General features: G+C 64.8%; 56 protein-coding genes and 1 riboswitch (1 of these 57 cut by a window edge). Of the genes, 34 read left to right on the top strand and 22 right to left on the bottom strand.

Translation table 11 applies throughout. The features are described from left to right. Window positions 1-136, bottom strand: partial view of a heavy metal response regulator transcription factor gene (locus DPV74_RS00280; protein ID WP_027789830.1) — the 5' portion only. 536 nt of this gene lie to the left of the window's left edge; only the first 136 of its 672 coding nucleotides appear in the window; it begins with the start codon at window positions 134-136; its stop codon lies beyond the left edge, outside the window. Between the two features lie 266 nt (window positions 137-402). Between DPV74_RS00280 and DPV74_RS00275 the strand changes: the two genes are divergently transcribed. The 8 genes from DPV74_RS00275 (at window position 403) to DPV74_RS00240 (ending at window position 7,696) form a co-directional block, all read left to right on the top strand. Beyond that, window positions 403-759 carry a hypothetical protein gene (locus DPV74_RS00275; protein WP_119336282.1) on the top strand — a complete coding sequence of 119 codons (357 nt, stop codon included), beginning with the start codon at window positions 403-405 and terminating at the stop codon, window positions 757-759. 90 nt (window positions 760-849) lie between these two features. Beyond that, window positions 850-1,128 carry a hypothetical protein gene (locus tag DPV74_RS00270; protein ID WP_059688620.1) on the top strand — a complete coding sequence of 93 codons (279 nt, stop codon included), beginning with the start codon at window positions 850-852 and terminating at the stop codon, window positions 1,126-1,128. After that, on the top strand, window positions 1,125-2,621 hold the full coding sequence (locus tag DPV74_RS00265; RefSeq protein WP_119336281.1) for a TolC family protein: 1,497 nt from the start codon (window positions 1,125-1,127) through the stop codon (window positions 2,619-2,621). Before DPV74_RS00270 ends, DPV74_RS00265 begins: the two co-directional genes overlap by 4 nt. A gap of 1 nt (window position 2,622) precedes the next feature. Next, window positions 2,623-3,918, top strand: coding sequence for a multicopper oxidase family protein (locus DPV74_RS00260; protein ID WP_027789826.1), 1,296 nt, complete (start codon window positions 2,623-2,625; stop codon window positions 3,916-3,918). 68 nt (window positions 3,919-3,986) lie between these two features. Further along, the gene (locus tag DPV74_RS00255; RefSeq protein WP_119336280.1) at window positions 3,987-4,334 is read left to right on the top strand and encodes a copper-binding protein; all 348 of its coding nucleotides are present in this window, start codon (window positions 3,987-3,989) and stop codon (window positions 4,332-4,334) included. 14 nt (window positions 4,335-4,348) lie between these two features. Then, on the top strand, window positions 4,349-4,729 hold the full coding sequence (gene copC / locus DPV74_RS00250) for a copper homeostasis periplasmic binding protein CopC (protein WP_119336313.1): 381 nt from the start codon (window positions 4,349-4,351) through the stop codon (window positions 4,727-4,729). After that, entirely contained in the window at window positions 4,726-5,667 is a 942-nt protein-coding gene (locus DPV74_RS00245) for a CopD family protein (RefSeq protein WP_119336279.1), read from the top strand. The genes copC and DPV74_RS00245 overlap by 4 nt, the downstream gene beginning before the upstream one ends. A gap of 214 nt (window positions 5,668-5,881) precedes the next feature. After that, window positions 5,882-7,696, top strand: a complete 1,815-nt coding sequence (locus DPV74_RS00240; RefSeq protein ID WP_119336278.1) for an ExeM/NucH family extracellular endonuclease — start codon at window positions 5,882-5,884, stop codon at window positions 7,694-7,696. Between the two features lie 255 nt (window positions 7,697-7,951). Here DPV74_RS00240 and DPV74_RS00235 read toward each other — a convergent pair whose 3' ends face one another. Beyond that, window positions 7,952-8,200, bottom strand: a complete 249-nt coding sequence (locus tag DPV74_RS00235) for a hypothetical protein (RefSeq protein ID WP_226182283.1) — start codon at window positions 8,198-8,200, stop codon at window positions 7,952-7,954. A gap of 229 nt (window positions 8,201-8,429) precedes the next feature. On the opposite strand from DPV74_RS00235, the gene DPV74_RS00230 reads away from it, so the two are divergent. Continuing rightward, window positions 8,430-10,277, top strand: coding sequence for a peptidase S10 (locus DPV74_RS00230; protein WP_119336277.1), 1,848 nt, complete (start codon window positions 8,430-8,432; stop codon window positions 10,275-10,277). Between the two features lie 43 nt (window positions 10,278-10,320). Then, window positions 10,321-10,752, top strand: a complete 432-nt coding sequence (locus DPV74_RS00225; protein ID WP_119336276.1) for a 2-oxoglutarate dehydrogenase — start codon at window positions 10,321-10,323, stop codon at window positions 10,750-10,752. 65 nt (window positions 10,753-10,817) lie between these two features. On the opposite strand, the gene DPV74_RS00220 is transcribed toward DPV74_RS00225, so the two are convergent. Together DPV74_RS00220 and DPV74_RS00215 are read right to left on the bottom strand one after the other, a co-directional pair. Further along, the gene (locus DPV74_RS00220) at window positions 10,818-11,021 is read right to left on the bottom strand and encodes a helix-turn-helix domain-containing protein (RefSeq protein ID WP_240439892.1); all 204 of its coding nucleotides are present in this window, start codon (window positions 11,019-11,021) and stop codon (window positions 10,818-10,820) included. A 35-nt stretch (window positions 11,022-11,056) separates the two neighbouring features. Further along, window positions 11,057-12,067: a GlxA family transcriptional regulator gene (locus DPV74_RS00215; protein WP_060171602.1), complete on the bottom strand. Its 1,011-nt coding sequence runs from the start codon at window positions 12,065-12,067 to the stop codon at window positions 11,057-11,059. An 88-nt stretch (window positions 12,068-12,155) separates the two neighbouring features. Between DPV74_RS00215 and DPV74_RS00210 the strand changes: the two genes are divergently transcribed. Continuing rightward, the gene (locus tag DPV74_RS00210) at window positions 12,156-13,256 is read left to right on the top strand and encodes a DJ-1/PfpI family protein (protein WP_119336275.1); all 1,101 of its coding nucleotides are present in this window, start codon (window positions 12,156-12,158) and stop codon (window positions 13,254-13,256) included. A 17-nt stretch (window positions 13,257-13,273) separates the two neighbouring features. Here the strand turns inward: DPV74_RS00210 and DPV74_RS00205 are convergent, their stop codons facing one another. The 7 genes from DPV74_RS00205 to DPV74_RS00175 all read right to left on the bottom strand — a co-directional run bounded on the left by DPV74_RS00205 (window position 13,274) and on the right by DPV74_RS00175 (window position 22,781). Further along, window positions 13,274-13,693: a hypothetical protein gene (locus DPV74_RS00205; RefSeq protein ID WP_119336274.1), complete on the bottom strand. Its 420-nt coding sequence runs from the start codon at window positions 13,691-13,693 to the stop codon at window positions 13,274-13,276. A 113-nt stretch (window positions 13,694-13,806) separates the two neighbouring features. Beyond that, a complete protein-coding gene (locus DPV74_RS00200) occupies window positions 13,807-15,297 on the bottom strand; it encodes an aminotransferase class V-fold PLP-dependent enzyme (RefSeq protein ID WP_119336273.1) in 1,491 nt (496 codons plus the stop codon). Between the two features lie 256 nt (window positions 15,298-15,553). After that, window positions 15,554-15,859: a TrfB-related DNA-binding protein gene (locus tag DPV74_RS00195; protein WP_119336312.1), complete on the bottom strand. Its 306-nt coding sequence runs from the start codon at window positions 15,857-15,859 to the stop codon at window positions 15,554-15,556. Between the two features lie 18 nt (window positions 15,860-15,877). Beyond that, a complete protein-coding gene (locus DPV74_RS00190; protein ID WP_081072723.1) occupies window positions 15,878-16,135 on the bottom strand; it encodes a PAAR domain-containing protein in 258 nt (85 codons plus the stop codon). 70 nt (window positions 16,136-16,205) lie between these two features. Next, a complete protein-coding gene (locus DPV74_RS00185; RefSeq protein ID WP_205571872.1) occupies window positions 16,206-17,687 on the bottom strand; it encodes a virulence factor in 1,482 nt (493 codons plus the stop codon). Continuing rightward, window positions 17,684-19,996 carry a hypothetical protein gene (locus DPV74_RS00180; RefSeq protein WP_374708946.1) on the bottom strand — a complete coding sequence of 771 codons (2,313 nt, stop codon included), beginning with the start codon at window positions 19,994-19,996 and terminating at the stop codon, window positions 17,684-17,686. Before DPV74_RS00180 ends, DPV74_RS00185 begins: the two co-directional genes overlap by 4 nt. Before the next feature lie 4 nt (window positions 19,997-20,000). Next, on the bottom strand, window positions 20,001-22,781 hold the full coding sequence (locus DPV74_RS00175; RefSeq protein ID WP_119336271.1) for a type VI secretion system Vgr family protein: 2,781 nt from the start codon (window positions 22,779-22,781) through the stop codon (window positions 20,001-20,003). Between the two features lie 978 nt (window positions 22,782-23,759). Between DPV74_RS00175 and DPV74_RS00170 the strand changes: the two genes are divergently transcribed. The 10 genes from DPV74_RS00170 (at window position 23,760) to DPV74_RS00125 (ending at window position 32,459) form a co-directional block, all read left to right on the top strand. After that, on the top strand, window positions 23,760-25,013 hold the full coding sequence (locus tag DPV74_RS00170; RefSeq protein WP_059692762.1) for an MFS transporter: 1,254 nt from the start codon (window positions 23,760-23,762) through the stop codon (window positions 25,011-25,013). 156 nt (window positions 25,014-25,169) lie between these two features. Continuing rightward, complete coding sequence (locus DPV74_RS00165; RefSeq protein WP_027789807.1) at window positions 25,170-26,099, top strand: LysR family transcriptional regulator; 930 nt, start codon at window positions 25,170-25,172, stop codon at window positions 26,097-26,099. 115 nt (window positions 26,100-26,214) lie between these two features. Then, window positions 26,215-26,709, top strand: coding sequence for a hypothetical protein (locus DPV74_RS00160; RefSeq protein ID WP_060358743.1), 495 nt, complete (start codon window positions 26,215-26,217; stop codon window positions 26,707-26,709). Window positions 26,710-26,747: 38 nt separating this feature from the next. Beyond that, complete coding sequence (locus DPV74_RS00155; protein ID WP_059692765.1) at window positions 26,748-27,767, top strand: hypothetical protein; 1,020 nt, start codon at window positions 26,748-26,750, stop codon at window positions 27,765-27,767. Window positions 27,768-27,811: 44 nt separating this feature from the next. Further along, window positions 27,812-29,278: an aldehyde dehydrogenase family protein gene (locus tag DPV74_RS00150; RefSeq protein WP_119336270.1), complete on the top strand. Its 1,467-nt coding sequence runs from the start codon at window positions 27,812-27,814 to the stop codon at window positions 29,276-29,278. An 8-nt stretch (window positions 29,279-29,286) separates the two neighbouring features. Next, window positions 29,287-30,354 (top strand): maleylacetate reductase, encoded by a 1,068-nt coding sequence (locus DPV74_RS00145; RefSeq protein WP_119336269.1) that lies wholly within the window; start codon window positions 29,287-29,289, stop codon window positions 30,352-30,354. 27 nt (window positions 30,355-30,381) lie between these two features. Then, window positions 30,382-30,519, top strand: a complete 138-nt coding sequence (locus DPV74_RS00140; RefSeq protein WP_162922905.1) for a hypothetical protein — start codon at window positions 30,382-30,384, stop codon at window positions 30,517-30,519. Window positions 30,520-30,524: 5 nt separating this feature from the next. Further along, window positions 30,525-30,836 (top strand): YciI family protein, encoded by a 312-nt coding sequence (locus DPV74_RS00135; RefSeq protein ID WP_021160030.1) that lies wholly within the window; start codon window positions 30,525-30,527, stop codon window positions 30,834-30,836. A gap of 3 nt (window positions 30,837-30,839) precedes the next feature. Next, window positions 30,840-31,175, top strand: a complete 336-nt coding sequence (locus DPV74_RS00130; protein WP_059692768.1) for a Rieske 2Fe-2S domain-containing protein — start codon at window positions 30,840-30,842, stop codon at window positions 31,173-31,175. Window positions 31,176-31,370: 195 nt separating this feature from the next. Beyond that, on the top strand, window positions 31,371-32,459 hold the full coding sequence (locus DPV74_RS00125) for a porin (protein ID WP_091920413.1): 1,089 nt from the start codon (window positions 31,371-31,373) through the stop codon (window positions 32,457-32,459). A 45-nt stretch (window positions 32,460-32,504) separates the two neighbouring features. Here the strand turns inward: DPV74_RS00125 and DPV74_RS00120 are convergent, their stop codons facing one another. Then, window positions 32,505-33,164 (bottom strand): glutathione S-transferase family protein, encoded by a 660-nt coding sequence (locus tag DPV74_RS00120; protein WP_027789800.1) that lies wholly within the window; start codon window positions 33,162-33,164, stop codon window positions 32,505-32,507. A gap of 123 nt (window positions 33,165-33,287) precedes the next feature. On the opposite strand from DPV74_RS00120, the gene DPV74_RS00115 reads away from it, so the two are divergent. From DPV74_RS00115 to DPV74_RS00090, 6 genes are all read left to right on the top strand, one after another. Further along, window positions 33,288-34,103 carry a helix-turn-helix domain-containing protein gene (locus tag DPV74_RS00115; protein ID WP_119336268.1) on the top strand — a complete coding sequence of 272 codons (816 nt, stop codon included), beginning with the start codon at window positions 33,288-33,290 and terminating at the stop codon, window positions 34,101-34,103. Between the two features lie 205 nt (window positions 34,104-34,308). Continuing rightward, window positions 34,309-35,121, top strand: coding sequence for a hypothetical protein (locus tag DPV74_RS00110; RefSeq protein WP_060171730.1), 813 nt, complete (start codon window positions 34,309-34,311; stop codon window positions 35,119-35,121). A 274-nt stretch (window positions 35,122-35,395) separates the two neighbouring features. Further along, window positions 35,396-36,418 carry a hypothetical protein gene (locus DPV74_RS00105; protein WP_162922904.1) on the top strand — a complete coding sequence of 341 codons (1,023 nt, stop codon included), beginning with the start codon at window positions 35,396-35,398 and terminating at the stop codon, window positions 36,416-36,418. Beyond that, entirely contained in the window at window positions 36,415-37,905 is a 1,491-nt protein-coding gene (locus DPV74_RS00100; protein ID WP_060085700.1) for a phenylacetate--CoA ligase family protein, read from the top strand. Before DPV74_RS00105 ends, DPV74_RS00100 begins: the two co-directional genes overlap by 4 nt. 183 nt (window positions 37,906-38,088) lie before the next feature. Continuing rightward, window positions 38,089-38,192: riboswitch (SAM-I-IV-variant riboswitch) on the top strand. Between the two features lie 42 nt (window positions 38,193-38,234). After that, window positions 38,235-38,573, top strand: a complete 339-nt coding sequence (locus DPV74_RS00095; RefSeq protein ID WP_162922903.1) for a hypothetical protein — start codon at window positions 38,235-38,237, stop codon at window positions 38,571-38,573. Window positions 38,574-38,645: 72 nt separating this feature from the next. Beyond that, on the top strand, window positions 38,646-39,170 hold the full coding sequence (locus tag DPV74_RS00090) for an SMI1/KNR4 family protein (RefSeq protein WP_162922902.1): 525 nt from the start codon (window positions 38,646-38,648) through the stop codon (window positions 39,168-39,170). Window positions 39,171-39,525: 355 nt separating this feature from the next. Here DPV74_RS00090 and DPV74_RS00085 read toward each other — a convergent pair whose 3' ends face one another. The 5 genes from DPV74_RS00085 to DPV74_RS00065 form a co-directional block, all read right to left on the bottom strand. Beyond that, a complete protein-coding gene (locus DPV74_RS00085; RefSeq protein WP_257942883.1) occupies window positions 39,526-41,973 on the bottom strand; it encodes a heavy metal translocating P-type ATPase in 2,448 nt (815 codons plus the stop codon). Between the two features lie 214 nt (window positions 41,974-42,187). Beyond that, a complete protein-coding gene (locus tag DPV74_RS00080) occupies window positions 42,188-42,454 on the bottom strand; it encodes a DUF5676 family membrane protein (RefSeq protein WP_060171563.1) in 267 nt (88 codons plus the stop codon). A 71-nt stretch (window positions 42,455-42,525) separates the two neighbouring features. Then, the gene (locus DPV74_RS00075; RefSeq protein WP_059692958.1) at window positions 42,526-43,182 is read right to left on the bottom strand and encodes an isoprenylcysteine carboxylmethyltransferase family protein; all 657 of its coding nucleotides are present in this window, start codon (window positions 43,180-43,182) and stop codon (window positions 42,526-42,528) included. Further along, complete coding sequence (locus DPV74_RS00070; RefSeq protein ID WP_119336263.1) at window positions 43,166-43,420, bottom strand: DUF2933 domain-containing protein; 255 nt, start codon at window positions 43,418-43,420, stop codon at window positions 43,166-43,168. Before DPV74_RS00070 ends, DPV74_RS00075 begins: the two co-directional genes overlap by 17 nt. Window positions 43,421-43,442: 22 nt before the next feature. Next, window positions 43,443-43,880 (bottom strand): hypothetical protein, encoded by a 438-nt coding sequence (locus DPV74_RS00065; RefSeq protein ID WP_240439891.1) that lies wholly within the window; start codon window positions 43,878-43,880, stop codon window positions 43,443-43,445. 271 nt (window positions 43,881-44,151) lie between these two features. Between DPV74_RS00065 and DPV74_RS00060 the strand changes: the two genes are divergently transcribed. Genes DPV74_RS00060 through DPV74_RS00050 form a run of 3 tightly spaced genes read left to right on the top strand, consistent with a single transcriptional unit; the run spans window position 44,152 to window position 46,165 of the window. Further along, complete coding sequence (locus DPV74_RS00060) at window positions 44,152-44,814, top strand: LemA family protein (RefSeq protein WP_226113416.1); 663 nt, start codon at window positions 44,152-44,154, stop codon at window positions 44,812-44,814. 2 nt (window positions 44,815-44,816) lie between these two features. Beyond that, window positions 44,817-45,665 (top strand): YgcG family protein, encoded by an 849-nt coding sequence (locus DPV74_RS00055; RefSeq protein WP_119336262.1) that lies wholly within the window; start codon window positions 44,817-44,819, stop codon window positions 45,663-45,665. Window positions 45,666-45,667: 2 nt separating this feature from the next. Further along, entirely contained in the window at window positions 45,668-46,165 is a 498-nt protein-coding gene (locus DPV74_RS00050; RefSeq protein ID WP_119336261.1) for a TPM domain-containing protein, read from the top strand. A gap of 219 nt (window positions 46,166-46,384) precedes the next feature. Here DPV74_RS00050 and glmS read toward each other — a convergent pair whose 3' ends face one another. Then, the gene (gene glmS, locus DPV74_RS00045) at window positions 46,385-48,214 is read right to left on the bottom strand and encodes a glutamine--fructose-6-phosphate transaminase (isomerizing) (RefSeq protein ID WP_059692786.1); all 1,830 of its coding nucleotides are present in this window, start codon (window positions 48,212-48,214) and stop codon (window positions 46,385-46,387) included. 156 nt (window positions 48,215-48,370) lie between these two features. Here glmS and DPV74_RS00040 point away from each other — a divergent pair, with 156 nt between their 5' ends. Then, on the top strand, window positions 48,371-48,862 hold the full coding sequence (locus DPV74_RS00040) for an Lrp/AsnC family transcriptional regulator (RefSeq protein ID WP_021160045.1): 492 nt from the start codon (window positions 48,371-48,373) through the stop codon (window positions 48,860-48,862). A gap of 36 nt (window positions 48,863-48,898) precedes the next feature. On the opposite strand, the gene panB is transcribed toward DPV74_RS00040, so the two are convergent. Next, entirely contained in the window at window positions 48,899-49,756 is an 858-nt protein-coding gene (gene panB, locus DPV74_RS00035) for a 3-methyl-2-oxobutanoate hydroxymethyltransferase (protein WP_060085687.1), read from the bottom strand. Window positions 49,757-49,833: 77 nt separating this feature from the next. Here panB and DPV74_RS00030 point away from each other — a divergent pair, with 77 nt between their 5' ends. Then, window positions 49,834-50,652 carry a helix-turn-helix domain-containing protein gene (locus DPV74_RS00030; RefSeq protein ID WP_119336260.1) on the top strand — a complete coding sequence of 273 codons (819 nt, stop codon included), beginning with the start codon at window positions 49,834-49,836 and terminating at the stop codon, window positions 50,650-50,652. A 19-nt stretch (window positions 50,653-50,671) separates the two neighbouring features. Here DPV74_RS00030 and DPV74_RS00025 read toward each other — a convergent pair whose 3' ends face one another. Further along, a complete protein-coding gene (locus tag DPV74_RS00025) occupies window positions 50,672-51,205 on the bottom strand; it encodes a methylated-DNA--[protein]-cysteine S-methyltransferase (protein WP_119336259.1) in 534 nt (177 codons plus the stop codon). Between the two features lie 578 nt (window positions 51,206-51,783). Between DPV74_RS00025 and DPV74_RS00020 the strand changes: the two genes are divergently transcribed. After that, entirely contained in the window at window positions 51,784-53,076 is a 1,293-nt protein-coding gene (locus tag DPV74_RS00020; protein ID WP_059589565.1) for an MFS transporter, read from the top strand. A gap of 94 nt (window positions 53,077-53,170) precedes the next feature. Here the strand turns inward: DPV74_RS00020 and DPV74_RS00015 are convergent, their stop codons facing one another. Next, entirely contained in the window at window positions 53,171-54,274 is a 1,104-nt protein-coding gene (locus DPV74_RS00015; protein WP_027789782.1) for a LacI family DNA-binding transcriptional regulator, read from the bottom strand. Window positions 54,275-54,356: 82 nt separating this feature from the next. Between DPV74_RS00015 and DPV74_RS00010 the strand changes: the two genes are divergently transcribed. Further along, window positions 54,357-55,193: an NAD(P)-dependent oxidoreductase gene (locus DPV74_RS00010; protein ID WP_119336258.1), complete on the top strand. Its 837-nt coding sequence runs from the start codon at window positions 54,357-54,359 to the stop codon at window positions 55,191-55,193. 28 nt (window positions 55,194-55,221) lie between these two features. Here the strand turns inward: DPV74_RS00010 and DPV74_RS00005 are convergent, their stop codons facing one another. Continuing rightward, a complete protein-coding gene (locus tag DPV74_RS00005; protein WP_060286015.1) occupies window positions 55,222-55,542 on the bottom strand; it encodes a DUF1330 domain-containing protein in 321 nt (106 codons plus the stop codon). Window positions 55,543-55,654: the final 112 nt, after the last annotated feature.

The following is a 55,654-nucleotide window of genomic DNA, read 5'->3' as shown; positions in this document are numbered from 1 at the left end:
CGAAATCCTCGTGCAGCGCAAGGAACAGCCCGTCCTTGCCGGTTTCCGCGATGTCGACCGTGTAACTCGCCTCCATCAGCCCTTTCCGGAGGTACGACGCCATCTTGGGTTCGTCTTCGACTATCAGTATCCGCATGGTGAGGCAGGCTGTCCGTGATTCCAGCCGGTCAGTGTAACGCGTGAGCATAGGGCGCCGAGCGTGCGCGGAGAATGACCGCCGGATGACGGAATTGTCATGAAGCGCTTGCGGCGCGTCGCCCGCGTTTCATGAAAATCCGGTCATGTTTCGGCCATGTCGTCGTCACCGCGACGGCGATAAGCTGCGGCCGTCTTGTCCCCCGGCACGCGCTGTCACGGCGCCGCGCCGGCCCAACCGGTCGTTGCCTGCCTGATTCCGCATCCATGTCGTACTGGCGCAAATTCCTCCTCGTCGTGCTGCTGGCGCTGAGCCTGCCGATCCAGTCGTTCGCGACTGTTTCGATGCAGTGCGAACGCGTTGCCGTCGCGCCGATGGAAGCGGCGTCGCACACGATGCCGGCCGCGCAGGACGGCCATCACGACGCCGACAGCCACGCCCGGCATGCGCCGGCGTGTTCCGCGTGCGTGTCCTGCTGCGTCGGCGTCGGCATGTCGGGCGCGCCCGCCGTCCCCGCCGCGGCCGGCGTTCGCGCGGCGATCGTCTCGCCACCGCCCGCGGCCGGGGTCGTGTCGTTCCTGACCGGCGGCATCGACAGGCCGCCGCGCCGGCTTCTCGTCTAGACCCCGCCCGCGGCCCAGACCGGCCGTGCTCCGCAATCCGCTCCGGCGGCGGCATCCCGTCCGCCGGACGACTCACGACGAGACCCATTCATGCGATTGATTACTGCGGCGCTGCTTGGCGCGGCGGCCATCGTGCCGTCGCTCGCGCCTGCGCAAACCCCGCTGCCCGATCCGGCGGACGCCGCCGCGGCGGTGCCGGACGTCACCGTGACGTCCGCATTCGACGGCTACCGGCCGTATCGGGACGACGAAGGCCCGGGCTGGAAACAGCTGAACCGCGACGTGACGGAACGGCCCGCGAAGGGGCGCACGACCGGTCGTGCGGCTGGCGGCGCTACCCGTTCGATGCACGAGGAGGCCGCGCGATGACGATGCTGTCGATCTCGCCGAGGATCGGCGCGGCCGCGGCCGTGCTGGCCTTCCTCGCCGGCTGCACGACGTTTTCGAAGGACGGCGGTTTCGATGCGGTGTCGTCCGTCGCGTCGGAGCGCATCGGCAAGGACGCGGTCGTGGTCAGGACCGACGCCGACCGTGAAGCCGTCGACACGCGCACGAAGGAACTGCTCGCCAAGCCGCTGTCGATCGACGATGCGGTGCAGGTCGCGCTGCTGAACAACCGCGGCCTGCAGGCGTCGTACGCGGAACTGGGGCTGTCGGAGGCCGATCTCGTCCAGGCCGGCCGGCTGCCGAACCCGCGTTTCGCGTTCAGCCGCACGCGCGCGGGCGACGGCGAGCTGACCCTCGGCCGCACGTTCTCGGCGAACGTGTTCGCGCTGCTGACCCTGCCGCTCGCGACGAACATCGAACGCCGCCGCTTCGAGCAGACCAAGCTCGAAACCGCCGACGCGATGCTGAAGGTGGCCGCCGACGCGCGCCGCGCGTATGTCGAGGCCGTCGCGGCCGAACAGGCCGCGAACTATGCAGGGCAGGTGCGCGATGCCGCGAGTGCGGCCGCCGAACTGGCGCAGCGCATGCGGCAGGCCGGCAACTTCAGCCGGCTCGATTACGCGCGGGAGCAGGCGTTCCACGCCGATGCGGTCGCGCAGCACGCGAAGGCGCGCCAGCAGGCCGTGGCCGCACGCGAGAAGCTCACGCGCGCGATGGGGCTGTGGGGCGAACGCACGCAATACGCGCTGCCCGAGCGCTTGCCCGACCTGCCGAAAGCGCGGCCGAACCTGCCCGATCTCGAACGCTTCGCGATGCGCAACCGCCTCGACATCCAGGCCGCGAAGCTGCAGACGCAGGGTGTCGCGTCGTCGCTCGGACTGAGCAAGGCCACGCGCTTCGTCAATGCGGTGGATCTCGGCTACGTGAACGACTACGAGACCGGCAAGGGGCACGAGCACGGCTTCGAGATCAGCGTCGAGATTCCGCTGTTCGACTGGGGCGGCGCGAAGGTCGCGCGGGCGGAGGCCGTCTACATGCAGTCGGCGAACCGGCTCGCGAAAACGGCCATCGACGCGCGTTCCGAAGTGCGCGAGTCGTATGCGGCCTACATGACGAGCTACGACGTCGCCACCCACTATCGCGACGAAGTCGTGCCGCTGCGCAAGACGATCTCGGACGAGCTGCTGCTGCGCTACAACGGGATGCTCGCGAGCGTGTTCGAGTTGCTGGCCGATGCACGCGAACAGGTCGGCGCGGTGAACGGCTACATCGATGCGCTGAAGGACTACTGGCTCGCCGAAACCGATCTGCAGATGGCCGTCGGGGGGCGGCTGCCGACGCCGGGCGACGTGCCGCATGCAACGCCATCTGCCCGGCCGGAATCCGCTTCCAACGCCGACGCTGCGCCGCAGCCGGCTTCCACCTCCGCGGCGCCACCGGCGCCCGCGACGCAAACGCATCCGGAAGGTCATTGACATGGTGTCCCGTCGACAATTTCTCAGCCACTCGGGCGCCGCGCTGCTCGGTTCGGCGATGGTCAGCAAGGCCGGCGCCGCGTCGTTGCCGGAAGCGCCCACGATGGCGAAAACCGGCACGCAGCCGCCGCTCGTGCCGCCGAACGGCCGGCCGTACACGCCCGTCGCGACGCTGAACGGCTGGACGCTGCCGTGGCGGATGAAGAACGGCTGGAAGGAGTTCCACCTGACGGCCGAGCCCGTCGTGCGCGAGATGGCGCCCGGCATGAACGCGAACCTGTGGGGCTACAACGGCCAGTCGCCCGGGCCGACGATCGAGGCCGTCGAAGGCGACAAGGTGCGTATCTTCGTGACCAACCGGCTGCCCGAGCACACGACGATTCACTGGCACGGGCTGCGGCTGCCGAACGGGATGGACGGCGTCGGCGGCCTCACGCAGCCGCATATCCCGCCCGGCAAGACCTTCGTCTACGAGTTCCAGCTCGAGGCGCACGGTACGTTCATGTATCACCCGCACGCCGACGAGATGGTGCAGATGGCGATGGGGATGATGGGCATGTTCATCGTGCACCCGAAGGATCGCGGCACGATGCCGGTCGATCGCGACTTCGTGTTCCTGCTCGCCGCGTACGACATCGACCCGGGCAGCTACACGCCGCGCGTGAACGAGATGACGGACTTCAACATGTGGACGTTCAATTCGCGCGTGTTCCCGGGCATCGATCCGCTGCCGGTGCGCGCGGGCGACCGCGTGCGGATTCGTTTCGGCAACCTGACGATGACGAACCATCCGATCCACCTGCACGGCTACAGCTTCGAAGTCGCGGGCACCGACGGCGGCTGGATTCCGCCGGCGGCGCGCTGGCCGGAAGTGACGGCCGATGTCGCGGTGGGCCAGATGCGCGCGATCGAGTTCACCGCCGATCGCCCGGGCGACTGGGCGTTCCACTGCCACAAGTCGCATCACACGATGAATGCGATGGGCCACCAGGTGCCGAATTTGATCGGCGTGCCGCAGAAGGATCTCGCGCAGCGCATCGGCAAGCTCGTGCCCGACTACATGGCGATGGGCAGCACGGGCGGCGCGATGGGCGGCATGGAGATGCCGCTGCCCGACAACACGCTGCCGATGATGACGGGCACGGGCCCGTTCGGGCCGCTGGAGATGGGCGGCATGTTCACGGTCTGCAAGGTGCGGCAGGGCCTCGGCCGCAACGACTATCGCGATCCGGGCTGGTTCAGGCATCCGAAGGGCACCGTCGCGTACGAGTACACCGGCGAACTGCCGGACGGTTGAGCAGCAGCATGCGGCGGCCGTACCGATGCGGCCGCCGGTTTCCATTCACTCACACGGGAGTCGACACGATGAAGCAGGGACTGGTTTTGATGGCAACGGGTTGGGCGCTGGCGTTTTCCGCCGCGTCGTACGCGGCCGGCGACATGGCCGGCATGGACGTGAGCGGTGGCGCGAAGCAGGAAGCCGCGGCAAAGCGGAGCATGTCGCACGGCGAAATCCGCAAGGTCGACACGGCTGCGGGCAAGCTGACGATCAAGCACGGCCCGCTCGAGAACCTCGGGATGGACGCGATGACGATGGTGTTCAAGGTGAAGGATCCGGCGATGCTGTCGCAGGTGAAGGTGGGCGACAAGATCGATTTCGTCGCCGAGGACGTGGGCGGCGCGCTGACCGTCGTCGAGCTGAAGAAGCCGTGACGCGAGGCATGAACATGAAGATCACGACTCTCAGGCGGCTGGCAGCCTTCGCCGTGGCCGGCACGATCGTCGCGGCCGCGCCGGTCGCCGCATCGGCGCACGGCAAGCTGGAAAGCGCCGCACCGGCGGCGGGCAGCACGGTCGACACGGCGCCCGACACGTTGCGGCTTGCATTCAACGAAGACCTCGAACCGACGTTCAGTTCGGTGAAGGTGTCGGACGCGAACGGCAACGCCGTCACGCAGGAAAAGACGAAGGTCGATGCGTCGAACCCGCGCGTGATGACCGTTGTGATGTCGAAGCTCGCGCCGGGCGCGTACACGGTGCAGTGGGTCGCGATGACGGCCGATGCGCATCGCACCAAGGGCGCCTATACGTTCAAGGTGAAAGGGTGAACGACGGCTTCGTCGGTCTCCTGCGGCTCGTGTCGGTGGCGATCCAGAATGCCGGGTTCGCCGTCGTCGTCGGCGCGCTGCTCGGCAGCCACTGGCTCGCGCGCGGCGCGTCGGCGTGGCAGCACGGCATCGGGCGGCGGCTCGTCGCGACGCTGCGCATCGCGTCCGTCGTGTCGCTGCTTGCCAGCCTCACCGCGTTCTGGGCGCACTGCGCGCTGATGAGCGACGTGTCGATGCTCGACGCCGGGCCGGCCGTCCGCGCGATGCTCGCGGGCACGGGTTTCGGCCACGCGTGGCTGGCCGGCGCCGTATTCATGCTCGTCGTCGTGCTGCTGTCGTTCGTCAGGCGAGCGCACGATTCGCGCTTTCCGTTCGCGATCTGGGCCGCGCTCGCCTGCGTCGCGCTCGCACGCAGCAACGGCGGGCATCCGGTGGACGCAGGGCTGTTCAGCGTGCCGGTGTGGATCGACTGGCTGCATCTGCTGGCGATCAGCGCATGGGTCGGGCTCGTGCTCGTGACGGCGTTCGGCGTGATGCCGCGGCTCATCGGCCTGCCCGCGAGCGAACGCACGACGGGCGCATCGTTCGTGCAGTCGCTGTCCGATGCATCGACATGTGCGCTGATCGTGCTGTTCGCAACCGGCGCGTACAACGGCTGGCGCGGCGTCGACACGCCCGCCAACCTGCTCGAGTCGACGTACGGGCAGATCCTGCTGCTGAAGCTCGCGCTGGTGCTGATCGCCGCAGCGCTCGGCGGGCACAACCGCTTCTTCGGGATGCCGAAGCTGTTGGCCGCGCTGAAGGATCCGGCCGCCGCGATGCCGGCCGGCCCGCTGCGGCAATTCGGTGCGGTGCTGCGGATCGAGGCGGTCGTGCTCGGCGGCGTGCTGATGGTGGCGGCCGTGCTCGTGTCGAGCGCGTTGCCGGGGACGGTATAGCGCGGCGGACCATGCGCGAAGGCACGCGGGGGAATCGTCGCGAGCACGACGAATTTACTGTCGGACGATTTCCCCGCATTTTCAGGCCCGAAGGTGCGAACGGTGGCGATCGCAGCGTGATGACGACAATTACATCGGCCTGTCTTTCTATTACCAAAAACTGTCATTGAGCGCCGCTAAGCTTTCGCCACCCTCACAACCGGGATTCCCCGTCATGCGCTCGACAATCCGCCTCTTCACCCCGCTATTGCTGCTCCCGACGCTCGCTGCCCCGGTTTTCGCCGCCACCGCCGCGCCCGTCAGCCCGAACTGCGGCGGCAGCACGACGCCGATCGCCGATATCCAGGGGCCGGGCGCGCCGTCGCCGCTCGCCGGCCAGAACGTGTCGATCGAAGCCGTCGTCACCGCCGATTTCGGCGGCACGGACGGCTTCGGCGGCTTCTTCGTCCAGCAGGCCGACGCGCAGCGCCGCAACCAGCCGGGCGTGTCCGAGGGCCTGTTCGTCTATGCGCCGAAAGTGCGCGCGAAGGCCGGCGACCTCGTGCACGTGACGGGCAAGGTCGAGGAGAAGTACGGGCAGACGCAGCTCACGCAGTCGGGCGCGATCGCGGTGTGCGCGAACGGCCAGGCCGTCACGCCCGCGACGCTCACGCTGCCGGTCGACAGCCCGAACGCGTTCGCCGCGTATGAAGGGATGCTGGTGCGCCTGCCGCAGACGCTGAACGTCACCGACAACTACGAACTCGGCCGTTACGGCAGCGTGATGCTCAGCAACGGTCGCCTGCGCACGCCGACGAGTGTCGTGCCGCCCGCGCAGGCACAGACGCAGATCGATGCGAACGCACGCAACCGTCTCGTCCTCGACGACGGCTCGAACAAGCAGAACCCCGCGACCGTGCCGTATCCGGCGCCGGGCCTGTCGGCCGCGAACACGCTGCGTGCGGGCTACACGGTGCGCGATGTCGAAGGCGTGCTCGAAGTGCGTTACGGCGCATGGCGCGTGCAGCCGCTGCCCGGCGCGGCCGTGCCGGCATTCGACGCGCGCACGAACCCGCGCACCAATGCACCCGCGCGCGATCCGAAATCGAACCTGCGCGTCGCTTCGTTCAACGTCCTCAACTACTTCAACGGCAACGGTCTCGGCGGCGGCTTCGACGATCCGAACAACCGCGGCGCGAAGAACTTCCAGGAATTCCAGCGCCAGGAAGCGAAGATCGTCAGCGCGCTGAAGGCGATCGACGCCGACGTGATCGGCCTGATGGAAATCCAGAACAACGGCTATGGCGAACTGAGCGCGGTACGCCAGCTCGCGGCGAAGCTCGGCAACCACTGGCGTGTGGTCGATCCGGGCGTGTCGCGCCTCGGCGGCGATGCGATCGCGGTCGCGCTGATCTACGACAGCCGCAAGGTCGCGCCGGTCGGCCGCGCAGCCACGCTCGCGATCGACGACAAGAACCGCCAGCCGCTCGCGCAGTCGTTCCGGCTGGTCGGCGGCAACAAGCAGTCGCTGACGGTCGCGGTCAACCACCTGAAGTCGAAGAACTGCCCGGACGCCACGAACGACGATCTCGACCAGGGTGACGGCCAGGGTTGCTGGAACCCGACGCGCACGCGCGCGGCGGCGAAGGTGGCCGACTGGCTCGCCGGCAACCCGACGGGCGTCGCGGGCCAGGGCGTGCTGCTGATCGGCGATTTCAACAGCTACACGTACGAAGACCCGATCCGCACGCTCGAATCGCGCGGCTACCGCAATCTCGTCGCACGCTGGATCGGCGCGAATGCGTACAGCTACGTGTACAACGGCGAGGCCGGTTATCTCGATCACGCGCTCGCGACACTGCCGCTCGCGCCGCACGTGAAGGCCGTGCACGAATGGCACATCAACGCGGACGAGCCGCTCGCGCTGCAGTACACGCTCGCCTACAAATCGGCGGAGCAGCAGAAGACGTTCTACGCGCCGGATGCGTATCGTTCGTCGGATCACGACCCGGTGCTGATCGATATCGCGCTGCCGGGCGGCAGGCATTGAGCGCGGGTTGAACCGGCTTCGCGATGGACGACGTGCGGCACGTGCGCACGTCGTCGCGCGGGCGGCGGCGGATGAATCGCACGCTGGTCGCGCATCGACAAACCCGGCCGGATATCGGGTAAATAATTCCACTGGAACCGATGCAATTCCGCGAAATCGGTATTTTATGGATGACGGGGATGCATAAGCCCCGGATTGAAGAATGATTGAAGTGAATCGAATCTTCGAATCAAGCCTGCATTTCGCCGCAATGCATTAATCGATTGGCAATAATAAAAATGAAAGAAAAATCCTGTCGATCTGAAGGTATTGATCGTGCTGCATCAATGCAGTAAAGGCTTCGTTGTTGTGCGCCAAAAAGTAAAATATTCGGCGCGGCATTGCCGACAAGACGCACCTTGCACGAATAATCCCGTTTTCTTTCAAATGCCAGACACTGGCGGCCCTTCGCATCATTGCGGGATTTTTAATATCGGAATGATCTTTGACAACGCGGCGCAGCACCGCCTATTTTGTCGATGTCGTAAATTTCGGTAATCAGAAAAGAAGTCCAAACTGCAGGGGGCGGTTCAAGCACGATTCTCGCCAGCAGTTTGCTGTGTCTGTATCACGTTCAGTCTCTTGAAGCAGTCCGATCCCAACCGCCTTTGCGCGAGTGGCGGGTGTTGCTGCGCGTCTCGCCAGTGAGGGCGGCCTTTGTGAAGCGGTATCCGAACCAGCCACAAGGAACGAGATGAAACCAGACAGGAGCAGTACCGGCAGCCGCCGTGCCCGTCGCGGCCGGATGGCCGGGCTAGGCGCATTGACCGCGATGACACTCGCGCTCTCGGCGTGCGGCGGCGACGATTCGTCGTCCGTCGGCGCATCGAGTCTCGCGCAGACAACGGCCAGTCAGCAGGCCAGCGCGCAAGCGGCCGGCAGTCAGACACCGGCGGCCAACCAGCCTTACGTCGACCAGGTCGCCTATTCGTTGAACGCGGGCGACGGTCTCGCGCCCGCCCAGGTGTCCGAGAAAGCGGCCGTCATGCATTACCAGTGGAAAAACGGCGGCACGACCGTCAACTACACGACGACCACCGGCCACCTGACCGCGCAGGACGCGAACGGCAATGCGGAAGCGTCGATGTCGTATGTCGCGTACACCGCGCCGAGCACGAACGGCAAGCCGCGCCCCGTCACGTTCGTCTATAACGGCGGCCCCGGCTCGTCGTCGATCTGGCTGCGTCTCGGCTCGTTCGCGCCGACCCGCGTGGCCACGCCCGATCCGGGGTTCGGCAGCAACTGGCCGAACTATCCGCTCGTCGACAACGCCGACAGCCTGATCGACACCACCGACCTCGTGTTCATCGACCCGCCCGGCACCGGGCTGTCGGAAGCCGTGTTGCCGAACACCAACCAGAAGTACTGGAGTTCCGACGCGGACGTGAACATCATGCGCGACTTCATCCAGCGCTACCTGAACGTCAACAGCCGCAGCACGTCGCCGATCTACCTGTACGGCGAATCGTACGGCACGCCGCGTACCGACATGCTCGCGCTGGCGCTCGAATCGGCCGGCGTGCACCTGACGGGCATCGTGCTGCAGTCGGCGATCCTGAACTACTTCGCGGATGCGGTGGAAGCCGTGGCGATCACGCAGTCGACGGAGGGGCTGCTGCTCGAAACCGATACCGTGGCCGGTTACCTGCCCGGTTATGCGGCGGTCGCGGCGTACTTCAACCAGGTTTCGCCGGCACCGGTGAACCAGGATCTGTACGCACTGCAGACGGAACTGTTCACGACGCTGATCTACAACCAGCTGCAGAAGTATTCGCAGTCGTGGGTGTTGAGCCAGCTCGGCATTCCGGATGCGCTCGGCACGCCCGTGTTCCCGAGCGACGCGACGCTCAAGCTGTGGTCGATCCCGTCGAGCCTCACGCAACAGGCGCTGCGCGGCTACTTCAACGCGAATCCGTTCGGCACGAGCCTGCTGCCCGGGACGACGATCGGCCGGTATGACGGACGCGTGTCATTGCCGAACTCCGATCCGCGGCTGCAGAACGACGGCGACCCGTCCGACATCCTGATTTCGCAGCCGTTTACGAACGCGCTTGCGACGCAGATGCCGGATTACCTCGGCTATACCGCCCCGAACGCGACGTACCTGCCGCTGAACGACAACATCATCGGCGTCTGGGACTTCTCGCACGACGGCCAGCCGATGCCCGACACGATCCCCGATCTGCTCGGTGCGCTGCAGCTCAACCCGAAGCTTCGCGTGCTCGCGGAGAACGGTTTCCACGATCTCGCGACACCGTTCTTCAACACCGAGAAGCAGCTCGCGCGGCTGCAGACGGTGAAGGGCCTGAATCCGAAGCTGCAGGTGAACTTCTTCCAGGGCGGCCACATGATCTACCTGGACGACGTCGCCCGTCCGCAGATGAAGCGGGACCTGAAGACGTTCTACAAGGGCGCGCGGATTCCGACGGCACTGACGCTGCACACGCTGCCGCCGCCGTGGCCGGATGAAAACCCGCCGAGCGTGCCGACCGGCAGCGTCCCGGGCGCGGCGGCCGCGACGACGCTGGCGGCGGCCCCTTGAGCGACGGACTCCTTGTCAAAGGAACCCTCTATTCATCCATTGAATGCGAGTGATCATGTCCCTAATCAATTTGATGCGGCGTATGTCCCCGTTGATCGTCCTCGGTGCCGTGATGAGCAGTGCCCACGCGTTGCCGCCGCAGTCGGTGGCGCCGGTGAAGCTGCCGCACGGCGGGCACGGTGTCGACGGTCCGTTCTTTCCTGCCACGCGGGCGGCGCCGGTGCTGCCGTCGACCGGCGCGACGTTGCAGCAGCAGGCGCAGCAGCGTGTCGATGCGCGGCTCGGCGCCAATACGTTGCTGAGCAACGGCGCGGCCGTGACGAAGGCGCAGGCGCAGAGCAGCGGCCTGGGCTTCGTGTCGAAGCACTTCGACGAGATCGATGCGAAGCACACCGGCCGCGTGACGATGAGCGATGTGCGGCAGTTCATCCGGCAGCGGCAGGTGCAGGCACAGCAGGATCAGCAGGACGAGTGACGTAGCGGGCAGGGCGGCGGCCGGTGCGGAATCGTTCGCACCGGCCGCCGGAAGGTGACAAACGTTCAGGTTGCGTGGCGCGCGTAGCGCTTCGCGATGGCCGACGGTAACTCGCCGGACATCGCACGATAGTCCCGCGCGAAACTGCTCAGGTGCCGGCCACCCCATTTGGTGGCCGCGGCAGACGACACGGAATCGCCGAGCCGAAGCTCGCGGCGTGCGTGATTCAGGCGCACGGCCCGCAGGTACGCGACGGGGTTCAGGTTCAACGTACGCTGGAACGCGTATTGCGCGGTGCGCCGGCCTACGCGATCCGCTGCCGGTCGCGCCTCACGCCGAAGCGTGCGCGATAGTCGCGCGGCGAGACGCCGACCTGCTTCGCGAATGCGCGCTGCAACGCGTCGACGCTGCCGAATCCCGACCGCTCGGCGATCCGCTCGAGCGGCCAGTCGGCCCGCTCCAGCAGCGCCTTCGCACGCTCGACGCGTGCCGCAAGGACGAACTGCGCGGGCGATCGTCCGGTTTCCTTGAGGAAGTTGCGCGCAAACGAGCGTTCGCTCATGTGCATCCGTGCGGCCAGCGCGGCGACGCCGAGATCGCCGGTCGGATCGTCGGCGATCCCGGTGAGCAGCGTCCGCATGCGCGGCGTCGCGTTGGCCTGGATATCGAGCCCGACGCTGAACTGCGCCTGCCCGCCGGGACGGTGCACGAACAGCACGAGTTCGCGCGCGACCGCGAGCGCGGTCGGCGCGCCGCAGTCCGCCTCGACGAGTGCAAGACACAGATCGATGCCGGCCGTCACGCCGGCCGACGTATGAAACGGCGGATCGCTCACGTAGATCGCGTCCGGTTCGATTCGCGCGTCGGGGCACAGCGCCTGCAGCGTCGCACACTGGTTCCAGTGCGTGGTCGCGCGCTTGCCGTCCAGCCATCCGCCCGCGGCGAGCACGAACGCACCCGTGCAGATGCTCGCGATTCGCCGCGTGTCCGCGATTCGCGTGCGCAGCCACGGCAGCACGCCGGCTTCCGACGCCGCGTGTCGCAGTGCCGCTTCATTGCCGCCGGCGACGACGATCGTGTCGATCTGCCCCGGCAGTGCCGCCAGCGGGGCCGTACCGGCGAGGCGCAGGCCCGCGTGCGTGACGATGTCGTCGCCGTGTTGCGACGCGAGCGTGAGCCGGTACGGCAGCGCATGGTCGGGAAGATGACGGTTCGCGACCGCGAACACTTCCATCGGGCCCGTGATGTCGAGCGACTGGACGCCTTCGAAGCCGACGACAACGATGTCGCGTGCCGAACAGGTTGACTGGGACATGGCGGAAAGTGCGGTGGAGTTGTCCTTGTGACCGCGAGCATGATCCTTGTAATTTTCCGGACGTGCAATCGACGGATACGGGTGGACGATGCGGTCAGGGAAGACAGGCGGGGCAGTGCTGCTCGTGTGCGCGGTGCTGGGCGCGTGTGCGGCGGGGTGGCCGGCACCGGTGTGGGCGGAGGACGCACCGCCGGTTGCGCGAGCGCTCACGGTCGGCGCGCCGAAGGCGGGCCGCGTGCGGCCGCTCGTGGCGATCGTCGCGGACAATGCAGGAACGGAGACGACCGATTTCATCGTTCCGTACGCGATTCTGAAGACGTCCGGTGCGGCCGATGTCGTCGCCGTATCGGCCGACGAGGGCGAGGTCGAACTGATGCCCGCGTTGCGCATGCTGGCCGACACCACGTTCGACCGGTTCGACGCGGCCGTTCCAGCCGGGGCGGATGTCGTGATCGTCCCCGCGCTGCACGGTGCCGACCGGCCGGCGGTGCTGGCGTGGTTGCGCAAGCAGGCCGTCGGCGGCGCGACGATGGTGGCGATCTGCGATGGCGCGGAAGTCCTCGCGAACGCGGGCCTGCTCCAGCATCGCACGGCGACGTCGCACTGGTATTCGCGCGACCGCCTGCGTCGCCGCTTTACCGGGACGACGTGGGTCGACGATCGCCGCTATGTGATGGACGGCGACGTCATGACGACGACCGGCGTGTCGGCGTCGATTCCCGCTTCGCTGGCATTGGTGAGTGCGCTGGCGGGGCCGGCCGCGGCGCGCGAGACCGCGCGGCGCGTCGGCGCGCAGGCATGGAGCGACGTTCATGACGGCAGCCGGTTCGTGTTGACCGCGCCGGCAGTGGAGGTCGCATTGACGAACCGCCTCGCGTTCTGGCGGCACGAGACGTTCGATCTTCCGGTCGAAGACGGGTTCGACGAGCTTCCGGTTGCGCTGACGGCCGATGCGTGGGCGCGGACCTGGCGCAGCGACGTCGTCGCGACGGCGGGCGCGCGCGTGATCGAGTCGAGGCACGGGCTGCGGTTGCTGGCGCAGCCGGCGAATGCCGGGCACGCGCGCGTGGCGATGCCGGCCGGACGGCGTGGCGAATCGGTGCTTCCGGGTGTGCTTGCAGACATCGCGGCACGCTACGGCGACGCGACATCGGGCTGGGTCGCACTGCAACTGGAGTATCCGAAGTAGCGGCGCGTCGCGCGCGCTTACTTCACCCACTCTGCGAGCTTGGGATCGGGGTGAGGCAGGAGATCCTGCGACGCGGTGGGCTCGGCCACCCATTTCTTCCCGTTCCAGTGGAAGTCGGCCTGCGTTTCCGACCCGTGGCCGTTCGAGTAGATGACAGCGGTGCAGGCGGCCTGGCCCGGATAAGTCGGGTTTTTGGCGCCGATGCAGGACCCGAGAAATACCAACACGTCGCCGAGGCCGAACCGCTCCTGCATCGCGTAGGTCGCGTCGAAGTCCGAGAGCCGGTCAGGGACGGGCGTCGCGTCGCACGCGGCGAGGCTCACGGCAAGCAGCAGCGCGGCGGCCCGGCCGGCATGCTGCCGGTTGCAGGGGCTGTCGGGGGAAAGGGCGTCGGCGCCAGCGCGCTTCCGCGCGCGGGAATTTGACGGGCAGGGCATGCGGGTTTCGGGTGACGGACACGACGGGCATTGTGCCGGAATTCGCCGGCGCCCGGGCTTGCCCGAGACGCCCGAGCGCGCCGCATGTTCGCGTCACGCGGCGGTGTGAGGGGTCAGGCCGAGACCGGGGCCGTACGCCGGGCGCACAAACGATTCCACAGCATGCCGGCCCGGCTGCCGCTTCCGCAGTACGCGAGCACCGGCTTCTGCAGCGTATCGACCAGTGCGCCGAATGCGTCGACTTCCGCCTCGCCGATGCGGTCGCGCTCGACCGGCAGGTAGCGCGCGTCGAGGCCCAGTTCACGAGCCGCCGCGGCGATCTCGTCGAATGCCGGCTGGTCGACGCCTTCGCCGTCGGGACGGTTGCAGATCACCGAGCGGAAGCCGGCGTTGCGGATCGCCTTCAGGTCGGCCGGCGTGATCTGCCGCGAAGCGGAAAACCCGTTCGCGGCCGTCGCACGACACTGCTCGATCGCGCGGCGGAAACAGGCGATCGCGAAATCGACGTCCTGCTCCGTCGTAAAGCGGCCGAAGCTCACGCGCACGGTGCGGCCCGCCGTCTCCGCGTCGAGGCCGATCGCGGTCAGCACGTGCGACGGTGCGCCGCTGGCCGAGTTGCACGCGGAGGTCGACGACACGGCGAGCGCTTCGTCGAGCATGAACGGGAAGAAGCCGGGCGCATTCACCGTCAGGCTCAGCGTGTGCGGGATGCGGCGTGCCGTGGCCGCGTTCTGCGTGACGTCGCCGAGCGCGGCCAGCGCGTTCGTCAGGCGCGCGCCGAGCGCCGCGATCCGCGCGGCTTCGCCGTCGAGCTTTTCCGCGGCCAGTTCGCATGCAACGCCCATGCCGACGATCTGATGCGTCGCGAGCGTCCCTGAGCGCAGGCCGCGCTCGTGCCCGCCGCCGTGGATTTGCGGGGCGATCCGGTTGGCGATGTCGCGGCGCACGAACAGCGCGCCGATACCCTTCGGGCCGTACACCTTGTGCGCGGACATCGACAGCATGTCGATGCCGAGCGTGCGCACGTCGATCGGCGTCTTGCCGAGCGCCTGTGCGGCGTCGACGTGGAGCAGCGCGCCGGCGGCGTGCACGATGCGGGAGATGGCGGCGATATCGGTCAGCGTGCCGAGCTCGTTGTTCACCAGCATCAGCGACACGAGGCCCGTATCGGGGCCGATGGCGGCAGCGACTGCGTCGGCGGTGATCTCGCCGTCGCGCGTGGGCGCGACGAATGTGACCGACATGCCGTGCTTCGACAGGTTCGCCATCGTGTCGAGGATCGCCTTGTGCTCGATGCGGCTCGTGATCAGGTGGCGCTTGTCGGTCGCGTTTTCCGCGTAACCCTTCAGCGCGAGGTTGTTCGATTCGGTGGCGCCCGACGTCCAGACGATCTCGTCGGCATCCGCGCCGATCAACGCGGCGACTTGCGCGCGGGCCTGCTCGACCTTGTCTTTCGCCAGCCGGCCGGCGGCGTGCGAGCTCGATGCGGGATTGCCGAAGATGCCGTCGAAGCCGAGGCAGGCCGTCATCGCTTCGATCACGCGGGGATCGGCGGGCGTCGTGGCTGCGTAGTCGAGGTAGTGCAGCGTGGTGGGTTCGCTCATGTCCGTCTCTTGCTCTGTTCTTTCAGAATGGGAGAAATGATACGGGGGACAGAAGGGAAAAAGGATCCAAAATGGGTCGGTGTTTGGGTCTGGTGTGGAATGTGGTTTTGTTTTTGTGGCGATTGGGGGAATTTGTTTCTTGATCAATGGCGCCGCGCGAGATGGCCCCGTCTCTGGGTTGCGGGGGAAACGATGTCCCGCGACGTCTGCGAAACGGGGAAGGGGGCGCGGCGTTTCCCCCGGCTCGACCGGGTGGTCACAGCGGATCGAGTGGCGTGGCCTGTCGGTGAGTGTCACGCACCCACGCATGCAAGGCGCTTTCGTACCTGGCAGGGATCGTGATCGTCAGGGTGGTCAGGCGCGTGTCGTTGCCCGGCAATGCCAGATATCGCTGCCACGCTCTCCGTACCAGCTGCGACATGGCGGAATTGGTGATGCCGAGTTCGGCGGCGAGCTTGCGCTGCGACCGGCCCCTGACGAAGATTTCAAACAAGGCCCACCGGTTCACCGGCTTGATCCGGGTATCGTGCAGCCTCAACAGCTGAAACTGTTCGGCTGTCATGCGTCGAATCTGTGCCATTCAGATGCGCCCGGAAGTTTGCAGGGTAGAAATCAATGCCGCTCCGCAGGACGTCTTGTGATTGTGGAATGCGGCGGGGCGGCCTTCGACATCGAATGCCATGTCTCCTTCAGCAATCACGCAGGCGCCGTGAAGCGGGCACGAACATGCATCGCCGACGCGGGCGACCGCGCGTCCCATCACCTTGCTCGTCGCCGCCCCGGATTCGACCCGGCCGCCGTGAGTGTGCAGGTCGCCTGTTCGAATGATGCCTCGCATATAACCCATTCCCAGTGTGATTTGGTGTGGCGGGCGCGTTCGTGCTCAACGCGCCGCGCGTCGGCTTGCATCACCATGAATAGCCCTGCATTCCATAGTTGGTGTCGTGACGACGCCCCCACCACGGCAGGTAAGCGTTGTTCCCGCCACGCGCACGGAACCAGTCCTCGTTCGGATCGATTGGCGTGAGATTGGCCGGTGGCACGACCACGACGGCTGCGGGGTGTTTCGGGTCGGTCGTGCCCGCGACGAGCGCGTTTCCTCCGTAGTGATTGATCCGGCCGATCGCCAGCGCAACGTCGGTCAATGCACTGCCGGTTCCCATGTCGCCGAGCAAGGCCGCGGTGTTGAACGCCTGATTCTTGTGGTCGTACTCCGGCAGGATTTCGGTGAGTGTCTGCGATAGGCCGACAAGTCGCGCCGATGCGGCGTCGCTACCGGCACCGGCATCGTGAACGATGTACTTGATATCCGGAACGGCAATCCCGGCGTTGCGTGCTGCCTGGTCGATGGTTGCCTTCCACGCTTGTACCGTTCGTGTCGTGCCGGCCTTCTGCGAAAACTCGGCGGTGTTGCCGGTCGCGGCCTTGCCGATCCACGCGAGCGGTTCGCGCTCGGTGTTGAAGGTTGGGCCGGCGAGGAACAGCACGACGAGGTTTTCGTTGATCTGGGCGTCGGTGGGCGGGAAATTAGGCGCGTCCCAATTCATTACCCACACGCTCTTGTCGGGGTTCGCTTGCAGATAGTCCAGCGCGTTGTTCAACGACGTGAAGCCGGCGTTTGCACCGCCTTGCGTGATCTGCACGTCAGGGGGCGTGTCGCGGCTCCACAGAGTTTTGGGAGACGGCGGGCCGATTTCATAGAATGTCATCATTCGATCGACCAGGCGCGATCGAGCAAACGTTGCGTCGAGACGAGTAGGAATAGCAATTTCGACGCGTATGCCGGCGAGTTCGCGCCAGTATTTCTGATCCTCTGGTTTCACCGTGTAGAAGTACTTTGAATTAGTCCCGTAGCGCGTTCGAAGCAGCAGTATGGATTTATCAATGTACTTGGCATAGAAGCCCTTGAACGTCTCTTCCCCTTCGTTGCCGTAGACCAGTGCGCCAATTGACCGAAGCGAAGAGAATTTTTCAGGCTTGGTCCGCACCATATCGTCGTTCTTGTTGGGCGTAACAAGCCCTTGCGCCCACAACAGTTGCCACTCTGTCGGATAGTCCATCCGTTGCAATGGATTCAACCAAATCATGCCGACGACTTGCGCAACGGGGTTCCTGGCCGGATCGTCTGTACGGGCGGCTTCCAGAGTGGGGGGAATGGGGTGCGTCTCGGCTTGGGCCGGCCGTGCCATGGCCGTGGTGAATAGAAACATCATGAGCGCCAGCAAGCCGGGCACAGCTACGAATCGTTTCATCCAATCTCCCATTTTCAAGTGTGCCGGGTCCGGTTGTTCTACATGTGCCATTAGCGTGGCCATCAGCGGGATCGCGATTAACCAGACCATAAAGGCGATGGTGATGCGTCGGGATCGAGTGGCGATCAAAGCTTTCATAGCGGCCCTCCAACCTTCAGATAGAGCTGGCCCTCGCGCTCGTCTACGATTTTGCCGGGCATATTGCCTTCGCAATCATTGGCATGCACCCACTCATGCATTGTCATTCGGTCGAGTTGCCCGGACTCAAAATAGTCGAAGTATTTTTTGTTCAGATTGTCGAGTGGAATACCATTCCCCATCCGCCAATCTGCCTCAATGCGCAGAGCTCTCATCTGTTTTGGCGTCAGGTAACACGGACCAATCGCGACGTCATACGCAAGCGCTTTTTCCGCATGCTCCGGGTTGGTCATCGTCGTCGAGTGGTTCGTCGGGCTGTTCGTCGTACCGCGATCGAGCCAGTCCACGATCTGCTTGTCTCGCCACTCTTTGTAGCCATCCGGTAGAGCGCTTTTGCCATCTTCACCGATGACGTGACCGTCGCTGTCGAGCCACTCCGTGTTCAACGTGCGGCGCCCTTCCATCCGCATCAGGGCGCGGTCTTCGTAACGTTGCCCGGCTTCACTCGCGGCCGTACCGTGCGCGTCACCGTCCTTGTTCTTCGCCTTGTACTGGTCGTAAGGATCGTCGGCCCGTTTGGCCGCATCGATCTTGCCGGCATCGCGCCATGCGGATGGCGGATCGTTGTCTTCGTTGAAGGCGCTCGTTGCTTCGCCGTCCTCGGTCAGAATCGGCTTGTCGAACCTCAACGCCTGCGGCGGAAACGTCTCGTCCAGGGCCGGTGCGTCCGCCAATACCTCCCAGCCCTTCGGCGGATCGGCATTCACGCGAAACATGTTCATTGCCGAACTGACCGTGGTCGCAAGGAACATGATCGGCGCCGAGAACAGCGTTGCCGCCATTCCCCACACCGACTCATTCCCCTTGAGCGCACCGATCAGATTGAATTTCGCCGGCGGCGAGGGCGGATACCAGAAGCCCCTCTTCGTGCCTTTCTTGCCGTACCGCCAGTCGTCTTCCCAATAGCGATAGCGCTTCTGCACACCGACATCGAAGCCGGACGCGAACACGCGCTGCGTCAGGACGCCGTGTACGCCGATATCCGTCAGTTCGTGCCTGTCGATGCCGCGCCAGCCGATACCCTGCACGGTGATCGCCGAAATCACCTGATCGTGCGGACAGCAATACGCGGTGACGCGCCCATATGTCGATCCGTTCAGGCCGTGGCGTGCACGGTCGGCCAGTGCGGTATACGACTTGTTGCTCGTCGGCGATACCCGGTTGTTCGCCATGTCGGCGTCGACCGTGTCTGGCGACGGTTCATGGGCAGCGCGATCGCCAATCATCGACAAGAAAGTGCGGAGCGTCTGAGTGCGCGCCGCGTAGGTCTGCCGGCCGCGCTTGCCCTCGGCATCCTTCGTCGCACGTTGCGACCAGGTATCCATGAACGTGTCGGATTTGTGCGGGCCTTCGCTGTTCGCCAGGCTATATGGAGCATTCGCCAGCACGTAGGCATCCGCGACGCAGCGTCCCTTGCGGCCCCACGGATCTTCCACTTCCGGAAACGCGTCACCGAAGAACGCACCCGTGAGGCCGACGATATTCCCCTGGCTGTGACACACGACGGTGATCGGCACGTCGGCGCGCATCTTCCGAATCGACTCGATCAGTTTGGCAAGCCGCAACGCGGCAAGCACGCCATAGGCACGCGGCGGCGCGCGATACAGCGGCCGGTTGGTCGGGTTGATGCCCTGCACGGTTATCCACCCCACGGCTCGGTCGTCGAGGCCGCCGTGCCAGAGATCGGGCAAGCTCGAACAGCCATTGGTGAACGGGCCGCCTCCCCAATAATCCTTCTCGTTGAGAAAGATCTTGTCGCCGTATTCCTTCAGTTCTTCCAGTGTCGCGCGGTAGCCCCACCGAAAATGGATGACGGGTGAGAACGACGGATCGGGGATGACGTAATTGTCCGGCAGCAAGTCCGGATTCAGAAACCCCTCCGGCGTCACGCTCTCGGTGTACTTCGCAGGCGTCAACTGCCCGGCGTCGACGCCGTGATACGTCATCTGGTCGTCCAGGCGTCCCAGCCGACGATTCAGGCCCTTGCACAATCCCTCTTCGGACGCCTTGTACCATTCGCCCTCGGAGTTGACGCCGTGGACGAAGATGACGACGCCGGGCAACGGCAGTTGCTTGACGCAGATGAGCCGCTTGTCGTTGTCGAACAGCATCGGCCCCTCGGCTCTGCCGACGACGACAGGAGGCAATTCGGAGTGCGATGCAGCGGTGGCGGGGGCGTCGGTCGTCGTGTCGGGCGCGTCGGCGCGCGCGCCCGCTACTGGCCGATGGTCGAGAATCGAATCGGTCATGGTCTTAGCCGTTCTTCTTGATGAACTGCACCGACAGCGTTTCGAACTGGTCGCCATGCACTGCGGGCAGCTCGCCGGCCGCGTCGGTGGTCAGGTTCGACAGCGCTTCGGATGCCCGCTGCAGGTGCCCGTCGAACCCCGCCACCGCATCGCCGTCGGTCGCGCGAACGAGTTTCGGCACACGGCCGAGCGGGGCGTGGTCGAACGTCGGCATGTCGGTGCTCATGCTGGCCGGGCCGCTCCACGCATGGCCTGCCGACTTCACGGTGAACGTGCCGGGGCACCCGAGTTCGATGTCGCCGCCGTTCAGCTTCAGGTACGCACCGCCCGACGTGACGAACACGACCTGTTCGTTCGCCATGCCGGCGAGCTTGCCGCCGGCCGCGGTCAACTGGATGTTCTTCGCGGAATCCACCTGCGTGTCGTCGTCCTGCGACTGGATCGTCACCTTCCCGCGATTCGCGATGGCCGACACGCCGCCGCTGTGCGCGAACATCGCGACGCCATGGCCGCCGTGCAGGTTGATGCGCTCGCCGCTCGCAACCTGCACGTGCCGCTGGGCAATCTGGTCGATGTTCTCGCCCGCATACATGACATGCGTCCTGGGCGTGACGTGCAGCGATCCTGCCTGTGCGCCGAACGCCATCAAGGCGGACGTGTCGCCGGCGGAACCGGCATCCGCAAGATCGGGCTTCCAGTGACGGAACGCATCGACGATCTTCTCCTGCCCGGCGGTATCCGCGGCCCGTCCGCCGTGCTGGCCGGCATAGTCGCCGAGCGAGTTGAACAGCATCATGCACTGGTCGAGCAACTGAATCAGTTCGTCACGATCGAGCTGACCACCGTTCGCGCATGTGCGCGCATAGGTCGAGAACAGGATGCCCTGGGCCGCGCGCAAGGCCGCCGCGGCATCGGTGCGCAACTCCGCGCCTTCGCCCCGATCGGCACCGTGTCCATCCTTGCGGGGCTGCGTCAGATAACCCAGGTTCAACTGGGTATGCGCATGCTCGCTCGCCAACTGCGCGGATATCTGCGACGGCGTATCGTCCAGGCGAAGCTGGTTGTACCGAGCGCCCTTGATTTCCTTCGTCTTGATCCCGGACACGTAACGGTTGCCGGGCAGCGCACCGGTATGCGTGAACGTCGCGGGCGGGTTCGCGCCGTTGCTCAGCACGCCGATGATGACCAGGCGGTCCGGATCGCCCGACAGGCAACCCAGCAAGACTTCCATCCCGACGCGGGGCAGAAAGAGCGTGCCGAAGTTTGCGCCCGCCAGACTCGCGCCGACGCGTATCGGTGCGCTGTCGCCGGCCGACCCGTTCGTTCCGGCGCCTTGCGCGTGTTCGTGATCGGCGGGATCGAAGCCATGAATCCGTACGCGCACGCGGCCGGCCGCGTCGCAGAATACTTCCTCGCCCTGCGTGCCGACGATCGTGCCGGTCAGCAGGTGAGCCGGTGGAAGGTCGATTGTCGGATCGTAGGACGGCGTGAGCGGCACGCCGCGACGCACGCACGTGAAATGGTTCTCGTAGCGCGTATCCGCCTGTTCCGACGCATCGGCCGGCGCGGGTGGGGCGGCTTGCGCGAGGTTCCGGCTGGCTGCGTACAGCGCGATCACGCGGCCGGCCAGGTCTTTGGGAAGATTGTTCCGGATGTCGTGCCGTACCGACGTCACGACGAACTGCCGCTGCTCGGCCGGCTTCATGTCGAGTTCGGGGTCGCCGGTCAGCGTGAACCAGCAGCCGACCGGCATGTCGCGGACGTGGCCGATACCGTCGTAGCGCTCCGCCGCGAACTGGTGGGCGAGTATCCGGTCATGCGTGATGCGGTCGTGATCGTTCCACGAGTCGCCGACGTGCGGAATGTCGATCGCGACATCGGTCAGCAGCCGGGCCAGGTCGTTGCCGGCGTCGCCCTGATCGATGCTCGTCGCGATCGCGGAATCGTCCATGCGCGCCTTCTTGTAGTCCCACGACGGACGGCCGGCTTTGCCGGGGGACAGGCGCTGATGATGCGCAAACAACGTCACCGTATCGCGTTGCGCGGTTCCCGAATCGCGCGGATGAAGGCGCACGGTGCCGGCAGGCGATTCCGGCAATCGCAGCGGGTCGTCGCAGAACACGAGCGTGTGGATCGGCCGCTCGTCGGCCGTGCCGCGCGCGTTGCCGACCGCGTTGCCGACCGCCCACGCCTTTGCAAAGACGGTGATGCCTTCGCGTCGCAACAGCCGGCGCACGAAACGGGCGTCCGACTCATTGACCTGCCGCGTCAGTTCGCGTGCCGGATAACGTTCGGCTCGCAATCCCGACAGGTCGAAATCGAACGCACGCGCGAGGGCGGGGCTGCGTTGCCGCCATTCGTTCAGCAGCGTGCCGAGGATGTCGATGATGTTCCGCGACCGGAATACTCGGGAATTGATGCGGCGGTCCATCAACGACAGCGCATCGCAGATGCGCAGCTGATACACGGTCAACTCGCCGTCGGATTGACCGGCCTGCACGTCGTGCACGATCGCATTGATTGCTCGCACGTCGCCCCGGTCGGTCGTCAGCCGGACCGACACCGGCAGGCCGAGAAACAGCGTGGGCGCCAGATGAGCGTGGGTGGATATGCAGGTCAGCTGCCCGTCGATTCCCGACATCAGTCCTTCGCGAATATCGGCGTGATGAAGCGCCAGCAGATGGCCGACCGCATGTTGCGCCTGCCCGAAATGCAGGGCGACGGGCCGGGTGTTCCAGTCGACCAGACCGGACGCAAAGTTTCGTAATGCTGTTGCTATCGACATAACGGCAATCTCGTTGCTTTTCTGGCTTGTATTCTTTGAGTCGGACTTTCAGTGCGGTAAAGCAGTGGTGATCGTGATTTCGGTGCGCAGAATATCAAACAATGGGGGTTTTAAAGGTTTATTGGTATTTTGAGATGGAAATCAATTCACTGTGAAACGGTGTTCTACATTTTTATGATTTGGCGGGGCGTTTTGTTTTAATTGGAAAAATCCTATATCGGGTAGTCAGGGTTGGTATTTGTCGCTATCCCTTTCTGGGTGGTTGAGAGGTGGAGGTTGCGGGCAACTATGCTGAACCGGATTGGATGTCGGTAATTGAAAATTCGACTTGTCTTAATTCGGATATGGATAAGGCGGAATTGAAATATAAAAATCGATGTGCGTGCGATCGCGCTCGTGCATCCGGTATGCGTGTCCGCTTGACAGCAGTTTTGCCGTTTTCAGTTTGATAGTGTGGAAGGCCGTTTCCGTCACGGCTCGCCATGGCCAACTGCATAAGCGCGAAGATTCCGGAACGCGAGTCCAAGTCCACCGCGATCGAAGATCGAAAATGCATCTTTTGTCATACGAAATGCGTTACCCGCACGTATCGTCCGGCCTCGCCGGATCGGGTGCATGCCGGGCGTGAACGGGCCAGTCCCCGGTCGCCCGGATGTCCATGAGGGATTTCCCCCGAGACGCACAATCGCGCGTCACTTCAACCCTACGACCGATCTCTCTCCGCCGTCCCACCGACACTTCCCGCCCGTCGCCGACGATTATTTGCATATCGCGAATGGCGCGTTCGCCGGTCGTTCGATACCCGATCCCCGGCGTTGCACCTATCGTTGTGCCGTCGGCTCGCCGGATTCGATATGTCGAACCGGAACGGCAGCCGGCGCTTCCCGGCGATTCACATCGCACACAAAAACCATCGGACCTGGCTGATGCGCAGGCGCTCCGTCGCGCGCAGGCGAACCTGTGTCCACGGAGACGGAAATGAAAGCAAACGAGTGGGATACCTCCTATGAGTGGAAGGCGGTCACGCTGCTGGCGCTCGGCTTCGGGCTGGTCGGCCTCGACCGCTGGCTGATCGCGCCGCTGTTCCCTTCGATCATGAAGGACCTCAACCTGAACGCGCAGGACGTCGGCAACTGCATCGGCGTGCTCGGCCTGTCGTGGGGCATCTTCGCGGCGTTGATGGGCGGCATCTCCGACAAGGTCGGCCGCAGGAAGGTGCTGATTCCGGCCATCATCGCGTTCTCGTTGCTGTCGGGCTTCTCGGGGCTCGCGGGCGGGCTGCTCGGGCTGATGGCGATTCGCGGCCTGATGGGTGTCGCGGAGGGCTCGTTCTGCCCGACGAGCTTTGCCGCGACTGCCGACGCATCGCATCCGCGGCGGCGCGGGCTGAACCTCGGCCTGCAGCAAAGCGGCTTCGCGCTGTTCGGGCTCGCGCTGTCGCCGATCATCGCGACGCAGCTGCTCGGTTTCGTGTCGTGGCGCTGGGTGTTTGCGCTCGTGGCCATTCCCGGCCTGATCCTCGGCGCGATCATGTTCTTCGTCATCCGCGAGCCGAAGGTCACGCCGGCCGTCGCGTCGGAGCATGCACCGGCATCACTCGGCCATGTGCTCAGGAGCCGCAACATCCTCGTGGCGATGGCCGCACTGTGCTGCGCGATGACGGGCGTATTCGTGCTCGGTGCGCTGCTGCCGCTGTACCTGACCGACTACCTGGCGCTCGGCACGCAGAAGATGGGCCTCGTCGTGTCGGCGATCGGCTTCGGCGGCTTTCTCGGGCAGTTCGGGCTGCCGGGCCTGTCCGACCTGGTCGGCCGCCGTCTCGCGAGCATCGTCGGTTTCGCGGGGACGGCCGTGATGCTCTATCTGTTCCGCGGCCTTGGCCCGGAGCCGTTCGCGTTGTTCGGGGTGCTGTTCGTCGCGTCGTTCTTCACGCTCGGCCTGGTGTCGCTGCTGTCCGGGCCGGTGGCGACGGAGGCCGCGCCCGTCGGGCTCGTGTCGACGTCGATCGGCGTGGTGGTGGGCGTCGGCGAGATCTTCGGCGGCGGCATCGCGCCGGCGCTGGGCGGCTATGTCGCCGCACACTTTGGCATCCAGAACATTCTGTGGCTGCCGATGTGTGCGGTCGTGCTGGGCATTGTGGTCAGCCTGCTGCTGAAGGAAACCGCGCCGGCCGTGCTGCAGCGCCGCGTAGCCGTGCAGCCGGAACTGGCGGCCGGCGAGCAGTCGCGGTAAGGCCTGTGCGGGCAGGGCAAGGCAGGGCGGTGCATGCGGCGGGCGGCGCCGCCGGCGATTGACATCGATTGGGTGACACAGTGACGCCTTCCGCATGACACAGCCCGATATCCGCACGGGTAGACTGCCGGTTTCGCTGTCGAAAAAGGGCGCGGCATGGACCGGTTTCTGAGCATCGAAGCATTCGTCAGGGTGGCGGAGGCGAGCAGCTTCGCCGAGGCGGCGCGGCAGCTCGGCGTGACCAGCTCGGTCGTGACGAACCGCATCCAGCAGCTCGAGAAGTTCGTCAACGCGCCGCTGTTCCATCGCAGCACCCGCCACGTGCGCCTGTCGGAAGTGGGCGAGGCGTTTTATCGCGAGTGCGCGGAGGTCGTGGGGCGCGTCAACGAGCTGACGGACCAGATGCGCGAGCTGCGCGCCACGCCCACCGGGCGGCTGCGCATCCAGATGTTGCCCGGTTTCGCCCTCGATCACTTCGGCGCGCCGCTGATGGAATTCAACCGGCGCTACCCGGGTATCCAGATCGACGTCATCGTCAACGACCGTGTGGTCGACCCCGTCGAAGAAGGGTTCGACATCGCGTTCCAGATCTTTCCGCCGATCTCCGAGTCGCTGATCGAACGGCGGCTGTTCACGGTCAGGCGCCTCTTTTGCGCGTCGCCCGCCTACCTCGCCGCGCATGGTGCGCCACAACATCCGCGCGACCTGCTGCAGCACACGACCGCGCTGTATTCCGGCTACCCGTCGCGCAACCGCTGGACGATGACGCGCGGCGACGAGGTCGTCGAAATGGAGCTGCCGGGCATGATCCGCTCGAACTCCGTGCACCTGCTGCGCGAGTACGCGCTGACCGGCGGCGGCGTCGTCTGCTTGCCCACGCTCGTGGCGAGCGATGCGCTCGTCGCGGGCCGCCTGGTACCGATCCTGACCGACTATCAGCTCGCGCCGCTGAGCTTTGCCGCCGTTTATCCCGCGACGCAGCGACAGGCGCTGAAGGTGAAGGCCCTGGTCGAATTCCTGGCGGACCATATCGGCGACGAATCCCCGTGGGATCGTCCCCTCCTGGAGCGCGGCTGGGTGCGTTGAACCGCACGGATTATTCGCGAAACGCAAATGCCGTAATCGCCGTCCGTTGCCTTGTTGCTGCTGTGCGTTGCCCCTAGAGTTGAATCCAACAAGCAGTTCAACTCAGGAGACAGCAATGACCGACACGGCATTCCACACCGTCTTTGGCTCGCTCGACCATTACCGGAAGGGCGAGATCGAAATCACCAGCGGCAGCGCCCGGCACTACGCGTTCTCGAACGTGTTCGAAGTCGCATCGAAATCGGCGCCGTATGAAAAGGTCGTCGCCGGCAAGAACCTCGAATACGTGATCGAAGTGCTGCGGACCGACGGCCAGTCGCCGTGGTTCGCGTGCCCGCACGACGAGTTCGTGATCCAGATGGACGGTGAAGTCCGGATCGACTTCATCAAGCTCGATTCGCCGCCGAAGTCGGGGCGCGGCACCGTGAGCGCCGGCGCCCAGCCGGCCGGCCGCGAGATGGGGTATGTCGTGCTGCGCAAGGGCCATCAGGCGCTGCTGCCGGCCGGTTGTGCATACCGCTTCACCGCGAGCCGGCCGGGCGTCGCGCTGGTGCAGACCGTCCTTGGCGAGCTGTCCGTGGAGAAGTGGGCCGAAATCTGCCTGCACTGATTCGTCCGACCTCATTCGACATTCCCAGGAGACACGTTATGGCCACCCTCGACACCCTCGACCTTTCCACGGGCTTTGCCGCCGATCTGGTGCGATCGACCGAAGCCGATGCCGTCACCGGCTACCGCCGCTTCCAGCTCGGCGAATTCGCGTTCCAGCGCGACGAATACTTTGTGAAGATCAGCTGGCCCGCGAAAGGCCGGACCCGCACGCATGCGATGCCGGCGGACGCATTCCTGCGCGCGATGATGCGCGACGTGGCGTGGGGCTTCTTCTACGGCTGGGTGAATTTCGACCACGTGTTCGGCACACGCAATCACTACGGCAAGGTGGACGTGTATGCGGGCACGTTCAACGGCATCCTGAAGGACGCCGGCGTCGACTACACCGAGACCTTCGAAACGCCCACGATCATGGCGACCTTCAAGGCGATGCTGCACGACTGGACGAACGAAGGCTTCGATCCGTTCGCGGCGCCCGAGGAAACGGGCACGGCGTTCGGGCGCAAGCACGGCGACAACGGCGCGGCGATCGAGCGCACGCGCATCGCGACGCGCCGCATGCCGGGCCTCGAAGGCGACTCGCCGCTGCGCGACGACCTGCCGGTCAACCGTGCGTTCCTCGACGTCGCGCAGGACGAACCGGAAGTGCATGTCGAGCCGGGCTTCGAAGGCGAACTGCACGCGTTCAACCTGTTCAAGTACCTGTCGCGCTCGGACGTCACGTGGAATCCGTCGGTCACGTCGGTCTGCGGGCGCAGCCTGTTCTGCCCGACCACCGAGGAATTCATCCTGCCGGTGTTCCATGGCAACGACCGCGTCGAATGGTTCCTGCAACTGTCCGACGAAATCGTGTGGGACATCGGCGACAAGAACACCGGCGCACCGCGCGCACGCGTCACGATGCGCGCCGGCGACATCTGCGCGATGCCCGCCGACATCCGGCATCAGGGTTATTCGACGAAGCGGTCGATGCTGCTCGTCTGGGAAAACGCGACGCCGGACCTGCCGCAACGCTACGAGAGCGGCGAGCTCGCGCCGTATCCGATCGCGTTCTGAGCAACGCAAACGCTTCCGCTTCAGCCCTGTACCGAGGACGATTCATGCAAACCCAACTCTTCATCGACGGGCGTTTCGTTGACGCCGTCGACCGCGGCACGATCGACGTGCTGAACCCGCACGACGGCTCCGTCATCACGAAGATCGCGGCAGCCGACGCGGCGGATGTCGATCTCGCCGTCGAAGCCGCCGCGCGCGCGTTTCCCAAATGGTCGGCCCTGCCGGCCGCCGAACGCGGCCGGTTGCTGCTGCGCCTCGCCGACGCAATCGAGGCCAACGCCGACGAACTGGCGCGGCTCGAGTCGCTGGACACCGGCCACCCGATCCGCGATTCGCGTGCGCTCGACGTGCCGCGCACGGCGGCCTGCTTCCGCTACTTCGGCGGCATGGCCGACAAGCTGCAAGGCTCGGTGATTCCGGTCGAAACCGGCTTCCTGAACTACGTGCAGCGTGCGCCGATCGGCGTGGTCGGCCAGATCGTGCCGTGGAATTTTCCGCTGATGTTCACGAGCTGGAAGATGGGCCCGGCTCTCGCCGCCGGCAACACCGTCGTGCTCAAGCCGTCGGAGATCACGCCGCTGTCGACGTTGCGCATCGTCGAGCTGATGGCCGAAGTCGGGTTTCCCGCCGGTGTCGTCAATATCGTCCCCGGCTACGGGCATACCGCCGGCCAGCGGCTCGCCGAACATCCGGGGGTCGGCAAGATCGCGTTCACGGGGTCGACGGCCACCGGCCGCCGGATCGTCGAAGCGTCGCAGGGCAACCTGAAGCGCGTGCAGCTCGAACTGGGCGGCAAGGGCGCCAACCTCGTCTTCGACGATGCCGATCTCGACGCCGCCATCAACGGCGCCGCATGGGCGATCTTCCACAACCAGGGGCAGGCGTGCATCGCCGGTTCGCGTCTCGTGCTGCACGAACGCATCGCGGATGAATTCCTCGAGCGATTCGTCGCGCTCGCGTCGTCGATCCGCATCGGCAACCCGCTCGACGCCGATACCGAGATGGGGCCGCTGACCTCGAAGCAGCACCTCGATCGCGTGCTGTCGTACGTCGACGTCGCGCGCGAGCAGGGCGGTCGCGTGCTCACGGGCGGCAGCGCGCCGCAGGACCCGGCGCTCGCCAGCGGCTACTACGTGCGCCCGACGGTCATCGAAGCGAGGAGCGCGGCCGATCGCGTCGCGCAGGAGGAAGTGTTCGGCCCGTTCGTCACGGTGCTGCGCTTCGGCAGCGACGACGAAGCGCTGGCCATCGCCAACGCGACGGAATACGGTCTGGGCAGCGGCCTCTGGACGAAGGACCTCTCGCGCGCGCACCGGATGGCATCGCGGATCAACGCAGGCATGTGCTGGATCAACTGCTACAAGCGCGTCAACCCGGGCAGCCCGTTCGGCGGCGTCGGCAAGTCGGGTTATGGCCGCGAGATGGGCTTCGAGGCCATGCACGACTACACGGAAGCGCGATCGGTGTGGGTCAACGTCGACGGCAACGTGCCGCCGCACTTCAAGCGCTGAGGTTTTCCATGAATCGCTTCGTCTATCAGGGCACGCCTTCCCGCGTGGTGTTCGAATGGGGCGCACTCGCGAGGCTGCCGGACGAGCTGTCGACGCTCGGCGCCCGCCGCGCGCTTGTCTTGTCCACGCCCGAGCAGCGGCCGCTCGCCGAGCGCGTGGAGGCGATCCTGGGCGAGCGTGCGGCCGGCATCTGTGCGCAGGCGGTCATGCACGTACCGGTCGAGGTCGCGCATGCCGCCCGCGAGATGGCCGGCGAGCTGGACGCGGACTGCTGCGTCGCGATCGGCGGCGGCTCGACGATCGGGCTCGGCAAGGCCATTGCGCTCGAGTCGGTGTTGCCGATCCTGGCCGTGCCGACGACGTACGCCGGCTCGGAAATGACGCCGATCTTCGGGCTCACGGAGGGCCGGCTGAAGCGCACCGGGCGCGACGCGCGCGTGCTGCCGCGTACGGTGCTCTACGACCCGTCGCTGACGGTGACGCTGCCGCCGGACATTTCCGCGGCATCGGGCATCAATGCGATGGCGCACGCCGTCGAGGCGCTCTATGCGGAAGACGCGAACCCGGTGATCAGCCTGATGGCGGAAGAGTCGATCCGCGCGCTGGGTGACGCGCTGCCCGTGATCGTGCGCGATCCGGAACACCGTGCGATGCGCAGCCGCGCGTTGTACGGCGCGTGGCTCGCCGGAACCTGCCTGGGCGCGGTCGGCATGGCGCTGCACCACAAGCTGTGCCACACGCTCGGCGGCACCTTCAACCTGCCGCACGCACAGACGCACGCGGCGATGCTGCCGCATACCGCGCACTACAACCATGCCGCCGCGCCCGATGCGCTGCGCCGCGTGGCGCGTGCATTGGGCGGGAACGATGCAGCCGAAGCCGGCCCGCTGCTGTTCGCGCTGAATGCGCGGCTCGGCATCGCACCGGCGCTCGTCGACCTCGGGATGCCGGAGAGCGGTCTCGACGAAGCGGCCGACCTCGCCTGTCGCAACCCGTACGCGAACCCACGGCCGATCGAACGCGCGGCGATTCGCGCGCTGCTTCAGCACGCATGGGAAGGACGCGCGCCGCGGTGAGCGGCTCGCGCGTCAATGGAGACAGACATGAGCGATGACCACCATGACGGCGATGCCGGGTTGACCGGGCAGGTTGCCGCAGGCTTCGACGGCACGCCAGGCGCGCGCCTGCGCGTACGGAGCCTCGTACGGCCTCTCCGCGCGTTCGTCCTCGACCGGAGTTGATCGACATGGCGCGATTTTTTGCGGTGTTTGCGACGGACCAACCGGGCATGCGCGACGTGCGCGACCGCATGCGGCCGATTCATCGAACCTACCTGCGCTCGGCCGACCAGCACGGCGTGGTCGTGCGGCTCGGCGGGCCGACGCTGGACCCGCACGGCGACGCTATGAATGGCACGCTGCTCGTCGTGGAGGCGGACGACATTCACGCGGTGATGCAGTTCGTCGGCAACGATCCGTACGTGAAAGAAGGGCTGTTTTCGCACGTCGAAGTGCGGCCGTGGGACTGGAGCCTCGGCAATCCCGAGCAGCGGGTGTGAGAGATGGAAGCCCGACAACTCTGCCGTTTTTCCGATGTGCCCGACGGCGGGGCGCGGGTCGTCGACGAGGCCTGCATCGGACGTCCCGTGATCGTCGTGAGACGCGGCGGGCAGGTGTGGGCGTATGTGAATCGCTGCCCGCACTTCTCGGTGCCGCTCGATTTCGTCCCGGGTAGCGTTTCCTGTTACCGGTCGCAGGTGTTGATGTGTGCGCATCACAGCGCGCTGTTCCGGTTCGACGATGGCGTGTGTATCGACGGGCCTTGCTCGGGTTCGGCGCTGGAGGCCGTGACGGTCGAGGTGGATTCCACCGCGTGGATCGTCCATCGGGGCGCTTGATTCGGGCGCTTCGACGAGTACGAGCGCGGCGGGTCGATGCGGCGGTCATCGAATTGATCAATCAGTCAAGCTAATCATGGTTCAGGCGTTGTTCGATTCCGCCTGAATGAACGCAATTTCCCTTGATGCACCGAGCGAGCACCCGCCACGTAGCGGGTGGCGGCCTCGCATTTTCATAAAAAAGACGGAGACGACATGAAACTCAGGTTTGGAGCAGTGGTGATGCTTGCCGTGGCGCACGGCGCATGGGCACAGAGCAGCGTGACGATGTTCGGTCTGATCGATGCAGGCATTTCTTATGTCAGCAACGAGGGCGGCGGAAAGAACGTCAAGTTCGACGACGGCATATTCGCGCCCAATCTCTTCGGCTTTCGCGGGACTGAAGACCTCGGTGGCGGGTATCGCGCGACGTTCGCGCTCGTGAACCAGTTCTCGATGGCGAACGGCAGCATCGTCGGGACGGGGATTTTCGGCCGCAACGCGTATGTGGGCCTCGAAAGCAACCGGTTCGGCCGCATCACGCTGGGCAACCAGTACGACTTCATGGTGGATTCGCTCTTTTCGAAGGGCAATGCCATCTCTCGGGATATCTCGGGGCTGTACGGCTTTCGCAATGGCCCGTTCCAGCGTCTCGCGCTACCGGGCAATCCGACTGGTGCGTTCGATTGGGATCGCACGGCAGGCAGCAAGCCGATCGCGAATTCCGTCAAGTACAGTTCGCCGACGGTCGCGGGTTTTTCCGGCGGCGTGATGTACGCGTTCGGCGGGGTGGCCGGCTCGGTCGGCGCGGACAATGCGGTCAGCGCCGGGGTGAACTACGAGATGGGGGCGTTCGGGGTCGGGGCGGCCTACACGAACGAGAAGTACGGTCCCGCGCCTGGCGTACCGTCCACCAGCGTGCGCAACTGGGGTGTCGGGATGCATTACGACTTCGGTGCCGTGACCGCGAGTGCGCTGGTGACCACCGTGCACAACGCGTTCAACGATGCCGGCGTGTGGATGGCGGAGACCGGCGGGCTGTGGCACATCAGGCCGGATGTCGTGCTGGGCGCGAAATACATGTACATGAAGGGCAACGAAGCGGTGAACGACAACCACGCGCATCAGGTCAGTGTGGCGCTTCAGTACCTGTTTTCGAAGCGGACGATGGTTTATGTGTCGGCCGACTACCAACGCGCGAACAGCGGCGCGAATGCGCAGGTCAATGGCGTGCTGGATCCGAACGGGGCTTCAGGTTCGGCGAACCAGACGGTGGCGCGGGTGGGGCTGCATACGGTGTTTTGACGGGGCGGCGGGCGGATCCGGGGCCAAGGTCGGCCCGCCAATGGATTACCCTGCCGCTGCGGCCGCCTCTTTGGCCTTGTCCTGTTCCGCCGCCAGCGCGGCATCTGCCGCCTGCGCGCGCTGGATGGCCGGGCGCGCAAGCACGCGATCGATGTAGGCGCGAATGCGCGGCGTCTCGGGCACCAGCTTGAACATCGTGGTCCAGTTCAGCGCCGAGCCCCACAGCACGTCGACCGCGGTAAAGCGCTCGCCCAGCAGGTAAGGTCCCTTCGCCAGTTGCGCATCGATCGTGTCGACGACGGTATCGAAGTCGCCATAGGGCGACGTCGAGTAGGCCGCGGGCGGGCGATTCATCGATCGGTCGACGAGGGCCGGCTCGAAGCACGAACCATAGAACGTCATCCAGCGCAGATAGGGGCCGCGCAGCGAATCGCCCGGCGCCGGCGACAGGCCGGCTTCCGGATACAGTTCCGCCGCATACAGGTAGACGGCCGCCTGCTCGGTGACGATCACGTCGCCGTGACGCAGCGCGGGAACCTTGCCTAGCGGATTGATGCGCAGGTATTCGGCGTCGCGGTGTTTTCCGGTGGAAAGATCGAACGCGTGCAGTTCATGGTCGGCGCTCAGTTCCTCGAGCAGCATCCGCACGCCGGCCGAGCGGCTGCGCGGAGAGTGGAACAGGGTCAGGTGACGGTCTTGCGGCATGGCGGGCTCCGGTGGGTGCGTTCGTCGGCAGGGATTCGAATGTAGGACGGTTGCGCACCCTCGTCTTGGAAAAACCCGCTGCGGCGGTGCATCATTGCGCCTTCACCTCACCGGTTCCCGACCATGGCCGACCTGCGTAACGTGACCGACACGCCCAAGGGCGTGGTCGGCCCGAAGGCGATCAATCAGCGCTTCCGCCTCAATCGTTATCACCCGCGAGCCGAACTGGCCGGCGTGCTGGATCACCACTGGATCGTCGAATGGGATCTGCGCGGCCAGCCGCCTTACGTGCAGCGCACACTGCCGTATCCGTGCGTGAATGTGGTGTTCGACCGGCGGCAGACGGGGATCTTCGGTGTGGTGTCGGGGGCGTTCGAGACGACGCTCGTGGGCACCGGCAGGGTGATCGGCTTGCGGTTCCGGCCGGGCGCGTTCCGGGCGTTTTTCGGCAAACCGGTGCATCTGACGACCGACAAGGTGCTGCCGGTGTCGACGCTGTTCGGCTGCGGCGATGCGGAAGCCGAAGCGGCCGTACTCGGCGCCGGGGACGATGCCGGGATGGTGGCGGCGGCCGAGGCGCTGCTGTTGCGGGTGCTGCCGCCGCCCGATCCGCAGGTCGAGCGTATTCATGCCATCTTGCAGATGCTGCAGCAGGACATCGGGCTCACGCAGGTGCGCGACCTGGCCGAGCGTGCGGGGTTGAGCGAACGCACGTTGCAGCAGCTCTTTTCCAGCCATGTCGGGGTGACGCCCAAATGGGTGATCTGTCGTTATCGCCTGCACGAAGCCGCGGACAAGCTCGCGGGCGGCGAGGCGGTCGATCTCGCGGAACTGGCCCAGGCGTTGGGGTATTTCGATCAGGCGCACTTCACGCGCGACTTCCGGAAGCTGGTGGGGAAGGCGCCGGCGGAGTATCGGCGCGAGGACGGGCGGGGATGAGTGTGCGGATTCCTGGCGCGGGGGCGCTGCGCGTTTCCCGCCGGTTGTTGTCGCCCGGGCAACACGGTAGTGTGTCCGTTGGCCTGCCGCCGTGCCGACGACGAACCTATGATGGGCGCGCCGGCCGTCCGTGAATATCAAACGGCGGGTGCGTTGCCGATCATTCCACCCTATAGTGCACGTCGTTGAAAATCAGGAGTTCGTCGTGTTTTACCGGAAATCCACATTGGGTCGCTCGAACTACGCGTGCATCGTCGCCCTGGCGATGATGCTGGCGCCGGTCGCGGCGCATGCAGCGGCGGAGGCCGCGGACGGCACGGCGCGCGTCGCGTCGGCTGTCCATCCCGACACGTCGCCGGCACGACCGATTGCCGGCGACGACCCGGTTGCAATCCGGGATGCACTGAAGAAGCTGCACATCACTACCCTCTCACCTTCGTTGCGCGACCGGGTTCGCGGCCTGGTCTCCAGCGCGGTCGACCGGCGTGGCCCGAATCCCGACCTGGCGTCCGTCGATCTGGATCGTGACGTGACGTTCGTGGTACCGGTACGGTACGGGCTGAGGTACTCGTCACGCCGGCACCTGTTGACGCTGGACGTCGACCTGTTCGACGCAGAGCGCAACGACCGGACGGGCATCCTGCTCAGAAAAGTCACGACGGGGCCGCGAGGGCGCGGGCTCGTGATCGCACCCGAAGCGAAGGCGAAAGGGTACATCCAGCACGTCGACATCATCGAACTCGATTCCGGCCAAGGCAAAAAGACCGCGATTCGTAGCCGCATGCGGCTATCGCCCGCCGAGCACGCACGAGCGAGCGGCGAATTCGCACTCGTTTTCTCCGGGCGGCTGGTTCGGCCTTACCTGACGGAACAAACCGAGCATGTCGATCCGAGTATCGACGAGCCGACCGACATCACGACGAGGATCTCCACGCTGCACATGGATATCCATGACATCTCGCTGGTGAGTGAGTCGAGCGGCATCGTCGTGTCGAAGAAGCTGCACTTGTCGAAGTAGCGGGGTTCTCGAACGGGGCTTCGACCGGCCACGAAGCTCCGCATGTGAAGGCGGACGATGCTTCGGGGCGCGGACGGTTGCGTCGCAGCCGATCTGCCGTCCGGGCATCCGTGAGGCTGCCTCGGCTCATGTAAGATGCGCACAGCTTCACCCGGTCTTGAGAGGGGCCGGTTCTCGCGCCACAACGGCAATCAGCCGCACAACAACAAGGAAGCCACGAGAAATGCCGGGGATTCCCGCTGAAACCTTTACTGTCTGGCACACGATCCTGTCCGTGGCCCGACACGCACCGTCGCCGCACAACGTTCAGCCGTGGCGGGTGCAACTGATCTCGGACGATTGCGCCGAGCTGTTCATCGACGGCACGCGCACGCTGCCGAAAGAAGACACGACCGGCGCGTTCCTGTTGTCCGCGATGGGCATGTTCATCGACGCGATCGATCTGCTCGCGGCACCGCATGGCTTGCGTGTCGAATGGCAACTGCATCGCCCGGTGCAGGAATTCGCGGCCATCCTGTCCCGGCCGACGCCGCCGGGGCTGATTCCGTTCGCTGCGTTGCGGCTCGTCGCCAACACCAATGCGGATGCGCCGCGCGACGATCCGTCCGCGCTGATGCTGGCGCGCCGCACGTCGCGCATTTCGATGGACCCGACACCGGTGCCGGATGCCGCCGTCACGCAACTGGCGGCGCTGGCCGACGAATGGGGGCATCGATATACGCACCTGTCGGGTGCGGAACTGATCGAGCCGATCATCGCGGCGAACATCGACGCCGTGTTTCATGACATGAACGTCGCGGACTACCACGATGAAATCACGGCCTGGTTCCGGTTCACGGAACGTTCGACTGCCCGACATCGCGACGGTCTCGACTGGCGCTGCATGAACCTGTCGCGCGCCGAGTTCTGGATGTCCGCGCATCTGTCGAAGATCCTGACGTTCAAGCCGACGCGCTTCTATTTCAAGCGCCGGTACCGGTCGCAGCTCGGCCATGTGCCGGCGATCGGCGTGTTGAGCGGCGATTTCTTCAATCCGGAGAAGGCGATCGAGTCGGGCCGCTTCCTGCTGCGCTTCTGGCTGGCGCTGACGAGCCTCGGCCTGTACCTGCATCCGTACGGCAACCTGGTCACGAACCCCGACGCTGCCGCGTGGTTCAGCACGCATGCCGGGGTCGACCGCGCATGGCTCGTGTTCAAGGTCGGCTACTCGCGTACGCCGCCGCAAAGCCAGCGCAGGGCGCTTGCCGACATCCTCGTCGATGCGCCGGTTCCATCCCATTCGCCGCAATCCGCATGAACACGCTCATTCGCCTCTTTCTCGAAGCCGTTCTCTGGACGCTCTGGTTCCTTCGCCGCGTGATCAGCGTCGACGGACGTCTCTATGTGTTCCTCAACGCGCCGATTTTTCAGCCCTATCTGGCTTATGTCGGCCGCATGCGCGCCCGCGTCGCGTTCCTCAAGGCGAGCACGTCGTGCCCGGCCTACATCGAGTTCCTGAAGGCCGAAGGCTACAAGGCCGGCGGCAAATGGCGGCTGGCGGACCTGCCCGCCATGACCAAGGAGAATTACATCAAGCGCTATTCGATCGAGCAGCGCTGCTACGGTGGCGCCATTCCGAAGTCGGGTGTCGTCATCGACGAATCGTCGGGGTCGACGGGGCAGCCGAACAACTGGGTGCGCAGCGCGGCCGAACGCAGCGACGTCAAGCGCATCCTGCAGCTGAACTATCAGCTGGTGTTCCGCGACTCCGGCAAGATGCTGCTGAACTGCTTTGCGCTCGGGCCGTGGGCGACCGGCATGAACGTGTCGATGTCGCTCGTCGACGTCGGCATCATGAAGTCGATCGGCCCCGACAAGGCCAAGCTGATCAACACGCTGAAGCTGTTCGGACCGAAATACCAGTACCTGATATTCGGCTACCCGCCGTTCATCCGCTCGGTGGTCGACGAATGCGATCTCGACCTGAGCGCGTACCACATCGATTTCATCGTCGGCGGGGAAGGGTTGTCGGAAGCGTTGCGCGACCATCTGCTGCGCAAGGCGAGCACGGTGATCTCGTCGTATGGCGCGTCGGACCTCGAGATCAACATCGGCGTCGAGACGCCGACGACGATCGGCCTGCGGCGTGCGTTGCTCACGCGGCCCGAGCTGTGCCGCGAGCTGTTCGGCCGCGATACGCCGCCGATGATCTTCCAGTACAACGCGCTCGATTACGTGATCGAAACGAATGACGATGGCGAACTGCTGGTGACCATCGGGCGGCAGTCGGGCGCGGCGCCGAAGATCCGGTACAACATTCGCGATTCGGGTGGGACGTATCGATTCCGCGAGCTGAACAGGCGTCTGTCGGCGCATGGCATGCGCCTGCAGGATTTTGCCGCGCGGACCAGCCATTTCCCGTTCCTGTTCGTGTACGGCCGCAACGATTCGAGCGTGCCGTTCTATGGCGCGAAAGTGTTCCCGTCCGACATCGAGCAGGTTCTGTCCGCTTCGCCGGTGCTGCATGACGCGATCAGCACGTTCCAGCTCGCGACGACCGAGGATGCGCAGTTGACGAGTTTCCTGCACCTCCATCTCGAACGGGCGTTGGGCAGTGCGCCGATGCCGCTCGACGATGCGGCGCTGCACGGCGAGATGGTCGAAGGCATGAAGCGCGTGAATCAGGATTTCCGCGAAGTGTCGAGGTTGTTCGATCCGAAGCAGGTGGTCGTGCATCTGCATGAGCACGATACGGGGCCGTTCCAGGGGCGGGATATCCGGATCAAGAACAGGTATATCGCGTGAGGGCGTAGGTTTCGGGGTGGTTGGAGGGCGGTGAGGAGGACTGACACAGCTCTTCCTGTCGCGTCGCTTACAAGGGCTGGATCGGTGAGGTCATCCGGCTAAAGTGCCGCTCTCCCGACACTTCTTGCGCTACGCGTGCTTTTCGATATAATGAACCATCGTTCGGAATGTCGAACGAGAGAAATCAAGCATCCAGAGTCGGGTTATCCGACGCCAACCTGCCCTCCCGGGCAAGGTGGACGCCCTTGAGGCGATGCGGCCGATTTACGGCAACGAAACGGGAGCAGCATGGCTGGCACCGGTTCGATAACCACTCAACCGGAGCAATCATGCGCCAGGATACCGCTGCTTCCCGCCAGACCGTCTGTGAAGACTGGTCGCACCTCCTTCCCGGTTTCACGCTCACGCATACGGTTCATCTCGTTTCGGGATTGAATCCGGGCATCGTGTCGACAGCGGCTGCCGTACTCGAAGGCGAAACCGCCACGGTCGACCGGTGGGCCATCGCCCGCTGTGGCGACGTTCTCGAGCAGAAGATCGTTCTCGGGGAAATGACGGAAGGGCAAGCGGTTCGGCTGCGCGATCGACTTGCCGCGCTCGATGGCGTGCTGCGCACGAGGATGGAGCATCATTTCGTTCGGGCCGGTTCGGCCGCCCCCGGGAATTGACCGGAGGGTGGTGCTTCAATCGCGTATGGTGCTGCGCCATCGTGGAATCGACCGTCGTGTAGAGGAGGTAATGTGCCAGTTCTGTATGGTGTAAAGCCTGCGGCGCCGTTTTTCACGGAGCTGGAATCCCGAATTGGTTTCGGTATTCCGGTGGAATATGTGAATTTCCTGAAGAAGTGGAACGGCTTTTTCGTCAGTGGCGCCGATTATCTCGATCTTGATTTCTCTGGCGTCTATAATGGAGTGATCTCTTTTTCGTCGTTGTTCGGGCTCGCTGCAAGTAATGATAATTTTGATCTGATTGAGCAGAATGAGCGCGTCAGGGATGAGGTTGGGTTCCTGAGTGAATTCTTTGTGATCGGCGATGACCCGGGTGGAAATTACTATGCGCTCGCGAAGTTCGGCGATGCTCGAAAGGTTCTTTATTGGGATAGAACCAATCTGCATGCCGACGACACCGCCAAGCCGGATATCGCAAAGGTGGCCGAATGCGGCAACCTGTATTTTGTAGCAGATGGATTCCCGGCATTCCTGGATACTGTTGTCGCTGGAACGAAGCACATGCAGTTCATCCCTGTCGATGACTGGCCCGGCTAAAAGGCGAATATATCGGCTTCCCGGAACGCAGTCAGAACATGCGCTTTTGCATTAGTTTGAGTTACGTACTCTGGTAGCGGGAACTGCTCGGGCGGCTCTCTTGAACTGAGTTTTCCGTTACCGTCTTGAGTCATGGTTCGTTCGCGATTCATAGCGTGTTGCCAAAATTGCTTTAGGGTCCGGCCGCGGATTCTCCGGAGAGACTGCTGGCGATTCGCCTGGTCGAGGCCATGGAGACGCTGTTTAATTCCAACCCCCTGACATCTACCTTCAGTCCGTACGAGATTCACAAAGCGAGCGGTGGCAAGGTTTCATCGAGGAAACAGTCCGAAAGGCTCGCATGCGGTATCGCCGCTCAAACTTTGGCGTTACGCAACCTCAGCGCGTTCGAGATGACAGACGCGGAACTCAAACTCATCGCAAGCGCCGCGATCATCGGCGACAGCAGCAATCCTGTGAACGGGTAAAGTACCCCGGCCGCCAACGGAACCCCAAGCGCGTTGTACACGAACGCGAAGCCGAGGTTTTGCTTCATGTTCGCGACAGTTGCCTCGGACAGCTCTCGCGCTCGTGCGATGCCGCGCAAGTCGCCTTTGACGAGCGTCACTTGCGCGCTGCTCATCGCCACGTCCGTGCCTGTTCCCATGGCAACGCCGACATCGGCTTTCGCGAGCGCCGGGGCGTCGTTGATGCCGTCGCCAGCCATCGCCACAACATGCCGGGCCTGCTGGAGCTTCGTCACCAAGTCGAGCTTGTCGGCCGGCTTGACCTCGCCGTGATATTCGTCGATACCGAGTCTCTCGGCAACGGCCTTGGCCGTTACCACCCCATCGCCGGTCGCCATAACGACTCGGATGCCGTTCTCCTTCAACGTCGCAAGCGCCTCCGGCGTGGTGGTCTTGATTGGGTCGGCGACCGTAAGCAAACCGGCCAAACGGCCATCGACTGACAGGTACATGACGCTCGCACCTTGCGCTCGCATACGGTCTGCTTCCTTCGCTAGCGACTCGACGGACACCTGGTCAGTCTGCATGAGCGCGGTATTGCCCAACGCCAGCCGTCGACCGGCGACCAGCCCGCGCACGCCGATGCCCGTCACGGATTCGAATTTTTCCGCTCGGTCCAGCTGCCCCCCTTTCTCGCGTGCCGCGGCGACGATTGCAGCCGCGAGCGGATGTTCGCTGCCTTGGTCGAGACTGGCGGCCAGGTGAAGCACTTCATCGGCCGAGTGTCCGTTCGTTCCGACAGCCCGCTCGAACGCAGGACGCCCTTCGGTCAGCGTCCCGGTCTTGTCCACAATCAGGACATCGACCTTTCGAAAATTCTCGATGGCAGCGGCGTCCCGAAAGAGAACCCCCGTGGTAGCACCTTTGCCGCTCGCCACCATGATGGACATCGGCGTCGCGAGCCCCAACGCGCATGGACACGCGATGATGAGCACTGCGACAGCGTTGATAAGGCCAAACACCCAGCTGGGCTCCGGCCCGAATATGCCCCACAGGAGGAATGTCAGAAACGCGACGCTGACGACCCCGACGACGAATACTCCCGCAACCTTATCCGCCATCCGCTGCATGGGCGCGCGAGACCGCTGAGCCTGCGCGACCATCTGCACGATTTGCGAGAGCACAGTCTGCGAGCCGACCTTCTCCGAGCGAATGACCAGACTGCCCGTTGCGTTCATCGTCGCGCCAATGACGTGGTCGCCGACACGCTTCGTGACCGGAATCGGCTCGCCTGTAATCATGGACTCGTCCAACGAGCTCGTGCCGTCAGTCACGACACCATCCACAGGGACTTTCTCGCCTGGCCGCACCCGAAGCTGGTCGCCCACATGCACGTGGGACAACGGAATGTCTTCCTCTGAGCCGTTCGGGTTAATGCGGCGCGCCGTCTTGGGCGCGAGCCCGAGCAGCGCCTTGATGGCTGCGGACGTTTGCGAGCGGGCCTTAAGCTCGAGCAATTGTCCGAGTAGCGTCAGCGAAATGATGACTGCCGCAGCTTCAAAATACACGCTGACTCGGCCGTGCATGCTGTACGTTTCAGGAAACACGCCGGGGAAGATGGTGGCGATGACACTGTAGATATACGCCGCACCTGTTCCGAGCCCGATGAGGGTCCACATGTTGGGGCTGCGGTTCATGAACGAACGCGCGCATCGCGCGAAAAACGGCAGGCCTGCCCACAAGACGACCGGTGTCGACAGAATGAATTCGACCCAGCTCTCGCTGCGAACATCCATCAATTCGAAACGATGGCCGAACATCGCCAGGACGAACACTACGATGGTCAGTGGCAGCGTCCACCGGAATCGATGTCGGAAATCGACCAATTCGGGATTTTCGCCTTCGTCAACGCTGGGCAGAATCGGTTCCAGTGTCATGCCGCACTTCGGACATTGCCCGGGATGGTCCTGGCGAATTTCCGGGTGCATCGGGCACGTGTAGAGGGTGCCCCCGGGAACTGCTTGCGGTTGCTCAATGGTCGAGGGCTCGACGTACTTGGACGGCGCAGCCTGGAATTTCGCCAGGCAAGCCTCGCTGCAGAACGTGTACCACCTGGCATGGTGTTCGCAGCGGAAGCGTGACGCATCGGTCACCGTCATTCCACAGACCGGGTCGCGAAGTGAATCTGCGCGATGAACGTGTTCTTCCTGAACCTGATGGTGATGAGTATGCGCGTCGCGCCCATGCTCGGTGGAATGGGCATGCTTGTCCGTCTCACGAGCGTGAGATTCGCCCGATGCCCCTTGCTCGGAAATCCGTGGGTGATACAGCTTGTCTTCGCCGGATTGGCCGCTCATTTGACGCTCCTTTGAGTACCCGTTCCACCCCCATTGGGGGCCGTTGCCCTGCGCGTTCGATATTGGCGTAACGACGGTGCCGCGAACGGTGAGGCCCTATTGTCAAATCGGGGCACGCCGGCGACGACGCTTCGATGTGTTGAGCGATAGCGCGGAGCAACGTTCATTCCATGCTTTTCCGTTGCAGGGAGATGGGCAGGCGTACGGAATTGCGTCAATTGGGTTCACTCAAGCGGTTGTGTAACCACGCGAAGAAGACGCCTGCTGCAAAGAACCAGACCGCGAACACAAAGGCCGGGTAGACAACAAACCACCAGGACAATGGCTCGCCCGTCTGGAGACGCCGGAAATCGAGTCCGTGAAAAAGTGCGTTCATGAAGTTCATGAACGGTTCGGGAAGTGCCATCCATACGAGCGTGCATAGGACATAGAAGAGCACAACCGTGGCCGAGAGCGTCACGCCAGTCTTGAAGGGCTTCATGCCAGCCTCCTCATCCCGGAAGAGTGCGATTGAGTTCGGCGGCAGCGCCAGCTGCGGAGAGCCGTCTGAAATCAATGTACTTGAGCCGGGCGTTTTCCGAACAAGTTCGGCACGAAGCGCGGCGTGTGTGCCGCGTATTCACGCCACGCAGCGCCGAACCGTGCCTCCGAATCGCGCTCCTCTTGTCTGGCTAGTCGAACGTACATGAAAACCAGAACAGGAAACATGGCCAAGGTCACGAGCGTGGGCCATTGGAGCAGGAAGCCCAGCATGATGACGACGAATCCGACGTACTGGGGATGTCGGATCTTCGAGTAGGGCCCGGTGGTGGCCAACTCGTTGTTACGCTGAGCTTCATACAGTACGTGCCATGCGGTGGACAACAAGTAGAAGCCGCCCAATATCAGGAAGAAACTGAGGAGATGCGGAAGTCCGCCATGCGGGTCGCCGTGTCTGCCGGTCAGGGTCCACCAGAGGTGTCCAGCGTCGTGCGACAGCAAATTGGCCTGTGGAAAGCGCGTCTGCAACCAACCCGACAGCAAATAGATGGTGAGCGGAAACCCGTACATCTCCGCGAATAGCGCGACGATGAAAGCGGAGAATCCACCGAACGTTCTCCAGTCCCGCTTTGTTGCCGGCTTGAAGAAGCTGAACGCGAAGATGATGAAGACGAGAGAATTGATAGCAACGAGGCTCCACAGCCCGTAACCGTCACCGATGCTGGTCATGACTGTCTCCCGAATTGGGGCGCCCATCGGTCGATTTTGTCCCATGATGCCCGTGCCCATGGTGCATAAACAGATGCATCAGCGGGCACGAGAGCAACAGCAGATAGGGCAACACGCCAAGGAAATGGGCGCGATGTTCCGTGAGTAACAGGAAGAGTGCGATTGCAGCGAAGGCTACGAGCGCAATGGCCGACCGCGATTTCCAGAACGACCGACCAGCATGCGGGCTGTCATCCATGGCTGCCTCCTGTTTCGTATCGTCACTTCTCCGCCGGATGCTCCCGAGCAGCCTGACGGTCCATCATTGCCTGCATCATCATTTGCATCATGTCCATGCGCATTTCCATACTGCCCTGCCGCGACGACATCGGCATACCGGACGAGTGAGCGCCCATCATTTCCATCATGCCCATGCCGTTTTGCATGACTTTCATTTGCTCGTCCATCAGGGCAGCGCGCTCTTCAGGCGTCTTCGCGCTCATCATCTTTTCATGCATGGCGCGCATCGCCTGCATTTGGTCGTCCGCCTCGCGGTTTGACTTGCCCGGCGCTTTTGCTGCCGCCTTATTCGGATGATGGGCGTCGTGAGCTGCACTGTCGCCGGCCGCCGGCGTACCGGCGATTGCAACGGCACTGGCCATGCCGAGCGCCGTAATTGCGATTGCGAGTTTTCGCGGGAATGCCATCTTGTTCTCCATGAGCATGGTTCTCGAGAGCCGGTCGAGCCCTGAAACCACTCTATGCTGACGCCCCTTCGATGGCTTGATGTGGCTCAACGAACCACGTGCCGAATTGTTCATACGTAGCAAGCCCCCGGAGCCGACACGCGACCGAGGTGGTACATCGTTCCCGGCGCGCTCGACAGTGCAGCGTTGACGTGCGTCAACCCTGCGACCGTCCGGCTACTTACGATAGGCAGTGCACCGGTGAGCGGCGCAATGCCGGGGAATATCGGACAGAGGCGCGTGCATGTTGACAAACTCAGCAGCAATCTCCGCACGGCGCCGTCTGGCCCGTGCACTTCTGACGGGCGCTTTGGCGCTGAGCGTGCTGTCGCTCTCAGGATGTGGCTATAACGCCATCCAGAGCGAAGACGAGCAGGTGAAGGCCAGTTGGTCGGAAGTTCTAAATCAATATCAACGGCGCGCTGACCTGGTTCCCAATCTCGTCAGCACGGTGAAGGGGTATGCGAATCAGGAAAAGGAAGTGCTCGTAAGTGTGACGGAGGCCCGGGCCCAAGTCGGCTCGATTCGCGCCACGCCGGAAATCATTGCCGACCCGCAGGCGTTTGCAAAGTTTGAAGCGGCGCAGGGGCAGCTCACGTCGTCTCTGTCGCGTCTGCTCGTGGTATCGGAGAACTATCCGCAATTGAAGTCGGACGCGAACTTCCGGGATCTGCAGGCGCAGCTCGAGGGTACGGAAAATCGCATTGCCGTAGCCCGAAACCGATACATTCGGTCCGTCCAGGCGTACAACACGACGATACGTTCGTTCCCGGAAAATTTGACTGCGAAGGCATTTGGCTATCTGGAACGCCCCAACTTCTCGGTGAGCAACGAAGCCGAGATTTCGAAACCGCCTCGGGTCGACTTCGGCTCGACGCCGGCATCTGCGGGCAAGGCCTCCAATTGAACATGTTCCGACTGGCGATGGCCTTCGCCTTGGCCCTCTTAGTCTTGGGAGGATCGTGCGCCCGCGCGGACGCCGTTATCCCGCCGCTCACATCGAGAGTCACCGATGTGACTGGAACGCTGACCGGTGACCAGTTGGTCAGCCTCGAGAAGATGTCGAGAGAGTTCGAGGCGAAACGGGGAACGCAGATTTCTGTTCTCGTCGTTTCGACCACGGAGCCCGAAACCATCGAGCAGTATTCGATGCGAGTCGTCGAGCAATGGAAGCTTGGGCGCAAGAACATCGACGACGGTGTGCTGCTGATTGTCGCCAAGAACGACCGAGCGCTTCGAATCGAGGTCGGATATGGCCTCGAAGGCGTGCTCACCGATGCGACGAGCAGTCGCATCATCAACGAGGCGATAGTTCCGCGTTTCCGAAACGGGGACTTCTACGGTGGCATCACGGCTGGCCTCGACGCCATCATGCGCGTAACCAGCGGCGAACCGTTATCTCCGCCGCAGCGGCGAGCTCTGTCAGGCGACGGCGCCGGGCGGTTGCTTCCCGTCCTCTTCCTCCTGACGGTCATGGCAGGCGGGCTGCTGCGCGCCATGTTTGGCCGACTGCCAGGCGCCGTCGTGACAGGCGGCGTCGTTGGCGTACTCGCATGGATTTTGTCGCAGGCGCTTCTTGTCGCCATCGCGGCGGGCTTGATGGCGCTGCTCTTCACGCTGCTGGGTGGCGGTACGAGAGCCGCTGGCGGGCGCTTCATCGGCGGCAGCGGTGGGCGTTTCGGTCGTGATTCGAATCGCGACATCTTTCGCGGAGGCGGTGGGGGCTTCGGCGGCGGCGGCGCATCGGGACGGTGGTGAGCATGGACCTGAAACGTCTGTTCCGGCATCTTTTCGCGACCCACTGGCGGGTCGACAAGGCATTTCCTCGTCAGACGCTAATCTCGATCGAAGAGGCTGTCCGTGCAAGTCATCGCGCGCATGTCGGTCAAGTCAGGTTTGCTGTAGAGGGGGCGCTGCACATCGGAGCCTTGCTGAGAGGCATCTCTGCGAGGGACCGTGCCATCGAGGTTTTCTCGGACCTGCGGGTCTGGGACACCGAGCACAACAACGGCATTCTCATCTATCTGCTTCTTGCGGACCGGGACGTCGAAATTGTCGTCGACCGGGGCATACACGCCAGGGTGGACAGCCGCGAATGGGAGGCGATTTGCCAGGCCATGGAAGCTCATTTCCAGCAAGGCGATTATCGGTCCGGTGTGCTGCACGGTATCGAGCAAGTCACAGTACTGCTGCAAAAGCACTTTCCGCTTCAAGACCCGCGACGCGACGACCTCTCGAGTGCCCCCGCCGTGATATGAGTTCCGAAGCTCGACATTAAGTGGGCAGTGCCTGAGCAGGCACATTGCCGTCGTCCGGATGAGACCGTGGACGGTTATTTCGTCGGTAGAAGCGAGCGCCGGCAAGCACGCTCGCGTGTCGACAACGGCTTGGCGTGGCGGCACAAAAGACCCTCGTAACCAAACCTGAATCGGGTGTCTGTAACTGAAATTAATGCACCTCAGCACACCCGCCCCCCCTCACTCCACCGTCACCGACTTCGCCAGATTCCTTGGCTTATCGATATCCGTCCCCCGCGCCAGCGCCGCGTGATACGCCAGCAGTTGCATCGGCACCGTATGCAGAATCGGCGAAAGCGGCCCGTAGTATTCGTTGAGCCGAATGACCTCGATCCCGTCGCCCGGCACCAACCCGCAGTCCACATCCGCGAACACAAAAAGCCGGCCATTTCGCGCACTGACCTCATGCATGTTCGACCGGAGTTTCTCGAGCAGCATGTCGTTCGGCGCCACTGCAATCACCGGCATCTCGTTGCTGACGAGCGCCAGCGGCCCATGCTTCAGCTCCCCGGCCGGATAAGCCTCCGCATGAATATAAGAAATCTCCTTCATCTTCAGCGCACCCTCGAGCGCGATCGGATAATGCATCCCGCGCCCGAGAAACAGCATGTTGTCGCGCCTCGCGAGCAGTTCCGACCACGCCATGATCTGCGGTTCCAGCGCGAGCACCTTCGACATCGCATCGGGCAGATGCCGCAGCGCCCGCAGATGTTCCTTCTCCGCGTCGTCGCTCAACCGCCCACGCATTTGCGCAAGCGATAGCGTGAGCAGAAACAGCGCGACGAGCTGCGTCGTAAAGGCCTTCGTCGAAGCCACCCCGATCTCGACCCCCGCGCGCGTGACGAACTGCAGCGCACATTCCCGCATCAACGCGCTCGTCGCAACGTTGCAGATCGCGAGCGTATGCATCATCCCGCTTTGCTTCGCGACATGCACGGCGCCGAGCACGTCGGCCGTCTCGCCGCTTTGCGACACCGCGACGACGAGCGTGCGCGGGTTCGGCACACTGTCGCGATAGCGAAACTCGCTCGCAATTTCCACGCTGGCCGGCAGCTTCGCGATGCTCTCGATCCAGTACTTCGCCGTGAGCGCCGCGTGATAACTCCCGCCGCATGCGAGCAACAACACCGAATCGACGTCGTTGAAAACCCGCCACGCACCATCGCCGAACAGCTCCGGCATGATCGAAGACACATCGAGCAGCGTATCGGCCACCGCCTGCGGCTGCTCGAAGATCTCCTTCTGCATGTAGTAGCGATACGAACCGAGATCGGCCGCGCCGCTATGCGCGGCGACCCGCTGCACCGCGCGCTCGACGCGCTGGCCGGCGGCATCGACGATCCAGTAGCGATGCAGCTGGATATCGGCAACGTCGCCGTTCTCGAGGTACGCGATCCGATCGGTGATCCCCGACAGCGCAATCGCGTCGGACGCCAGAAAATTCTCGCCCTCACCGACGCCGACGACGAGCGGCATCCCGTCGCGCGCGCCGACGATCCGGTGCGGCTCGTCGCGGCACATCACCGCGATCGCATAGCTGCCGCGCAGTCGCGCGACCGCGCGCCGTACCGCATCGAACAGATCGCCGTCGTACAGGTGGTCGACCAGGTGCGCGATCGCCTCGCTGTCGGTCTGGCTCGCGAACACGTAGCCTTGCGCCTGCAGTTCGGCGCGCAGTTGATCGCAGTTCTCGATGATCCCGTTATGCGACAGCGCGATGCGCGCGTTCGCGTCGCTCGGCGAAAAGTGAGGATGCGCGTTGAGCGTGACGGGCGCGCCATGCGTGGCCCAGCGCGTGTGCGCGATGCCGGTGTAGCCCGACAGCGCTTGCCCGGCGATCTCGCGCTGCAGGTTCGCGACGCGGTCGACGCTGCGGGCGCGCGCCAGCGCCCGGTCGCGGTAGACCACCACGCCGCATGAATCGTAACCGCGGTATTCGAGCCGCTTCAGGCCGTCGACCAGGTTCGGCAGGATGTCCCGCTGGGCGACCGCCCCGACAATTCCACACATATCGCGCTCCGTAAATGTCCTGTCTGGATCAGTGAGAGCGATGGTAGAGGTCGTATGATGGAATTAAATTTCAAAATACAAGAACAAATGAAATGGATGGTTGATCATCTATCATGTTGAAATTAAATTTCACACCCTGACCGGAAGGAGCCGCCGATGGCCGGCATCACCCTCGACGATCTCGACCTGCGCATTCTCGCGATCCTGCAGGACGACGCGTCGGTGTCGAACCTGCAACTCGCCGAGCGCGCGCTGTCGTCGCCGCCCACCTGCATGCGCCGCGTGCGGCGGCTGACGGAGGCGGGCGTGATCCGCCGGCAGGTCGCGGTGCTCGACCCGGTGGCGATCGGCACGGCCGTCACCGCGCTGATCGAGATCAGTCTCGACCGGCAGACGGCGGAAGACTACGACGCGTTCGAAGCGTACGTGTGCGCGGAGCCGGCTGTCACGCAGTGCTACCGCGTGTCGCCGGGGCCCGATTTCGTCGTGGTGGCCGATCTGGCCGACGTCGCCGAATACGACGAATTCGCGCGCCGGCTGTTCACCGGCGCATCGAACGTCCGCAACGTGCGGACGTTCTTCTCGACGCATCGCGCGAAATTCGAGGCGAACGCGCGGGTCACACATGCGATGCGCAAGCGCGCGTGAAGCGATCGCACGGTTCACGATGCGCCGGCGATGCGATTACGCGGCCGCGTCGGCGGCTTCGATCAGCTGCAGCGGCTTGCCATACCCGAAGCAATGCGCGGGTTCCGGAAACACGTGCTGCCGCACGTCGTGCGCATACTGGCGGATCGCGTCGCGCATCACGGCGTTTGCATCGGCGTAACGCTTCACGAAGCGCGGCGTGTACGCATCGAAAGCGCCGATCATGTCCTCGGTCACGAGCACCTGCCCGTCGCACGCCGGCGATGCGCCGATGCCGATCGTCGGGATCGTCAGCGTTTCGGTCAGGTGGCGTGCGAGCGCTTCGGCGGTGCCTTCGATGACGACGCCGAACGCGCCGGCCCGTTCGGCCGAGCACGCGGCGTCGAACACCTGCGCGGCCGAGCGCGGGTCCATCCCCTGCGCGCGGAAGCCGCCCGTCGCGTTGGCCTGCTGCGGCATGAGGCCGACGTGCGCCATCACCGGGATGCCGCGCTCGGTCAGGAAGCGGATCGTGTCGGCCATCTCGCTGCCGCCCTCGAGCTTCACGGCCTGCGCACCGGTTTCGGCGAGCAGGCGCGCGGCGGAGCGATACGCTTGCGCAGGCGATTCCTGATAAGTCGAGAACGGCAGGTCGACGACGACGCACGCCTGCGCGGCGCCGCGTACGACGGCCGCGCCGTGTGCAATCATCATGTCGAGCGTGACGCGCAGCGTATCGGGCATCCCGTACAGCACCATGCCGACGGAGTCGCCGACGATGATCACGTCGGCCACTTCGTCGACGAGTTTCGCCATCGGCGCGGAGTAGGCGGTCAGCGAGACGAGGCTGCCGACGCCCTTGGTCGAACGGATCGCGGTGACGGTCTTGCGGGTGGTGCGGGTATGAGCGCTCATGGGCTGAAGCCGTGTGAAAGAAGAGCCGCCACGGTAGCATCGCGCTCGTTCGTGCAATGACCTTCGGAGGACGTCTTATGTTGCTGGCGGGACAATCGGGTGACCCTTACGCGGTGCCGCCGATGGCACGCCTGCCGAGGCCGCTGTATGTGCGTGCGTTCGAGATTCCCGGCAACGCGAGCGTCGACGCGCACAGTCATCCGTGGGCGCAGCTGATGTATGCGACGAGCGGCGTGCTCGAGGTGTCGACGCCGTCGGGCCGGCAGCTGTTGCCGCCGCACTATGCGATGTGGATACCGCCGCACGTGCCGCATGCGGTGTCGACGCGCGATTGTGTCGCGTTCCACAGCCTGTATCTCGACGCGGCGATCGCGCGCGACGACGTGCACGACGATTGCGCGATCCTCTGCATGACGCCGCTGCTGCGCGAGCTGGTGATCGCCACGGCCGAATTGCCGGTGAATTACGACGAAGCGGGGCCGGACGGCGCGCTCGTCTGCCTGATCGCCGACCGGATCGCACGGATGCGGGCGGCGCCGCTGACGGTGCCGCTGCCGCGCGATCCGCGTCTGCTGAAAATCGCGCGTGCGTTGCATGCGTATCCGGGCGATACGCGCAATCTCGACGAATGGGGGCATCAGGTCGGTGCGACGCGACGGACGCTGTCGCGGCTGTTCCGGCAGGACACGGGGCTGTCGTTCACCGAATGGCGGCAGGCGGTGCGGCTGCTGGCGTCGCTGCCGCTGCTCGATGCGGGCGAGCCGATCGGCGCGGTGGCCGCGCAACTGGGCTACGACTCGACGTCGTCGTTCATCGCGCTGTTCCAGGCGAAATTCCGCGTGACGCCCGGCGCGTATGCGAAGCGTGGAGCGCGCCGGCCCGTGCTGAGCGCGTGACGCGGCTGCCCGCCCTTACTCAGAACGCGAGCGCCTGCTGCGCCGGATGGCGGGCGCCGCGCTCGAACCCCGCGCCTTCGAGCGACAGCAGCGCACGCTTGCGGTCGATCCCGCCTGCATAACCGGTCAGGCTGCCCGATGCGCCGACCACGCGATGGCACGGCACCATGATCGACACCGGGTTCCGCCCGACCGCGCCGCCCACGGCGCGCGCGCCGCTCATCGGCAACCCGACGCGCTCGGTGATGTCGCCGTACGTCACGAGTTCGCCGAACGGAATCGCGAGCAGTTCCTTCCATACACGTCGCTGAAACGCGGTGCCGCGCAGTTGAATCGGCACCGAGAACGTCTCGCGCGTGCCGGTGAAATACTCGGCGATTTCTTCCGCGACCTTGCGCGCGATCGGTGGCGTCGCGAGCGCGTCCGCTCCGGTCACGATCGCAACCGGCGGGAAGTATTTCTGGCCGACGAAGTAGAGGCCCGTCAGCGTATCGTCCTCGATACGTACCGCGATGTCGCCCAGCGGGCTCGGAATCAGGTGAGCGGGAGTCATCGCAACATCTCTCCGTGAAGGGGCCGCACGAGCGGCATACGCGCGCCACGGCGCCCGGCGCGCCGCATGCGGCGCGGCGGTTCGGCACTTGCTTCGCCCGACGCGGGGGCGAGATCGTGCGTGGCGCAGCCCGCCAGGCATCCGGCAACGAGAGTAAAAGCGATGGCAGGGCGTTTCATGTGGCTCGCGGGTGGGGTTGTGCTGCGCGGCGTCGCGGCAGGCGAGGGGAATCGACGCGCATGGGGCGACTGTAAACCATCCCGGCCCTGATCCTGGCCGGATTCGGACATGTGCATCCGTGATCGTGCGCTCGCCCTGATGGCGGGAAAATCCGGGAAAAACGGTTAATGCCACATTGCAAAACAGTCGTCTCTTTTGCCGCGACCAATTTGAGATGACTCATCGAAATCCCCGACTGACAGGGCGCCGGCTGACGACCTATCCTTTGAAAAACGTTTTCCAGATTGATCGGCGAATTCGGCCGTGCGCGACAGCGCGCCGCCGTCCGCCCCGGCGCCGGTCGCCGGCCAACGAATACCGTGCGGCGCGACGGGCGCGGCCGCGCATCGGAGACATTCATGCAATCTGCCGTCGTCGGCGCCGTGCGCGCGGCCGCCAGCCGCTATCGCTGGACCGTCTGTGCGCTGCTGTTTTTCGCGACCGTGATCAACTACATGGACCGGCAGATCCTCGGCCTGCTCGCACCGATGCTCCAGCACGACATCGGCTGGACCCAGGTGCAGTACGGCCGCATCGTGATGGCGTTTTCCGCGTTCTATGCCCTCGGCCTGCTCGGCTTCGGGCGGATCGTCGACTGGCTCGGCACGCGCGTCTCGTACGCGGTCGCGATGCTGGTGTGGAGCATCGCCGCGATGCTGCACGCGGCGGTCGGCTCGGTCATGGGCTTCGCGTTCGTGCGTGCGCTGCTCGGGATCGGCGAGGGCGGCAACTTCCCGGCCGCGATCAAGACGACGGCCGAATGGTTTCCGCGCCGCGAACGTGCGCTCGCCACCGGCATCTTCAACTCGGGCGCGAACATCGGCGCGGTGTTCGCGCCGGCGATCATCCCGGCCATCGCGGTGGCCTACGGCTGGCGTGCGGCGTTCGTGATCATCGGCGCGATCGGCATCGTCTGGCTCGCGGTATGGCTCGTGCTCTATCGCCAGGCCGATACGCGCGCGCTCGCCGCGGAATACGACGAGCCGCGCGACGAAGCGGAAGCGCTCGACGCGGCGAACGCGAACGCCGGCGCGCCGCGCTGGGGCGAACTGATCCGCAAGCGCGAAACGTGGGCGTTCCTGATCGGCAAGTTCCTGACCGACCCGGTGTGGTGGTTCTACCTGTTCTGGCTGCCGAAGTGGCTCAACGAATCGCGCGGGATGGACATGCAGCACATCGGCCTGCCGCTCGTCTGCATCTATGCGTTGACGACGGTCGGCAGCATCGGCGGCGGCTGGCTGTCGTCGATGCTGCTGCGCGCGGGCTGGAGCGTGAACCGCGCGCGCAAGACGGCGATGCTGATCTGCGCGTGCTGCGTGCTGCCGATCGCGTTCGTGTCGCAGGTGCAGAGCCTGTGGGTCGCGGTGCTGATCGTCGGCCTCGCCGCCGCCGCGCACCAGGGCTGGTCGGCGAACCTGTTCACGACGGCGTCCGACCTGTTTCCGCGCCGCGCGGTTGCATCGGTGGTCGGGATCGGCGGGATGGCCGGTTCGATCGGCGGCGTGCTGTTCTCGGAAGTGATCGGCCAGGTGCTGCAGCGCACGGGCCACTACTGGGTGCTGTTCGCGATCGGTGCGTCGGCCTACCTGCTCGCGCTGGCCGTGATGCACATGCTTACGCCGAAGATGAAGCCGGCACAACTCGACGCGTGACGGGGTGATTGCGTAGTCACTTCATCGCATGTCCGCAAACGAACGCGCCGCCCTTGGGCGGCGCGTTTTCTTTTGGAGGGGTGGGGCAGGGCACTCAACCGGCCGCGGCCGTCGACGCGCGCATGATCAGCCGCGGCTCGAACGTCGAATAACTCGCGTCGGTGCGCCCCGCGAGCGCGTCGATCAGCTTCTGCATCGCGAGCTCGCCCATGTTCTCGCTCTGGATGTCGACGGTCGTCAGCGCGGGCGCCGCGTATTCGCCGTACGGCACGTTGTCGATGCCCGCGACCGACACGTCCTGCGGCAGCCGGAAGCCGAGCGACGCGGCTTCCTTCATGAAGCCGAGCGCGATCAGGTCGTTGTAGCAGATCACGGCTTGCGGACGCTGCGGCCCGAGCATCACGCGCGAACACGCGCGCTCGCCGGCCTCGGCGGTCGGCGCATGCGCATCGTGCACGTCGAGCGTGAGCCCGGCTTCGGCGAGGCAGTCGCGCGCGCCCTGGATCCGCTCGTCGTTCACGCGCGCGGTGCCGAAGCCGAGATACGCGATGCGCGTGTGGCCGAGATTGAGCAGATGGCGCGCGAGCATGTAGGTCGACAGCCGGTTGTCGATGCCGACGCTCGGAATCGGCAGGCCGGGGCTGCGGCGCAGCAGCACGAGCGGCTTGTTGAGGTCGAGCATCCAGCCGGCTTCGTCGTCGGGCATCCGCGTGCTGACGATCAGCCCGTCGACGCGCTGCGCGAGCGCCTCGATCAGCGAGCGTTCGCGTGCCTGGCTCTCCTCGGTATCGACGAGCAGCAGCGTGTAGTCGTGCTGCAGCGCGACGCGGTTCGCCCCCTTCACCACGTTCGTGAAGTGCGGGTTGCTGATGTCGAGGATCACGAGGCCGATGGTGCGCGTGCGGCCGGTGATCATCGAGCGCGCGAGCGGGTTCGAACGGTAGCCGAGCCGGTCGATCGCCTCCTTGAGCCGGGCTTCGACGGTCGGCGAAAAGCGCTGCGTGCCGTTCACGTACTTCGATACCGTCGCGACCGACACGCCGGCTTCCGCCGCCACGTCGCGGATCGTCGGGGAAACTTTTTTCATGCGGAGGGTAACGTTTTCGTTCGATAACGCCGGATTGTGGCAGAAAACGGGGCCGTGCGGCCACGCGCCGATATCGGGAAAGTGCGGATGGCTGCGAGCGGGTTCGGCCATTGACGTTCGGATGCGCTCCCGCGTATAGTTGGAAAACGTTTTCCGATCCAGTCAGATTTCAGGTCAGATTCAAGGAGATTCGATGAACGCCTCATCCACCGGCGCGCGCAAACCGTTCGGGCGCCTGCTGCTGACGGGCGCGGCCGGCAACCTCGGCCGCCAGTTGCGCGGCGCGCTCGCCGACTGGGCCGACGTCGTGCGCGTCAGCGACATCGCGACGCTCGGCGACGCGGCCGCGCATGAAGAAACCCGCGTCGTCGATCTGGCCGATCGCCCGGCCGTGATGCAGCTCGTCGACGGCGTGGACGCGATCGTCCATCTCGGCGGCATTTCGGTCGATGCACCGTTCGACGATCTCGTCGGTGCGAACATCACCGGCACGTACAACCTGTACGAAGCCGCGCGCAAGCATGGCGTGAAGCGCGTCGTGTTCGCGAGCTCGAACCATGCGATCGGTTTCCATCCGGTCACGGAAGTGCTCGATGCCGATTCGCCGCTGCGCCCCGACAGCCTGTATGGCGTGACGAAGTGCTTCGGCGAATCGCTGTCGCGCTATTACTTCGACCGCTTCGGGATCGAGACGGTATGCCTGCGGATCGGCTCGTCGTTCGAAGTACCGAAGAATCCGCGCATGCTGGTGACGTTCCTCAGCTATCGCGACTTCATCGAGCTCGTGCGCTGCTCGCTGCTCACGAACCGCGTCGGGCATGCGATCGTGTACGGCGCGTCGGACAACCCGGTGAAGTGGTGGGACAACACGAAGGCCGGCTTCCTCGGCTTCCGCCCGAGCGACAGTTCGGAGCAGTTCGCCGGGTTGTTCCCGGTGGCGGCGCCGACCGCCGACTACGACGATCCCGCGCAGCGGTTCCAGGGCGGCGGGTTCGTCGTCGGCGAGCCGATGGAGCGCAACGCGTCGTAAGCGCCGCCGGCGTCGCTGCGGCCGCGGTTCAGCGCAGGATGTCGGTCGCGCGGTGCCGCGCGTCGACGCCGTCGATCAGGATCAGCGGGCCGCTCGCGTGACGTGCGCGCAGCGGCTGGATCTGGCGGTACGCATCCGATTCGTACCATGCACGCGCGGTGGCGAGATCGGGGAACGCGATCGCGACCAGGTCGCCGCGCCACACGCCTTCGCGCACTTCCGGCCGTGCGCCGTGAATCACGAAATGGCCGTCATACGGCGCGAGCGTGCCGTCGATGCGCTCGAGGTACTCGACGATGTCGTCGCACATCTCGACGTCGTGCAGGTGGGCGATGGCGTAGGCGGTCATGGCGGGCTCCGTGGCGTGAGGTGAGTCGATGGAGCCATGATCGCGGTGCGGAAGGCGCGCGTCGATTACCTGCGACGTAAGGAAATCCGCACGGCCGCTAACGATGGCGCGT

The sequence above is a fragment of the Burkholderia sp. HAN2018 genome (genome assembly GCF_024704855.1).
In the GTDB taxonomy this organism is placed as follows: Bacteria; Pseudomonadota; Gammaproteobacteria; order Burkholderiales; family Burkholderiaceae; genus Burkholderia; species Burkholderia cepacia.
This window is presented reverse-complemented; position numbering and strand designations above follow the sequence as displayed.

What these genes read in the sequence shown, in the direction of transcription:
- DPV74_RS00195 (WP_119336312.1), bottom strand. Translation starts at nt 15,859, where the DNA reads ATGACAGCCGAACAGTTTCAGCTGTTGAGGCTGCACGATACCCGGATC.
- DPV74_RS00055 (WP_119336262.1), top strand. Translation starts at nt 44,817, where the DNA reads ATGTTCCGACTGGCGATGGCCTTCGCCTTGGCCCTCTTAGTCTTGGGA.
- DPV74_RS00075 (WP_059692958.1), bottom strand. Translation starts at nt 43,182, where the DNA reads ATGACCAGCATCGGTGACGGTTACGGGCTGTGGAGCCTCGTTGCTATC.
- DPV74_RS00145 (WP_119336269.1), top strand. Translation starts at nt 29,287, where the DNA reads ATGAATCGCTTCGTCTATCAGGGCACGCCTTCCCGCGTGGTGTTCGAA.
- DPV74_RS00065 (WP_240439891.1), bottom strand. Translation starts at nt 43,880, where the DNA reads ATGGAGAACAAGATGGCATTCCCGCGAAAACTCGCAATCGCAATTACG.
- DPV74_RS00165 (WP_027789807.1), top strand. Translation starts at nt 25,170, where the DNA reads ATGGACCGGTTTCTGAGCATCGAAGCATTCGTCAGGGTGGCGGAGGCG.
- DPV74_RS00030 (WP_119336260.1), top strand. Translation starts at nt 49,834, where the DNA reads ATGTTGCTGGCGGGACAATCGGGTGACCCTTACGCGGTGCCGCCGATG.
- DPV74_RS00155 (WP_059692765.1), top strand. Translation starts at nt 26,748, where the DNA reads ATGGCCACCCTCGACACCCTCGACCTTTCCACGGGCTTTGCCGCCGAT.
- DPV74_RS00115 (WP_119336268.1), top strand. Translation starts at nt 33,288, where the DNA reads ATGGCCGACCTGCGTAACGTGACCGACACGCCCAAGGGCGTGGTCGGC.
- DPV74_RS00240 (WP_119336278.1), top strand. Translation starts at nt 5,882, where the DNA reads ATGCGCTCGACAATCCGCCTCTTCACCCCGCTATTGCTGCTCCCGACG.
- DPV74_RS00140 (WP_162922905.1), top strand. Translation starts at nt 30,382, where the DNA reads ATGAGCGATGACCACCATGACGGCGATGCCGGGTTGACCGGGCAGGTT.
- DPV74_RS00050 (WP_119336261.1), top strand. Translation starts at nt 45,668, where the DNA reads ATGGACCTGAAACGTCTGTTCCGGCATCTTTTCGCGACCCACTGGCGG.
- DPV74_RS00170 (WP_059692762.1), top strand. Translation starts at nt 23,760, where the DNA reads ATGAAAGCAAACGAGTGGGATACCTCCTATGAGTGGAAGGCGGTCACG.
- DPV74_RS00080 (WP_060171563.1), bottom strand. Translation starts at nt 42,454, where the DNA reads ATGAAGCCCTTCAAGACTGGCGTGACGCTCTCGGCCACGGTTGTGCTC.
- copC (WP_119336313.1), top strand. Translation starts at nt 4,349, where the DNA reads ATGAAGATCACGACTCTCAGGCGGCTGGCAGCCTTCGCCGTGGCCGGC.
- DPV74_RS00150 (WP_119336270.1), top strand. Translation starts at nt 27,812, where the DNA reads ATGCAAACCCAACTCTTCATCGACGGGCGTTTCGTTGACGCCGTCGAC.
- DPV74_RS00230 (WP_119336277.1), top strand. Translation starts at nt 8,430, where the DNA reads ATGAAACCAGACAGGAGCAGTACCGGCAGCCGCCGTGCCCGTCGCGGC.
- DPV74_RS00180 (WP_374708946.1), bottom strand. Translation starts at nt 19,996, where the DNA reads ATGACCGATTCGATTCTCGACCATCGGCCAGTAGCGGGCGCGCGCGCC.
- DPV74_RS00130 (WP_059692768.1), top strand. Translation starts at nt 30,840, where the DNA reads ATGGAAGCCCGACAACTCTGCCGTTTTTCCGATGTGCCCGACGGCGGG.
- DPV74_RS00160 (WP_060358743.1), top strand. Translation starts at nt 26,215, where the DNA reads ATGACCGACACGGCATTCCACACCGTCTTTGGCTCGCTCGACCATTAC.
- DPV74_RS00005 (WP_060286015.1), bottom strand. Translation starts at nt 55,542, where the DNA reads ATGACCGCCTACGCCATCGCCCACCTGCACGACGTCGAGATGTGCGAC.
- DPV74_RS00185 (WP_205571872.1), bottom strand. Translation starts at nt 17,687, where the DNA reads ATGAAAGCTTTGATCGCCACTCGATCCCGACGCATCACCATCGCCTTT.
- DPV74_RS00210 (WP_119336275.1), top strand. Translation starts at nt 12,156, where the DNA reads ATGCGGTCAGGGAAGACAGGCGGGGCAGTGCTGCTCGTGTGCGCGGTG.
- DPV74_RS00100 (WP_060085700.1), top strand. Translation starts at nt 36,415, where the DNA reads ATGAACACGCTCATTCGCCTCTTTCTCGAAGCCGTTCTCTGGACGCTC.
- DPV74_RS00215 (WP_060171602.1), bottom strand. Translation starts at nt 12,067, where the DNA reads ATGTCCCAGTCAACCTGTTCGGCACGCGACATCGTTGTCGTCGGCTTC.
- DPV74_RS00125 (WP_091920413.1), top strand. Translation starts at nt 31,371, where the DNA reads ATGAAACTCAGGTTTGGAGCAGTGGTGATGCTTGCCGTGGCGCACGGC.
- DPV74_RS00275 (WP_119336282.1), top strand. Translation starts at nt 403, where the DNA reads ATGTCGTACTGGCGCAAATTCCTCCTCGTCGTGCTGCTGGCGCTGAGC.
- DPV74_RS00095 (WP_162922903.1), top strand. Translation starts at nt 38,235, where the DNA reads ATGCGCCAGGATACCGCTGCTTCCCGCCAGACCGTCTGTGAAGACTGG.
- DPV74_RS00060 (WP_226113416.1), top strand. Translation starts at nt 44,152, where the DNA reads ATGTTGACAAACTCAGCAGCAATCTCCGCACGGCGCCGTCTGGCCCGT.
- DPV74_RS00200 (WP_119336273.1), bottom strand. Translation starts at nt 15,297, where the DNA reads ATGAGCGAACCCACCACGCTGCACTACCTCGACTACGCAGCCACGACG.
- DPV74_RS00255 (WP_119336280.1), top strand. Translation starts at nt 3,987, where the DNA reads ATGAAGCAGGGACTGGTTTTGATGGCAACGGGTTGGGCGCTGGCGTTT.
- DPV74_RS00015 (WP_027789782.1), bottom strand. Translation starts at nt 54,274, where the DNA reads ATGGCCGAACCCGCTCGCAGCCATCCGCACTTTCCCGATATCGGCGCG.
- panB (WP_060085687.1), bottom strand. Translation starts at nt 49,756, where the DNA reads ATGAGCGCTCATACCCGCACCACCCGCAAGACCGTCACCGCGATCCGT.
- DPV74_RS00085 (WP_257942883.1), bottom strand. Translation starts at nt 41,973, where the DNA reads ATGAGCGGCCAATCCGGCGAAGACAAGCTGTATCACCCACGGATTTCC.
- DPV74_RS00265 (WP_119336281.1), top strand. Translation starts at nt 1,125, where the DNA reads ATGACGATGCTGTCGATCTCGCCGAGGATCGGCGCGGCCGCGGCCGTG.
- DPV74_RS00070 (WP_119336263.1), bottom strand. Translation starts at nt 43,420, where the DNA reads ATGGATGACAGCCCGCATGCTGGTCGGTCGTTCTGGAAATCGCGGTCG.
- glmS (WP_059692786.1), bottom strand. Translation starts at nt 48,214, where the DNA reads ATGTGTGGAATTGTCGGGGCGGTCGCCCAGCGGGACATCCTGCCGAAC.
- DPV74_RS00010 (WP_119336258.1), top strand. Translation starts at nt 54,357, where the DNA reads ATGAACGCCTCATCCACCGGCGCGCGCAAACCGTTCGGGCGCCTGCTG.
- DPV74_RS00020 (WP_059589565.1), top strand. Translation starts at nt 51,784, where the DNA reads ATGCAATCTGCCGTCGTCGGCGCCGTGCGCGCGGCCGCCAGCCGCTAT.
- DPV74_RS00205 (WP_119336274.1), bottom strand. Translation starts at nt 13,693, where the DNA reads ATGCCCTGCCCGTCAAATTCCCGCGCGCGGAAGCGCGCTGGCGCCGAC.
- DPV74_RS00120 (WP_027789800.1), bottom strand. Translation starts at nt 33,164, where the DNA reads ATGCCGCAAGACCGTCACCTGACCCTGTTCCACTCTCCGCGCAGCCGC.
- DPV74_RS00135 (WP_021160030.1), top strand. Translation starts at nt 30,525, where the DNA reads ATGGCGCGATTTTTTGCGGTGTTTGCGACGGACCAACCGGGCATGCGC.
- DPV74_RS00190 (WP_081072723.1), bottom strand. Translation starts at nt 16,135, where the DNA reads ATGCGAGGCATCATTCGAACAGGCGACCTGCACACTCACGGCGGCCGG.
- DPV74_RS00270 (WP_059688620.1), top strand. Translation starts at nt 850, where the DNA reads ATGCGATTGATTACTGCGGCGCTGCTTGGCGCGGCGGCCATCGTGCCG.
- DPV74_RS00260 (WP_027789826.1), top strand. Translation starts at nt 2,623, where the DNA reads ATGGTGTCCCGTCGACAATTTCTCAGCCACTCGGGCGCCGCGCTGCTC.
- DPV74_RS00040 (WP_021160045.1), top strand. Translation starts at nt 48,371, where the DNA reads ATGGCCGGCATCACCCTCGACGATCTCGACCTGCGCATTCTCGCGATC.
- DPV74_RS00025 (WP_119336259.1), bottom strand. Translation starts at nt 51,205, where the DNA reads ATGACTCCCGCTCACCTGATTCCGAGCCCGCTGGGCGACATCGCGGTA.
- DPV74_RS00225 (WP_119336276.1), top strand. Translation starts at nt 10,321, where the DNA reads ATGCGAGTGATCATGTCCCTAATCAATTTGATGCGGCGTATGTCCCCG.
- DPV74_RS00175 (WP_119336271.1), bottom strand. Translation starts at nt 22,781, where the DNA reads ATGTCGATAGCAACAGCATTACGAAACTTTGCGTCCGGTCTGGTCGAC.